A 54,800-nucleotide genomic window follows, 5' to 3' on the forward strand; every position below is an offset into this window, starting at 1 on the left:
CGTCGCCGACCTGCCTGGCGTGATCGCCGACATCGAATCCCGCTTGTCCGCAGGCCAGCGCCCTTAACCCTCAACCACCTGTCTGCATCGCTTGCCGGGGCCGGTTCGCGCCAGCCCTGGGGGCTTCCCTCAGCCTTTTTCCGCTTACCCACGGAGTACTTCATGAATCGCTACAAGCTGCTTGCACTGGCCGCCGCCCTGACGGGCGTGATGGGCGCCGCCTCCGCCGAGACCACGCTGACGGTCTACACCGCGCTCGAAGCCGACCAGATCAAGGCCTATCAGGCCGCGTTCGAGAAGGCCAATCCCGACATCAAGATCCAGTGGGTGCGCGACTCCACCGGCATCATCACCGCCAAGCTGCTGGCCGAGAAGAACAACCCCAAGGCCGACGCCATCTGGGGCCTGGCCGGCACCTCGCTGGGCCTGATGGACAAGGAAGGCATGCTGCAGCCCTACGCCCCCAAGGGCCTGGACCAGATCGCCGCCAACATGCGCGACGCCAAGGCCGAGCCCAGCTGGGTCGGCATGGACGGCTTCGCCGCCGCCATCTGCTTCAACACCATCGAAGCCGAAAAGCAGAAGCTGCCCAAGCCGACCTCGTGGCAGGACCTGACCAAGCCGGTGTACGCCGGCAAGATCGTCATGCCGAACCCGGCGTCGTCGGGCACCGGCTTCCTGGACGTCAGCGCCTGGCTGCAGATCTTCGGTGAAGAGAAGGGCTGGGCCTACATGGACGCCCTGCACAAGAACATCGGTTCGTACACGCACTCGGGCTCCAAGCCGTGCAACATGGCCGCCGCCGGCGAATTCCCGATCGGCGTGTCGTTCGACTACCGCGCCGCCAAGCTGAAGGCCGACGGCGCGCCGGTCGAAGCCGTGTTCCCCTCGGAAGGCCTGGGCTGGGAAGTGGAAGCCACCGCCATCATGAAGGGCACCAAGAACCTGGAAGCCGCCCGCAAGCTGGCCGACTTCTCCGCCAGCCGCGAAGCCAACGAGCTGTACAAGGCGAACTTCGCCGTGCTCGCCATCCCGTCGATCGCCACGTCCAATCCGAACCTGCCGGCCGACCTGATGCAACGCATGATCAAGAACGACTTCACCTGGGCCGCCACCAACCGCGACCGCATCATCGCCGAGTGGACCAAGCGCTACGACGGCAAGTCCGAGCCGAAGAAGAAGTAAGTCCGTTTGACCGCGGCGGCGCAGGACGCCGCCGCGCCCCGCGAGCGCCCGCCAGGGCGGCTTCCGCCGCATTTCCCTTTGCAATGTTCCACAGATGAAAAATTTCGACGTAGTCGTGGTGGGCGCCGGCATGCTGGGCATCGCCCACGCCTGGGCCGCCGCCAAGCGCGGCCTGTCGGTGGCCGTGATCGAGCGCAGCCGCCAGGCGCATGGCGCCACCATCCGCAATTTCGGCCAGGTCATCGTGACGGGCCAGGCCCCCGGCATGATGCTGTCGCACGCCCAGCAGGCGCGCGAGCTATGGCTGGATCTGGCGGGGCGCGCGGGTTTCCATGTGCGCGCCAACGGCGCCCTGGTGCTGGCGCGCAACGCCGAAGAGGCGGACGTGCTGCAGGAATTCGCCGACACGCGCATGCGGCAGGAAGGCTATCGCGCCGAACTGCTGTCGGGCCGCGAGGTGGCCCGCTTGTACGGCGGCCAACTGGCGCATCACTGCGCCGGCCTGCAAGGCCATGACGATCTGCAGATCTATTCGCGCGAGGCGCTGCCGGCCATCACGCGCTACCTCGCGGAGTCGCTGGGCGTGACGTTCATCACCGGCACGCTGGCGCGCGCGGTCGAGGGCGGGCTGGTGTGCACCTCGGCGGGAGAGTTCAAGGGCGGGCACGTGTTCGTCTGTCCCGGGCACGACTACCTGACCCTGCTGCCCGAGCGCTTCGCGCCGATGAACCTGGAGGTCACGCGCCTGCAGATGCTGCGCGCCGCGTTCGAGACCCAGCCCATCGCGCTGGACCGCCCCTTGCTGACCGGCCTGTCCTGCGTGCATTACGGCGCATTCTCGGACCTGCCGTCGGCGCTGGCGCTGCGCGACGTGATCCAGGCGCGCACGCCCATGCTGCTGGAGAACGGCATCCACCTGCTGATCAGCCCCACGCCCTATGGCGAACTGATCATCGGCGATTCGCACCGCTACGGCCAGGACGCGCCGCCGTTCAACGACGAAGCGGTCGACAACGCCATGCTGGACCTGGCGACCCAGGCGCTGGGTGCGCGCTTGCGCGTGCTGGAGCGCTGGCAGGGCGTCTATGGCGCGCACGGCCCGGCGCCGTTCTCGGTCATGCCGGTGGACCCGGCCACGACGGTGGCGGTGATGCACTCGGGTGTGGGCATGACGGTGGGTCTGGCCATCGGCGAGCGCACGGTGGCGGGCGCGCTGGGCCGCTGATCGCGGCAGCCGGAAAGAAGAAAGGCCTCGCATATGCGAGGCCTTCTTGCATGGGAGAGGCGCCGAAGCCAGGCTTCAGACCCGCTCCTGCATGATGCGCCGATACCATTCATGGAAGTGCTGCATGCCGTCTTCCATGGGCGACTGGTAGGGGCCGGTTTCGTTCACGCCGCGCAGCATCAGCGCCTTGCGGCCCGCGTCCATGCGCTCGGCGATCTCGTCATCCTCGATGGCCGTTTCCATGTAGGCGGCGCGCTGCGCCTCGACGAATTCGCGCTCGAAGGCGGCGATTTCCTCGGGGTAGTAGAACTCGACCACGTTGACCGTTTCCTGCGGGCCCTTCGGGTACAGCGTGGAGAGCACCAGCACGTGCGGATACAGCTCGATCATGTGGGTCGGGAAGTACGTGACCCAGACCGCGCCGAAATCCGGCGCATCGCCTTCGCGGAACGCCAGCAGGCGGTCATGCCATTGCTTGTAGACATCGGAGCCCGGCTGCGCCAGGGCGTTGTGCACGCCGACCTTCTGCAGGCTGTACCAGTCGTTGAACTCCCAGCTCAGGTCGTCGCAAGTGACGAAGCGGCCCAGGCCCGGGTGGAACGGACCGACGTGGTAATCCTCGAGGTAGACCTCGATGAAGGTCTTCCAGTTGTAGTTGCACTGGTGAACTTCGACGTGGTCCAGCACGTAGTCGCCGAAGTCGAATTCCGGACGCGAGAACAGCGGCGCCATGTCGGCGGCCGGATCGCGCGGGCCTTCGAACAGCAGGCCATGGCAGTCGCGCAGGCGGAACTTCTGCAGGTTCATGCAGGGCGTGGTGGCGAACTGGGGCGCGCCCAACAACTCGCCCTGGTTGTTGTACGTCCAACGATGCAAGGGGCAAACGATATTGCCGCCGGTTGCCTTCAGATTGCCATGCGTATTGCAGTTGCCGGCCACATTGCCGGTCTCGCCGCCAAGCATCAGCGCCTGGCGGTGGCGGCAGACATTTGAGATGAGTTCGACGCCTTGCTGATTGCGAACCAGCACGCGTCCTCCGTTTTCCTGGACCACCGTACGCCAATCCCCGATTTCGGGCACCACTTTCTGGTGGCCGACGTATTGCGAGGATTGCTTGAAAATGAGTTCTTGCTCGCGGGCAAAGAGGGCTTCGTCAAAATACGCGCTGACGGGTAGCTGGGTGCGAGCTGGCACTACATGTGCCATCCGACCGATGTCGGTCATGATTCCCCCCGCTCGGATAAAAAAGCCAGGACGGAGAGGCTTTTGCCTGGCGGCTTTGAAATCCGCAGGATGCGTTCCGTGCTGGCGCGAAGAAAAATCGGTGTCTGGCCGATCAAATAAGCCGTGAATTGTACCCCAAGCCCTTACCCCGCGCCCGTGAAGATCTGCGAAGCTTCGTGAAGTTACGCCGTAGCCGTCGTGCACGCGCTACGCGCGGCATAACCCCTTGAAGATGTAGGCCTTTCAGACGAAGCGCCGGGTCGCCGGATGACGTCTCATCAGCCAGCTGCTGGCGGCCGACAACATGAACACGGCCACCGCCAGCACGGGCAGCGTCCAGGCCTCGTTGCGCGCGCCCGTCAGGGCGCCGGCGCGATGCGCCACGTCGAGGAACAGCGGATGGATCAGGTAGACGCCGAAGGTCAGCGGCGCCAGCGAGGCCAGCCGCGGCAGCCGCGGCGACGAAACGATCCACTGGAACGCGGCCAGCGACATGAACGGCACCGTCAGGCTGAAGTAATCGTAGAAGTAGGTATCCAGCGCGCGGTTGCTCGACATCGAATACACGCCCAGCGCGGTCGCGGCCACGCTGGCCGCCAGCATCAGGCCAGGGCGCGGGATGCGCATCTGGCCGTCGAAGATCAGGCGGCCCGCCACGAAGTAGCCCAGATAGGGCAGGAACCAGGTCAGGAAGAAGCCCGCGGGCGCGCCCAGCGCGCGGCGATACAACGCGTCCAGGATCGCCACGCCCAGGATGCCGACCACCCACAAGGCGCGGGCGCGCGGCGTGCTGCGCGCATACAGGATGCGCACCAGCGGCGCGAACAGGTACAGGCCCACGATCATGTACAGGTACCACAGGTGGTAGTACGGCTCGCCCTGCACCAGCTTGCGCGGCCAGAACGAAAAATCGATGCGGCCGTCGTCCCACCAATCCAGCGCCGTGCGCCAGGCCAGATAGAAAAACGTCCAGAACACGAGCGGCGCGCAGATCCGCGCCATGCGCCGGCTGTAGAACTGGCGCGCGTCCTGCGGCTTGTCGGGGTCCAGCAACAGGGCGCCGCTGACCATGACGAACACGGGCACGCACCAGCGCGCCGCCGAGTCGTACAGATTGGCGGCCAGCCACGCTCCGCCGCCGTACACCGCGGGGTTGCTTACCACCATGGCCGCGCTGTGCAGCAGCACCACGGCCACCGCCGCCAGCCAGCGGGCGGCATCCAGGCGCGCATATTTCTCTTCGGCGTACGGCATCGGGCTCCCATGGCGGTGTCTACTTTTTCACCATAGCAGCGGGCAGCGTCCTGGTTCTGTATCCAGGGGTTAGAGGGCATATCGACGCGCATGAAAAACCGGCAGGGGCGCTGGAGCCCTCTGCCGGCGGATGCCGCGCGGCGCGGCGCATTCACGGGCGGGCGCGGACCCGCCTACGTTTTGTCACGAAACCAGCCGTGCCATCATTGCAGGACGATATTGGCCTGCTTGATCAGCTGCGCCACGATGGGCTGTTCAGTCTTGATCTGCTTGTCCAGTTCCGCGGCCGTGCCCGAGCGCGGGTCGATGCCCATGTCCAGCATGCGCTTCTTGATGGTCTCGTCCTGCAGGGTCTCGGTCAGGGCCTGCTGCAGCTTTTCCATCACGGGGGCGGGCGTGCCCTTGGGCGCCACGAAGCTGAACCAGGCGGTCATGTCGAACGCGGGATAGCCTTGCTCGGCCAGCGTCGCCAGCTTGGGCTGCGTCGCCAGGCGGCCGGGGCTGGTGATGGCGAAGACCTTGACCTTGCCGGCATCGGCCTGCGGCATGCCGGTGGCCACCATGTCGAAGAAAAGGTCCACGTCGCCGCTGACCAGCGCGGGCAGGGCCTGGGTCGCGCCCTTGAAGGGCACATGCAGGATGTCGATGCCTGCGCGTTCCTTGAACAGTTCGCCCGCCAGGTGAGAGGACGTGCCAGGGCCGAAGGTGGCGAAGGTCAGCTTGCCCGGATTCTGCTTGGCGTAGGCCACCACATCCTGGGTGCTGTTGAACGGCCGCTTGGGGCTGGACAGCAGGACCAGCGGTCCCACGCCGACCATGCCGATGCGGGCGAAGCCATCGGGATCGTAGGGCAGCTCCTTGTACAGATAGCGGTTGGTGACCAGCGTGGAGTTGGTCGCCATCAGGATGGTGTAGCCGTCCGGCGCTTCGCGCGAAACAAAGGCCGCCCCGATCGAGGTGCCGGCGCCTGCCTTGTTCTCGACGATCATGGGCTGGCCCAGCGTCTTGGCCATGCGTTCGGCCAGGATGCGCGTCAGCACGTCGGTGGCGCCGCCGGCGGGGAAGGGCGAGACCACCTTGATCGGCCGGGCCGGATAGGTTTCGGCCTGGGCGCCCAGCGCTGCGGCGCTGAGCAGCAGGGTGGCCAGCAGTTTGAAGCTAGTGCGAATCATGTTTTCCCCTTGAAATCGCGTGCATGAGTGGAGGTTCGGGCCTGGCTTGGCGCTGCGGGCAGCGCTTGCCAAGTCTCCTTGGGTGCATTAAATTCCGTAAAATGGAATTTAATTTTGTTATTCGAAATAAACTATAAAAACGAAGCGAATAGAAATGCAATCTTTTTCTGACGCCAAGCGCATCGCCCATCCCGCCGCCAAGCCGGACGGCAAGGTCGAACTCAGCCTGCCCGCGCGCCGCAAGCGCGCTCCCGGCGCGGGCGAGGGCGCCAATTCGCCCGATTTCATTACCGCCCTGGCGCGCGGGCTGGACGTGCTGCGCTGCTTTCGCCATGGCGTGACGGCCTTGGGCAATCTGGACCTGGCGCGTCTGACCGGTCTGCCCAAGCCCACCATCAGCCGCATCACCTACACCCTTACTGAATTGGGTTATCTGCGCTATCACCCGGACACCGGCAAATATTCGCCGGGCTATGGCGTGCTGGCGCTGGGCTTCGGCCTGCTGGCCGGACTGGAGGTGCGCGAACTGGCCAAGGCCTCGATGACCGAGCTGGCCCGCGCCACGGGTGGCGCGGTGGCCCTGGGCGCCTTCGATGGCGACGCCATGACCTACGTCGAAGCCATCCACGGCTCTTCGGCGCTTTACCTGCGCCTGCCGGTCGGCTATCGCGCCAGCCTGGACAGCGCCATGGGGCGGGCCTACCTGGCCAGCCTGCCGCCCCAGGCCTGCGCCGACGCGCTGGCCCGGCTGGGCGAGACGGCGCCGGACGCGGCCGCCGTCGAGCGCGCGCGCGTCGAACTGCGCGATACGGGCTGCTGCTACGCCATCGGCGAATGGCAGTCGGGGATCAATGCGGTCGCGGTGCCGTTCTCGTCCATCACGGGCGAGGGCGTCTTCGTCATGAGCTGCGGCGGACCCGCCAGCCTCTTGCCGGAGGCGGACCTGCGTACGCGCGTGGCGCCCCTGCTGCAGGCCTCCATAGCGGGGCTGGCGGGCGCCGCGGCCTGAGACGCGCCGCGCGCGGCGGCAAGCCCGACGGCCTTGCGGGTATCTCGTACAATTCACGGATTGATCCACCCCTAGCGCCCTCGGAGACCCGTTTGGCCAAATCTTCACAAGCCGATCCGCAGATCGATGACCGTCCCTTGCCCCAGGATTTCGAAACGGCGCTGGCCGAGCTCGAATCGCTGGTAGCGGCCATGGAAGACGGCTCGTTGCCGCTGGAGCAGTCGCTTGCCGCCTACCGGCGCGGCGTGGCGCTCACGCGGGTCTGCCAGGAACGCTTGGCGCAGGCCGAACAGCAGGTCAAGGTCCTGGAGGGCGACCTGCTGCGTCCGCTGGACCCGGCGGCGCTGGATGACGAATAAGAGCCCGATGAAGCAAATTCAACTCGCCTTCCCGGAATGGTTGCAAGGCCGTGTCCAGCACGTCGAAGACGTCCTGGACGATCTGCTCCCCCCGGCTGACGCGTTGCCCGCCCGGCTGCACGAAGCCATGCGCTACGCCGTGCTCGGCGGCGGCAAGCGGGTGCGCGCCGCGCTGGTCTACGCGGCGGGGCAGGCTTGCCCCGTCAGCGGCAGCGTGCTGGCCGTGCAGGCCTCGCTGGACCGCGCCGCCGCGGCGGTGGAACTGATCCACGCCTATTCGCTGGTGCACGACGACCTGCCCTGCATGGACGACGACACGCTGCGCCGCGGCCGTCCCACCACCCATGTGCAGTTCGACGAAGCCACCGCCATGCTGGCGGGCGATGCGCTGCAGCCGCTGGCCTTCGATCTGTTGGCCTCCATGCCGATCGCGCCCGCGCTGATCGTGCAGGCCACCCAGTCGCTGGCGCGCGCTGCCGGCAGCCAGGGCATGGCGGGCGGCCAGGCCATCGATCTGTTCAGCGTCGGCCGCGCGCTGTCGCGCGACGAACTGCAAACCATGCACAGCATGAAGACGGGCGCCATGCTGGCTTGCAGCGTGGCCCTGGGCGGCATCGTGGCGGGCGCCAGCTCGGCTTCGCGCCAGGCGCTGGACGCCTACGCGCAGGCGGTGGGGCTGGCCTTCCAGGTGGTCGACGACATCCTGGACGTGACCGCGGACAGCGCCAGCCTGGGCAAGACGCCGGGCAAGGACGCCGCCGAGAACAAGCCCACCTATGTATCGCTTCTGGGCCTGGACGGCGCGCGCGCGTTTGCCCAGGAACTGCGTGAGGACGCGCTGGCGGCCCTGGCTCCGCTGGGCGAGGCCGGATCGCGCCTGGCTGAACTGGCCGACTTCATCGTCCTACGAGACCGCTGAGCCGGGACCAGCCCGGGCTGGAGGCAGGCCGGGCCAACGAACCACATAAAAGCATGACGACAGATTTACTGGACCGCATTCAATCCCCGGCTGACCTCAAGCGCCTGGATCGCCGCGAGCTGAAGAAGCTGGCCGACGAACTGCGCGGCTTCGTGCTGGAATCGGTGTCCAAAACGGGCGGGCACCTGTCGTCCAACCTGGGCACGGTCGAACTCACCCTGGCCCTGCACCAGGTGTTCGACACGCCGCATGACCGCATCGTCTGGGACGTGGGCCACCAGTCCTACCCGCACAAGATCCTGACCGGGCGCCGCGCCGGCATGGCCAAGCTGCGCCAGCAGGGCGGGATTTCGGGCTTCCCGAAACGCAGCGAATCCGAATACGACGCCTTCGGCACCGCGCATTCGTCCACTTCCATCTCGGCGGCGCTGGGCATGGCGGTGGCCTCGCGCAATGCCGGCGTGCAGCGCCAGCACATCGCCATCATCGGCGACGGCGCGATGTCTGCGGGCATGGCCTTCGAAGCCATGAACAACGCCGGCGTCACGCCCAACATCAACCTGCTGGTGATCCTGAACGACAACGACATGTCGATCTCGCCGCCGGTGGGGGCGCTGAACCGTTACCTGGCGCGCCTGATGTCGGGCCGCTTCTATGCGGCTGCCAAGAACGTCGGCCGAGCGGTGCTGCAGCACGTGCCGCCGGTGCTGGAACTGGCGCGCCGCTTCGAAGAACATGCCAAGGGCATGGTCACCCCGGCCACGCTGTTCGAGGAATTCGGCTTCAACTACGTCGGCCCGATCGACGGACACGACCTGGACGCGCTGGTGCCCACGCTGCAGAACCTCAAGGCCCTGGAAGGCCTGCAGTTCCTGCACGTGGTCACCAAGAAGGGCCAGGGCTACAAGCTGGCCGAGGCCGACCCGGTGCTGTACCACGGCCCGGGCAAGTTCGATCCGGCCGTCGGCATCCAGCAATCGAAGGCGCCGGGCAAGCGCAGCTTCACGCAGGTGTTCGGCCAGTGGCTGTGCGACATGGCCGAACAGGATTCGCGCCTGGTCGCCATCACGCCCGCCATGCGCGAGGGCAGCGGGCTGGTCGAATTCGAAAAGCGCTTTCCGCAGCGCTACTTCGACGTGGGCATCGCCGAGCAGCACGCCGTGACGTTCGCCGCGGGCATCGCCTGCGAAGGCCAGAAGCCGGTGGTCGCGATCTACTCCACCTTCATGCAGCGCGGCTACGACCAGTTCATCCACGACGTGGCCCTGCAGAACCTGGACGTGACCTTCGCGCTGGACCGCGCCGGCCTGGTGGGCGCGGACGGCGCCACGCATGCGGGCAATTACGACATCGCCTTCCTGCGCTGCGTGCCCAACATGGTCGTGGCCACGCCTTCGGACGAAAACGAAACGCGGCTGCTGCTGTCGACCTGTTATCAGTATCCCGGCCCGGCGTCGGTGCGCTATCCGCGCGGCGCGGGCTGTGGCGCGGCCGAGGCGCCCGGCCTGGACACGGTCGAACTCGGTCGCGGCGTGGTGCGCCGCGAGGGCCGCAAGATTGCCATCCTGGGTTTCGGCATGCTGCTCCAGGCCGCGTTGGGCGCGGCCGAAAAGCTCGACGCCACCGTGGCCGACATGCGCTTCGTCAAGCCTATCGACCGCGAACTGATCCTCGACCTGGCCAGCCGCCACGACGCCCTGGTTACGCTGGAAGACGCGTCCATCATGGGCGGCGCGGGCAGCGCGGTGCTGGAAACGCTGAGCGCGGCCGGCGTTGCGATTCCGGTCCTGCAACTGGGCCTGCCCGACGAGTTCATCGACCACGGCGAGCAATCGGCGCTGTGGGCCGGCATCGGCCTGGACGCGGCGGGCATCGAAAGCGCGATCCGCGCTCGTTACGCCGACCTGCTGGGCTGAATCCGGCCCGATTCCGCGGACAGGGGCGAGGCCACTGTCCGCGGTAATGAAACACACTGTTCCGGCCCCGCCAACCTACGAATAAAAGGGTTTTCCCTGGCGATCGGCGGACTATGGGCGATAATGGCCCCCTTCTCAAAGATTCCTAGGCCCGTGCGTTTTCACGACTGACTGCCTAGACAGGTAAGCCGAAATGAATTCTCCGATCGACCCCGCCATCGTGATGCCCGACGTCCAGAGTTCGGCGGACACCCGGCACATCCCGATTCAGCGCGTGGGCATCCGTGGCGTGCGCCACCCCATGTTGATTGAAAGCGGCGACGGCTCGCCCCAGGGCACCGTGGCCAACTGGACGCTGACCGTGGCGCTGCCGCCCGAAGAAAAGGGGACGCACATGTCCCGCTTCGTGGCCCTGCTGGAAAAGTACCGCAGCATCCCCATGACGCCGACCCTGTTCCGCGCCATGGCGGCCGACATGCTGCCGCTGCTGCATGCCGAACGCGGCGACATCACCGCCGCCTTCCCGTACTTCATCAACAAGTCCGCCCCGATCTCCGGCGTGCAAAGCCTGCTGGACTACGAAGTGCAGTGGATCGCGCGCGCCCAGGGCGACGAGGTCGAGTTCGAACTGATCGTGCAGGTGCCCGTCACCAGCCTCTGTCCCTGCTCCAAGGCCATCTCCGAGTACGGCGCGCACAACCAGCGCTCGCACGTCACGGTGTCGGCCATCCTGAACGCCGATATCGGCATGGACGGCGTCATCCGCCTGATCGAAGAAGAAGGTTCGTGCGAACTCTGGGGCCTGCTCAAGCGCCCCGACGAGAAGTACGTCACCGAGCGCGCCTACGACAACCCCAAGTTCGTCGAGGACCTGGTGCGCGACGTGGCCGCCCGCCTGAACGCGCATCCCGGCATCGCCCGCTACCGCGTGGAAGCCGAGAACTTCGAATCCATCCACAACCACTCGGCCTACGCCGTCGTGGAAGGCTGAGCTTTCCGTGAGCCATCCGGCGGCCAATGACTGGCCGCTCATCGCGGGGCTGCAGGAGTGGGAATCGCGGCTGGCCAGCAATCTGGCCGGCCGCGGCCGTTTTGGCGTCGCGCTCTACGAGTTTTTCCGCTTCGGCGTGAAGCAGGCCTGGGCCTGCCTTTTCGGCGGCCTGATGTGCGCGCTGCTGCTCGGCACGCATTGGTGGTATCCGAAGGATGCCGCGCTGGCCCGCTACGACTTCCTGACCCTGGCCGCGCTGGGCATCCAGGCGCTGCTGCTGGCGCTGCGCATGGAAACCTGGAGCGAAGCCCGCGTGATCCTGCTGTTCCATGTGGTGGGCACGGGCATGGAAGTCTTCAAGACCGCCGCGGGTTCGTGGATCTATCCCGAGGCCAGCGTGCTGCGCATCGGCGGCGTGCCCCTGTTCACGGGTTTCATGTATGCGGCGGTGGGCAGCTACCTGGCCCGCGTCTGGCGCCTGTTCGACTTCCGCTTCCGCGCGCATCCGCCGCTGGCGGCCTGCGTGGCGTTGTCGGTGCTGATCTACCTGAACTTCTTTGCGCACCACTACATCATGGATATCCGGTGGGCGCTGTTCGCGCTGACCGCCATCCTGTTCGCCCGCACCTGGGTGTATTTCCGTATCTGGCAGGTCTACCGCCGCATGCCGCTATTGCTGGGTTTCGTGCTGGTGGCCCTGTTCATCTGGTTCGCCGAGAACATCGGCACCTTTGCCAACGCCTGGCGCTATCCGAACCAGTCGCAGGGCTGGCAACTCGTGTCCATCGCCAAGCTGGGCTCATGGTTCCTGCTTATGATCATCAGCTACGTGATGGTCAGCGTGGTCAACCGTCCCCAGGAAATCGATGTTGCCGATTTGCCTCGGCAGGCGGGGCAGGGCGATGGAAATAGTCCGTCCCTTATTTCCTGACCGGCCTCTAGCTTGCGCCTGACCGCTCAATCGGTGATAATCGAGAGCTTTCTTGCTCGACCGCCCATGGTTTTTGGGTAGCGGGCTGCCCCTTGCGGGCCACTGTTCAAGATGCATATTGCGATCCGCCCCTGATGGAAAGCGGGGGCGCAGGACGGTCGGCCAGCGAGACATCCTCAAGGAGTTTTACTCATGCGTCACTACGAAGTGGTGTTTATCGTTCACCCCGACCAAAGCGAGCAAGTGCCCGCCATGGTCGAGCGTTACCAAGCGCTGGTCACGGGCCAAGGCGGCTCGGTTCACCGCCTGGAAGACTGGGGTCGCCGTCAACTGGCCTACCCGATCCAGAAGCTCGTCAAGGCTCACTACGTCTGCCTGAACATCGAGTGCGGCCAAGCCACGCTGGATGAGCTGGAACACTCGTTCCGCTACAACGACGCCGTTCTGCGCCACCTGGTCATCAAGACCAAGAAGGCTCAAGCCACGCCCTCGATCATGATGAAGTCGGTCGAACGCGAAGAAGCCCGCAAGGCTTCGGCTGAAGCAGCAGCGCCGGCTCAGGCCGAGTAAGCAGGGCTCACGCAGAGCTCATCCCATGAAGTCCCCTCGGTGCCTGGCAGGATGAACAAGCTGGAACTCAGCGCCCGCGTTCTCGAATGCGAGCCTTTGCGCCACACTCCCGCCGGTTTGCCCGCACTGGAAATGGTGCTGGCGCACGAGTCGGAAGTCATCGAAGCTGGCCACCCGCGCCGCGTCGAACTGACTATCGCGGCCGTGGCACTGGGCGATCTGGCGTTGCTGCTGAAGGACACCGCGCTAGGGTCCGAATTGCTGGTGCAGGGGTTTCTTGCTCCCACCCGCAAGGACTCGGTGAAGGTCAAGCTGCATTTGCAGCAGGCACGCAGGATCAGCGGCAGCGCAGGGCGCGATCCGCTGGTGGCTTGAAGGGAATTGGGCAAGAGGCGCGATGAGCGCCTTCTGATTACGGATAGGTTATGGGGGTTTGGGCCCGTTTTGGGTAGAACCCGGCCCCCTCAAACAAAGAGGCACATATCATGGCTTTCTTCGGAAAACGCAAGGAAAAACGCAAATTCACGCAGCAGAACCCGCTCTTCAAGCGTCGTAAGTTCTGCCGCTTCACCGCTGCCGGCGTGGAAGAGATCGACTACAAGGATCTGGACACCCTGCGCGACTTCGTGCAAGAAAACGGCAAGATCATCCCGGCTCGCCTGACCGGCACCAAGGCAATCTACCAGCGTCAGCTGGACACCGCCATCAAGCGCGCGCGCTTCCTGGCCCTGTTGCCTTACACCGACAACCACAACTAATCCGGGGCACTGAAATGCAAGTTATTCTGCTCGAAAAAGTCGTCAACCTGGGTAACCTCGGCGAAGTCGTCCGCGTGCGTGATGGCTACGCCCGCAACTTCCTGATCCCCCAGCGCAAGGCCCGTCGCGCAACCGACGCCGCCCTGAAGGAATTCGAAGCGCGCCGCGCCGAACTGGAAAAGGCCCAGGCTGAAAAGCTGGCCGCTGCCCAAGCTCTGGGCGAGCGCGTCGCCGGCTTCCAGCTGAAGATCGTCCAGAAGGCTGGCGTCGACGGCCGTCTGTTCGGCTCGGTCACCAACGCCGACATCGCTGAAGGCCTGCGCAAGGCTGGCTTCGAAGCCGTGGAAAAGGCGCAAATCCGCCTGCCCAACGGCCAGCTGAAGTCGATCGGCGAGTTCCCGGCCCAGGTCGCCCTGCACGCCGACGTTCTGGTCGACGTGACGATCCTGGTCGAAGGCGAACTGTCCTAAGCCGGTACCCGCAGTAAAAAAGAAGCCGGCCCGCGCGCCGGCTTTTTTTCTTTTTGCCCATCGCCGTATTGCGTGTAGTCTTCGGACTCCACGATCCAGGCCCCGCGCCGCATTCCTCAGAGGACGTCTTGACTCAGCCCCCCGTGCACCACAACGCGCCCCCAGGCCTGCGAGCCTGGCTGGACAGCGTGGATGCGTCGCGTGAACCTTCGGTGAGGGATGTGACGATAGATGGCGTGCGCTGCATCATCAAGCGCCGCCGTTCCAGCATCGGCCAGGGCGTGAGCTACGCGCTGCGCTATGTGCGCGCCCTGTTCCTGGGCGTGGGGTGCAAGATTTTCCTGGGTGAGTTTCCACGTCCGGGCGTGTTGCTGCGCAACGGCCTGACGCACGAGTCGCAGCGCCTTGCTCAACTTCTGAAGGCCGGTTGCCGCGTGCCCGAGGTCTGGTGGCAGGAGCAGGGTCTGCTGGTGCTGGAATACGTGGGCGAAGACCTGGCCGACCTGATCCGCAACGAGGACACGACATCCCGCTTGTGGCTGGCGCGCGCCGCCGCGGCCGACCTGGCCGCTTTCCATGCCCGCGGCCTGTGGCATGGCGGCGCCCAGATCCGCAACATCACCTTGCAGGACGGCGAGCTCTGGCGCATCGATTTCGAAGAGAACATCGGTTCGACGCTGTCGCGGCCGCTGGCCCAGGCCTATGACCTGTTCCAGATGCTGGCCTCTCTGGTGTCTTTGCGTAAATTGCCGGACGATGTGGCCCGTACGCTGGGTAAACTGGCGTTCGAAGTCTATTTCGAGAGCAACCCAGACCCTGAGGTCCGATCCCGCCTGACGCGCCTGGCGCGCGTGCTCTGCGGCATTGCCGCGCCCTTGCGCGTGGTGCTGGGCCGATTGCCCTCGCGCGATATCCAGGGATTCTTCCGCGTCGCGGACATCCTGCAGCCGTTACTATTGAAGTCATGAATACACCTGCCGACTCCCAGCTCGAATACCTGCGCGTTCCCCCCCATTCCATCGAGGCGGAGCAGTCGGTGCTGGGCGGCCTGCTGCTGGACAATGCGGCCTGGGACCGCATTGCCGACGTGCTGGTCGAAGAGGATTTCTACCGGCATGACCACCGGCTGATTTGGCACCATATCGCCCGCCTGATCGGGCTGGCGCGCCCGGCCGACGTCATCACCGTCCACGAATCGCTGGTCAGCGCAGGCAAGGCCGAGGATGCCGGCGGCCTGGCCTATCTGAACGCGCTGGCCCACAACACGCCATCGGCCGCCAACATCCGCCGTTATGGCGAGATCGTGCGCGAGCGCGCCATGCTGCGCAAGCTGGTCGCGATCGCCGACGAGATCTCCGCGGCCGCCATGAGCCCGCAGGGCAAGGAAGCGCGCCAGCTGCTGGACGAGGCCGAGTCCAAAGTGTTCCAGATTGCCCAGGAAGGCGCACGCGGCGCCGCGGGCTTCCAGGAAATCCAGCCGCTGCTGACGCAGGTGGTGGAACGCATCGATGAGCTCTATCACCGCGAAAGCACCTCCGACGTGACCGGCGTGCCCACGGGCTTCACCGATCTGGACAAGATGACCTCGGGCATGCAGGGCGGCGACCTGATCATCGTGGCCGGCCGCCCGTCCATGGGCAAGACCTCGTTCTCGATGAACATCGGCGAGCACGTCGCCATCGAGGAAGGGCTGCCGGTGGCGGTGTTCTCCATGGAAATGGGCGCGGTGCAACTGGCCATGCGTATGCTGGGCTCCGTGGGCCTGCTGGACCAGCATCGCATGCGGACCGGCAAGCTGATCGCCGAGGACTGGCCGCGCGTGACCCACGCGGTCCAGCTGATGCAGGACGCGCAGGTCTACATCGATGAATCGCCGGCGCTCAGCCCGATGGAAGTGCGCGCGCGCGCGCGCCGCTTGGCGCGCCAATGCGGCCAGCTTGGCCTGATCATCATCGACTACCTGCAGCTCATGTCGGGCAACGGCTCGGGTGAAAACCGGGCCACCGAAGTGTCGGAAATCAGCCGCTCGCTCAAGGGGCTGGCCAAGGAACTGAACTGCCCGCTGATCGCGCTGTCGCAGCTGAACCGAAGCCTGGAACAGCGCCCCAACAAGCGTCCCGTGATGAGCGACCTGCGCGAATCCGGCGCTATCGAACAGGACGCGGACGTGATCCTGTTCATTTACCGCGACGAGGTCTACAACCCTGATTCGCCGGACAAGGGCACCGCCGAGATCATCATCGGCAAGCAGCGTAACGGTCCCATCGGCTCGGTGCGTTTGACCTTCCAGGGCTCCAGCACGCGCTTCCTGAACTTCTCGGGTGCGCAGCCGCGCGACATGTACTGAGCCTTTTGGCCCCAAGAAAAAAACCGCGCTTCGGCGCGGTTTTTCGTTGTGGCTGCGAACTCGCCTCAGGCTTGCGCCTCGGGGCGTTTGCCGAAGCGCGCGGCCAGCACGCCGCACACCATCAGCTGGATTTGGTGGAACAACATCAATGGCAGCACGATTGCGCCCACGGCGTGGCCGGCGAACAGCACCTGCGCCATCGGAATGCCGCTGGCCAGGCTTTTCTTCGAACCGCAGAACAACAGTGTGATGCGGTCTTCGACATTGAAGCCGAACACGCGGCCGGCCAGGGCCGACAGGCCCAGTGCGAGTGCCAGGATGACGGCGCAAGCCACCACCAGGCCGGCCAGCGCGGGGATCGGGGTCGAACTCCACAGGCCTTCGTTGATGGCTTCAGAGAAAGCCGTGTAGACCACCAGCAGGATGGAGCCCTGGTCGACGAACTTCAGCATGGCCTTGCGCTTGTGCACCCAGGCGCCGATCCAGCGGCGGGCGAACTGGCCCAGCACGAAGGGCAGCAGCAGCTGCAGCATGATCTTGCCGACGGCGTCGAACGAGATCGGCGCGCTGCCCGCGTTGGCGACCACCGTGCCCACCAGCAGCGGAGTGATGAAGATGCCGAGCAGGCTTGAGGCGGAGGCGCTGCACACGGCGGCCGGCACGTTGCCGCGCGCCATCGAGGTGAAGGCGATGGCCGATTGCACCGTGGCGGGCAGGCAGCACAGGAACAGGATGCCCAGATAGAGCTCGGGCGTGACCAGCGGCTCCAGCACCGGCTTGAGCGCCAGGCCCAGCAGCGGGAACATCAGGAAGGTCGCGGAGAAGATCGTGAGGTGCAGCTTCCAGTGCGTCAGGCCGGCGATGATGGCCTCGCGCGACAGGCGCGCGCCGTGCAGGAAGAACAGCAGGCCGACCGCGATGTTGGTGATCCAGCCGAACACGACCACGCCTTGCCCGTGGGCGGGCACGATGCTGGCGATGATGACGGTGCAGATCAGGTAGAGGGTGAAGCGGTCGGGAAGTAGGCGGGCAAGGCGTGACATGAGGGATGGAAGGGGGAGGGCGGACGGAAAGCGCCGCGGGCGCCGTAAACGGGCCGTATTGTAGTCCCGGGGACGCCTTGCTTCCTGACAGCCAGTTGTCAGCGCTGCTGGGCCACGGCAGGGCCGTGGCGCCGCGCTCAGGGCGTCATGGCCAGCGCCAGGTCGAACGCCGCGACCAGCGAGGCATGGTCGGCCAGGCCCTTGCCCGCGATGTCGAAGGCGGTGCCATGGTCCACGCTGGTGCGCACGAAAGGCAGGCCCACGGTCACGTTCACGCCATGGTCCAGGCCCAGGTACTTGACCGGAATGAGTCCCTGGTCGTGGTACTGCGCCACCACGATATCGAACTCGCCGCGCCGGGCGCGCATGAAGATCGTGTCGCCAGGCCAGGGACCGCTCGCGTCTATGCCTTGCGCGCGGGCGGCGGCGATTGCGGGTTCGATGATGTCGATGTCTTCGCGGCCGAACTTGCCGCCTTCACCCGCGTGCGGATTCAGGCCCGCGACCGCGACGCGCGGCTGGGCAATGCCCATCTGGCGGCAGGCCTGGTCGGCCAGGCGCATGGCGGTCAGTTCCGCTTGCGGCGTGATGCGCGCGATCACGTCGGCCAGCGCCACGTGTATGGTCACCAGCAGCACGCGCAGCTCGTCGTTGGCCAGCATCATCGCGAAGTCGCGCGTGTCCGAGCGCTCCGCCAGGATCTCGGTGTGGCCCGGGTAGTCGATGCCGCCGGCATGCATGGATTTCTTGTTCAGCGGGGCGGTGACGATGGCGCGGATGCGGCCGGCCCGCGCATCGTCGATGGCGGCGCAGACGTAATCGTAAGCGCCGCGTCCGGCGGCCGCGCTGATCTGTCCCAAGGGCAGGTCGGCGGGCAGGGCGGGGCTGCAGGCGATGACGTTGATGTGGTCCGCGCCCGGCGCTGCCTGGCTGACATCGGCGACCTCGACGATCTCCAGCCTGGCGCCCAGCTGGGCGGCGGCGCGGCGCAGCGCGCCGGCGTCGCCATAGACCACACAAGGCGCGTTCAGGCCTTGCGCGTAGGCCTTGATGACGATTTCGGGGCCGATGCCGGCGGCATCGCCCATGGTGATGCCTACGGGCAGGGAGGTGTTCACGATGCGGGGACTGAAGTTGTGTTGCGGATCGGGGCGGGCCGCCGTCTCACTTCGAGGAATTCTTGGGCGGCTCGATGACGCCGCATTCGAAGGTCACGGTGGCGCGCTTGGGACCCAGGCCGGTCGCGTGGTTGGACGTGATCTTGGGCTTGACCAGCTTGCGGTCGATCGACTGGCAATACTGTTCGGCCCGCAGCAGGGCCTGGTTCTTGATTTCCACCCAGGTCATCATCTGCGAGCCGGAGCTGTGGGTGACGCTGTAGGTGTCCTTGCCGACGGGCGTCACCTCGCTCATGCTGGAACAGGCGGTCAGCAGGGCAAGCAATATGGCGGCGGGGGCAAGGCGTGCAAACATGGGGTGTCCTGAAATGGCGGTTGCCCTCATTACACCATCATTTCATGGCGCGGCCACGGCGCTGCGGCGGTCGAGCTTGCGGCTCAGGACGATGGAAGTCTGGGTCTGCTTGACCCCGTCGATCAGGCCGATGCGATCCAGCAGTTCGTCCAGCTGTTCATGGGTTTCGCAGCGCAGGAAGATGAGGTAATCGTAGGGGCCGCTGACCGAGGAGACCTCTTCGACCTCGGGCATCTTCTCCAGTTCGCGGATCACCGCGGCGGGGGTCTTGGGCAGCACGCTGATGAAGCAATAGGCGCGCACCGCCGCTTCTTCCAGCAAGCGCCCCAGGCGTACGCCATAGCCCGCCACGATGTGCTCGCGTTCGAGCCGCGCAATGCGCGCAACCACCGTGGTGCGGGCCAGGCCGAGCTTGCGCGCCAGGATGGCCGCGGGTTCGCGCGCATTGGCTTGCAGCAGGCTGAGCAGTTGCCGGTCGATGGCGTCGAGTCGTTCGTTCATACGGGGATGGGCGGCATGGAGCGAGAGGGCGCGAGTGCCGACGGTACAGGCCCGGGCCTGCCCGCGTCAATGCGCGGCAGCCCGCGCACGCCAGCATGGCGCCGCGCGCTAGCCGTCGGATTCGGGCGGAATGCCGCCCTGATAGATGCGCCCGTCGAACTCGAAACGCGTGATGGTCTTGCGCGCGGCATCGAAGATGCGGTCGCGGCTGGAGTCGTCCAGGCCATCGTGGTCGGCGAAGCTGAAGCGGCACAGATCGATGTCGCTATCGTAGAAGGCCGAATGCACATAGCGGCTGACGTCGGCCTCGTGCGCGAAATGCGCGAACTCGCGCAACTGCTCCATTTCATGGAAGGAGCCGTTGCGGCTGACCAGCAGCATGCCGAACTTGCGCTCTTCGTCGGCGACGGGTTCCGGCGCGGGCAGGGCGTCGGGATGCCGTGTGTCCTGGTAATCGAAGCGCGCGCCCAGATCGTGCATGGCCGCCAGCACGCGCTGCCATTGCGCTTCGTCCAGCGTGAGACGGGCCGCAACAAAAAACAGGCGCTGGCGGCCCAGCGAGCGCGGCTCGGCGCCGCCGATAAAACTGTGCCAGGGGATGGCTGCGTCCAGTCCGGCCAGCTCCGCCATGCGCGCGTCGCTGTACCCCAGCCGGTCCTGCAGGCGCCGCATGGACTGGGCGTCCGGCGCAACGTAGTTCTGGATCGTCTTCATCGGAAGCCTCCGGTTGCACCGGATGCTCGCGGGCGCGCAGCCCTGGAAACGGAGCCGGTGACGTGCGCCGCCGTGCCTCTGCGGCTACGCTTCATGCTAGCGCGGCGCGCAGGGCTTGCCTAGCATGGGTGGGCGTGGCGCCATGCTAGGATTTGCGCCGACTTCAATGCCAGGAGGCTTACACATGGACATCCAGGAACAAATCGCCGTCATCGTGCACACCATTTCGCATCAGGGCGGCCGCATCGATGCGCTGAACTCGACCGTGCTGTCGATGCTGCATCTGGCCAAGGCCTCGCCCGGCCTGCGCGAGGCCATCGAAGCCCAGCTCGAACAGAACTATTCCAGCCTGCTGGCCCGCTCCGAGAATCCGCAATACGTGGCCGGTTTCGAGAGCGTGCGCGACATGATTCTGGGCGCCCTGAAATAGACTGCCGTGCGGGTCCAGGCTTGCAAGAGTTACCCACAACTTCTGTGGACAAGCCTTGGGATAGTGCGGGCATAGATGTTCATTTTCCTTTAATTACAAAGGCTTGCATGGGGCGGTCAAACCTGGCTCCAATTGCTCGTTGCGGCAGCGCGCAGCAAGCGCTGCCGCAGGTCATGCAAGCCGGGTAATATGCGGCCCCATGCGGAATCAGTATTCATTGGAATGCCGGGGCGGATCGATCGCGATGCGCGTCTCGGAAGCAGCAAAGCTGGCGGCGTTCGACCCCGGCAAACTTTCCCCCGAGGCGCGCCAGAGCTGGGAGCGCATGGGGCATGGCTTCAAGGCCTGGCACGACTTCGACCAGCGCCATCCCATCCTGCGCCGCCTGGCGCGCTTGCCCCTGGTGGGCCGCTGGTACCGCAACGCGCGGCGCCGTTATGTGCTGCGCGCCAGCGGCAAGCTGGTGGTCTGAGCGCCGTTATTTGCGGCGCTTGCCCAGCAGGTGATACGCCAGCCAGATGAGCGCGCCGATCGCGACGGCCACGGCCAGTTTGGTCTCGACGCCGTGCAGGCGTCCCAGCATGGATTCGATCGTCTGGCCGAACAGATAGCCCAGGGCGCTGAAGCACACCGCCCAGATGGCGGCGGCAATGGCGTTGAGCGCCAGGAAGCGCAGCGGCGGCACGCTCGATACGCCCAGGGCCACCGGCCCCACCGTGCGCAGGCCATATAGAAAGCGCAGGCTGAGAATGAAGCCGTGCGGATAGCGGTCCACCGCCGCCAAGGCCTTTTCGAATGCCGGCTTCTGGCGGACCTTCCGGACGTAGCGATGATCGCGATAGCGGCGGCCCAGCAGGAACAAGACCTGGTCCGCAAGGAATGAGCCGGCGAACGCGCACAGCATTACATAGGGCAGGTGCAGCAGGTGCTGGTGCGCCAGGAATCCGGCGAACACGACCACGCTTTCGCCTTCGAGCAGGGTGCCGGCCAGCACCGCCCACAGGCCGTAGTCGACGATGAACTGGTGCAGGGCGGGATTCATCTGGGCCGCTCGCCCACGATGCGCGCGAGCGTCTGCAGGGCAGCGGTGATCTCGGGCGTGGTGCGCTGCCCGCAGCTGATGCGCAGGAAGTGGTTGTAGCGTATGCCGTTGGAAAACATGGCGCCCGGCGCAACCCGGATGCCCTGGCGCAGCGCGGCTTCGAACACGTCCGTGCCGGAACGTCCATCGGGCATTTCCACCCACAGCAGCATGCCGCCCTGCGGCACGCTCAGGCGGGTGCCGGGAGGGAAGTGCGCGGCGATGGTCTCCGCCGTCTGGTCGCGCTGCATCTTCAGGTGCCGGCGCAGGCGCGACAGATGGCGGTCGTAGGCGCGCGAACCCATGAACTCGGCCACGGCGATCTGCGCCAATGGTTCGTTGGGGCGGCTCTGGGCGAACTTCAGCATGGCGATGCGGGCCTTCCAGCGCCCGCCCAGCAGCCAGCCCAGGCGCATGCCCGGCGCCAGCGTCTTGTGCATGGACGAGCAATAGATGACATTGCCGGTCGCGTCCCAGGACTTGGCGGCGGCCAGCGGGGTGTCGTCGTCGGTCAGCGCGCCGTAGGTGTCGTCTTCGATCAGGGGCACCTGCTGGCGTTCGCACAGGGCGACCAGCCGCGCTTTTTCCGCATCGGGCATGACGCAGCCCAGCGGGTTCTGGAAGTTGGGCACCACCACTACGGCACGGATGTTGCCGTGGGTCTGGAACGCCAGGTCCAGCGCTTCGATCGACAGGCCGTGCTGCGGGCTGGTGGGAATTTCCAGCGCCCGCATGCCCAGGCTTTCCAGAATCTGCAGCAGGCCGAAGTAGGCGGGCGATTCGACCGCGATCGTGTCGCCGGGACGCGCCACCGCGCGCAGCGCCAGGTTCAGCGCCTCGATGCAGCCGTGCGTGACGATGACGTCGTCCGGCGTGGCGTTGATGCCGTTGGCCAGCGCGCGGCGGGCGAGCACGGTGCGCAGGTCCGGATGGCCCTGCGGCGGAACCGGGCTGACCAGCACCTGTGGCGACTGGCGCAGCGCCCGCGTCATGGCCTGCTTCAGTTCTTCCAGCGGATAGGCCTCGGGCACCGCCGCGGCCAGGGCGAAGTTGGCGCTGACCGGGTGCGCTTCGCACTTGGCCACGAAGTCCGAGACCCGGTCGTGGATGCCCACGTATTGCGCGGCGCCCAGCGTCTGGCGGATGTCCGGCTCGTCCACGGGCGGAATCGTGTTGCGCCGCGGCTTGAGCACGAAGTAGCCCGAGCGCGGCCGCGCTTCGATCAGGCCGTCATCTTCCAGCTGGCGGCAGGCCTGCAAGGCCGTGGACAGGCTGACGTGATGGGTGCGCACCAGGGTGCGGACGGAGGGCATGCGCTGGGCGGGCGCCAGCACGCCCGTCTGGATGGCGCGCCGGTAATGGTTGGCCAGGCGTAGATAAAGCGGTTGCGGATCCATGCGCCGATCATGCTCCCCGAGGTTGGTGTGAGACTAGGCACAGATTCAGGCAAAGTACACCATAACAGCGCATAAATCGAGGATCTGCATCGGTACAGAAACCTTGAGAGTGTGACTGTTGCGCATAGCAGGGCGCGCGTAGTCTGTGGTTGTCCGACAGGAGACGACGATGATTGCGACGTACACCCCAGATGCCCAGGCCCGCCGCCTGGAACTTGCCGCCGGCGCCAGCCGGAAACTGGTCCTGCGCGCCGGCGCCACCCTGGTGTGCGTCAGCGGCAGCGTGCGGATCGAGGAACCGGTGAACGGCCCGGAAGCCGCGGGCGGACTGCCTCGCGCGGTTTCGGTGCGCATCAACGCGGGGGAAGGGCATGGCCTGGGCTACGGCGGCGTGGCGCAGGTCACGGCCATCGGCCCGGCCGAGGTGATATGCATGGACATGCCGGGCTATGCACAGCGTTTTTTTCAGGCGGCTGCCGCATTTTTTCAGCTGAATTTGGCCAAAAACCGAAAAAATTCCCTCGGTGCGCTGCACAAGATTTCAAAATGATGTATGATTCACACATCAGACGCGGGGTGGAGCAGTCTGGCAGCTCGTCGGGCTCATAACCCGAAGGTCGTAGGTTCAAATCCTGCCCCCGCAACCAGTTTCAAGCAGAAGAAAGCCGCGATATTCATCGCGGCTTTTTTTTCGCCTCGCGGCTGGATTGTTGGCGCTGCTTGCTCTGCGTCAAACCTTTGTTCCAGTCCGGACTTTCCCTGGTATGCGCGGCCGCACAGGCCCGCAGCCCTGCGCTACCATGGGTCACGCGCGCTACGTTGCCGCACTCGAGGAGGGTCCATGGGAACAGCAAAATACGATCATCCCGGCTATGTCGCCGATACGGGCGCTGACGGCAAGTACCACGTGGGCATCTGGTGCCCCCACGGCTATCCCGCCCATATTCATATCGGCAGGCCCGCCGAACGCGGCGATCCCCAGGCGCTGCTGCGCCTGCGCATACCGGACGGGGTGTTCCAGTCCTTGCCCGACGATCCTGAAACCCTGTGCCGCCGCGCGCTGGGCCAGGCGCTGGGTGCGGGCCTGCTGCCTTCCGTCTCGGTGGACGGGGAATACCAGGAATTGCGCTTCCAAATCGACGCCGAACCCTGGTCCGGCCCGATGCAGTCTGCCGCCCACGCCTGAATCCCGGCGCAAAAAGCCGACTGAATTACCCACAGCAACTGTGGACAAGCCTTGGGATAGCCTCTGCGCATTTCGGGTTTTCCCTGTGATAACAATGACTTGGTAACACCGGTCAATAAACGCCCCACTGGGGCGTTTATTGCTTCCGTCCTGCCCGACGGTCCGGCTATGCGACAATCTTTTCCCTTCCTGGCGTTCCCGCGCCTGTCTTGCCATTCCCACCCGGTTCGTTCCCCATGCTTAGTGCTACGCGTATCCATTCCTGCGGCCTGAAGGCGCCGTCGCCATGAGCCCGGCTGTCGCGCGCGTCGCCGTCATTGGCGGCGGTCCTGCCGGCCTGATGGCCGCCGAGCGCCTGAGCGCGCAAGGCGTGCAGGTGGATGTGTTCGATGCGATGCCATCGGTCGGCCGCAAGTTCCTGATGGCGGGGCGGGGCGGCTTGAACCTGACCCACAGCGAGCCGGCCGAACCGTTTCTGGCACGCTACGGCGACCGCGCGTCCCATGTCGCGCCCTGGCTGCAGGCGCTGGACGCGGGCGGTTTGCGCGAATGGACCCATGGCCTGGGCATCCAGACCTTCGTGGGCTCGTCCGGCCGGGTGTTTCCCCAGGAAATGAAGGCGGCGCCCCTGTTGCGGGCCTGGCTGGCCAGGCTGCGCGCCAGCGGCGTGCGCTTGCATATGCGGCACCGCTGGCTGGGATGGCCGGCGGGTTCCCGGCCTGGCGCGGGCGCGCTGCGCTTCGACTCGCCCGAGGGGGAGCAGCGCTATGCGGCAGACGCCGTGGTGCTGGCGCTGGGCGGAGGCAGTTGGGCCAAATTGGGGTCGGACGGCGCCTGGGTCGACGGCCTGCAATTGCACGGCGTTGCCGTCGCGCCGCTGCGGCCGGCCAATTGCGGATTCGACGTGGCGTGGTCGGACCATTTCCGCGAACGCTATGCGGGACAGCCCGTGAAATCCGTGGCCATGGCCTGCGAAACCGCAGCCGGCGTGACGCCCGCCCGTCAGGGAGAGTTCGTCGTGTCGGAAACCGGCATAGAAGGCAGCCTGGTCTACGCCCTGTCCGCGCCGCTGCGCGACCGGATCGACGCCCAGGGCCATGCCATCGCCATGCTGGACCTGGCTCCGGACTGGTCGCAGGAAAAGGTGATGGCTGCGGTGACGCACCCGCGCGGCTCGCGCTCGATGTCCAGCCATCTGCAGAGCCGGCTGGGGCTGACCGGGGTCAAGGCGGGATTGCTGCGCGAATGCGCCTCGGTGGAAGACTTCCGCGACCCCGAGCGCCTGGGCCTGCGCATCAAGGCCTTGCCGCTGCGTCTGCTGCGGGCGCGGCCCATGGACGAAGCGATCAGCACCGCGGGCGGCGTGTCGTTCGCCGCGCTGGATTCCGGCCTGATGCTGCGCGAAATCCCTGGCGTGTTCTGCGCAGGGGAAATGCTGGATTGGGAGGCGCCGACAGGCGGCTATCTGCTGACGGCCTGCATGGCGAGCGGCGTGGTCGCCGCGGCCGGCGTCATGGCGTTTCTGCGGTCTGGCGGGCGGGCGTTGCCAGGGGCCTGAGGCCGCAAGGGCTCAGGAGCCCGAGGAGTAGGGCGCCAGGCCCAGCGGCGCGCGCGGCGCCAGATCGCCGACGACGTGGCCCACCACGGGCTCGCCGCCTTCCGGTTGCGTGACGATGCCGATGACGCGGGTAATCGCGCTGGCAGGAATGTCCGTGCCGTGCGCGGGGTCCTGCACCAGCTGCCAGATGGTGGCTTCTTCGGGGATGGCGTTCTGCTCGGTCAGGTCGGAGCTGTCCAGGCAACTGCGGGCAAAGGCCGACCAGTCCGAGGCATTGCAAGGCAAGCCGTGAGCGGTGGCCAGGCGGGCCAGGGCCAGCGGCGCGTCCGCCTGGCTGGCCGCATGCTGGGCGGCGGCTCCCAGGGAGACATCCAGCGACAGCAGGCGCAGGAACTCTACGACGTTGTCGGTATTCTTCATTGTGCGGTCTCCTGCGGTGACTGTTCTGGTTATGGCCCTGAGCCTGCTGGCAAGCCGGGCGGCGTTTCAGGCCGGGCCTTGGCCCAGCATCGATACCAATGACTGTTTCAGGCGCGCCGAAAAAATCGGTACCGTATGGGATACCCCATCGCGGTCGACGCCCTCTTTGAGTTCGACCGATTGGCCGAGGAAAATATCCGGTGCGGCGCCAATTTCGTTGTAGCGAGCCAGCAATTCGTTCACGTTCTGCTGCGCGTCGGCCAGCGTGCTGCTTTCAGCCAGCTTGCCGGCGGCATGCGCCTGCAAAATGCGATGGAGATCGTCGATGAAGAGCGCCAAAGCCGCCTGCCCGCGGCATTGCGGCTGTTCCCAGCCCCAGCTCTGGTGAGCCGAACCGGCGCTTTGCGATGTGTGTTTCTTGGTCATGTCCGCATCCTAATCGATTGGCGCTAATTGCGCGACAGGCGAACGCAAGCCTTTCCAACGGCGTTTGGTCCTGGGTCTGGCGCTCATGGCGGCAGCCGCGGCGTCCGGTCTGGCCGGTGCGCAAATGAGGGTCTTTGGGGTATGCTGACTTCACTTTCCAAGCCCAGACAGGAGATGTCCATGAAGAACAAAGTCTTTCTCGTCATGTTGCTTTCGATCGCCGCGCTCTCGGCCGGTTGCAACACCGTAGCGGGGGCAGGCAAGGACATCCAGCGGGGCGGCGAGAAGATAGAGGGTGCTGCCACCAAGTAGGCCTTCGCTCCCTGCGCCGCAATCCGGCCCGCAAGCCGCGAGACATGCCTTGGCATCCCTCTCGCGGCTTTTTTGTTGACGCCCGGCTTCGGGGGAAGGGCAGCAGGCGGGGGCGTCGCGAGGACTCTTCCCCCTGGCATAATTCGAGGAGTTGAATTCGATCGTGGGAAGTGTCATGCGCAAGTCTTTGTGGTTGGGAATGGCGTTTGCGGCCTTGTTGGCCGGCTGCGCGAGCAAAGGGGTCTACGAATCCGATGCCGTGCTGACGGAGACCTTCACTGTCAATACCAACTACGAAGCGGCTTTCCGCCGGGCCGGCGAGTACGTGCGCACCTGCCACGTGCAAGTGCAGCACGCGTATAACGTCGCCTATGCCTGGCGCCACGTGAAGGGTGAAAAGGGGGCGCCGGACGAGGTGCAGCTCTATAAGGTGACGGAGCCCGCCAAGGTGCTGGAACTGATCGCCGCCGAAACCGCCACGCCGTCGACGTCCAAGGTGACCATCACGGTGCTGGGCGAGGGGCGTTGGGACGCTGCTGAAATCGCCGCTGCCCGCGCCTCGATCCAGAGCGCCACGCCGGTCTGCCGCAAGGGCGGGGAAGGCTGATCCGTGGACGCCCGCGCCCAGCAGATACGCGCCAGCGGCCTGTCGTTCTCGCTACTGGCGGGGGCGTTTCGCTTCCTGGGCTGGCTCAATGGCGGCGCGGCGCTGATCCTGACGGGCTTTTCGCTGGGCGTAGTGGGCGGCGACATCGCCGCGCCGGATCTGCAGCTGCCGCTGGCGCTGTTGCTGGGCGGCCTGCTGGCCGCCTGCCTCGGAATCCTGTTTGCTTACTTGGTGCAGGTCAGCCTGTTGCGCCAGGGCTACACCGGACATCTGACGCGCGCCCACTGGCCCGCGCAGCTTCTGGCCATGGTTTGCTATCTGATCAGCGCGCTCGCCTTCTGCGCCGCCTGCTGGCTGGCGGCGGGACAGGCGATCACGGATGCGCCCCAGACGACTACCGCCTACGTGAGACGTTAGTTGCGGGTAAACCCGTGTGCGCAAAAGTGTTGGACTTGAATTTGTGTTGAGAATAATATGCGCAGTGCGTATATAAATCTCCTGTTCGGGGCCCGTCATGACCATTTCCCAGCAAGCCTTCCTGCGCGACGCCATGCGACGCCTGAATCTCACCCGCGACGTGTTCGCAACCCGCATCGGCGTCAAACGCCGCGCGTTGGATACCTGGCTGTTGCCTGAGGGCTCGCAGGAATTCCGCGCCATGCCGGAAGTGGTGCAGCGCTTCGTCAGCGAAATCGTCCAGAACGGCGTCTTGCTGGAAAAATATACGCAAAGCGTACAAGAAGGCCCGCTGCGTGACCGCATCGCGGTGGAAGGCAAGCACCAACTGCTGTCGGTGGACCAGTTCACCCGCGAATCGGTCGAGGACCTGTTCCGCGTGGCCGACATGATGCAGCCCATTGCCCGCCGCCAGAAGGTGTCCCGCGTGCTGGAAGGCGCGGTGCTGGGCAACCTGTTCTTCGAGGCCAGCACCCGTACCCGCGTGAGCTTCGGTTCCGCGTTCTGCCGCCTGGGCGGCTCGGTCTGCGACACCACCGGCTTCACGTTTTCGTCCATGGCCAAGGGCGAGTCGATCTACGACACCAGCCGCGTCATGAGCGGCTACGTCGACGCCATGGTCATCCGGCATCCGGACCAGGGTTCGGTTGCCGAATTCGCGCGCGCCACCAACATTCCCGTGGTCAACGGCGGCGACGGCCCCGGCGAGCATCCCAGCCAGGCCCTGCTGGACCTGTACACGATCCTGACCGAGTTCTCGCGCCTGGGCAAACTGCTGGACGGCGCCCACATCGCCATGGTCGGCGACCTGAAGTACGGCCGCACCGTGCACTCGCTCATCAAGTTGATGGCGCTGTACAAGAATGTGAAGTTTTCGCTGGTGTCGCCCAAGGGCCTGGAAATGCCGGCCTACATCATCGAGCAGGCCAGCCGCAACGGCAACATCATCGAGCAGAAGAGCACGCTGGCCGAAGGCCTGGCCGGCGCCGACGTGATCTACGCGACGCGCGTGCAGAAAGAGCGCTTCGCCAACGAGGAGAACGAAGGCTACACGCCGGACTTCCAGATCAGCCGCGCCATCATCGACGCCTACTGCGGCCCCGATACCATCGTGATGCACCCGCTGCCGCGCGACAGCCGTCCCGGCGCCAATGACCTGAGCGTGGACCTGAACCACGATCCGCGCCTGGCCATCTTCCGCCAGACCGACAACGGCATCCCCATCCGCATGGCGATCTTCGCGGTGCTGCTGGGCGTGGAAGGCTTGGTGCAGCATTCCTTGCGCGACGTGACCTGGCAGCATCCCTCCCACGTCGGTCCGGACGATTCCGCCTTTCACGGACTCGAATAAGCGCGCGGCTCCGGGCCGAATACCCCTCTGAACCAGGCCCCTGCGCGGCCTGGTCGCGGGGTTTTCAAGCATAATCCGCGCTGGCTTTTTTTCTGTCGCGTGTCGTTTCCGGACACGCCGTGGGGCCTGCGGACGGATTATCTATGTCTACAAGCAGTATTGGCGTTCCGCCAACTTCCGATCGTCACGCCGGCTCATCCGGCCAGGCGTGCTACCTGAGCGCGTCCGACGAGCAGGCCTGGATAGCGGTCTACCAGTCGGTTGACGCCTATACGCGCGGGCAGGTCGCCGCGGTGGTGGGCGACAGCCTGTCCGCCCTGGTCGACGCCTTCTATTCCACGCTGCTGGCCGATGCCGAGGCCGGCCCCCGCCTGTCCCACGACATCGTGTCCAGCCGCCTGCATGCCGGCATGACCCGCTGGCTCAAGGGGCTGCTGTGCGTGCGCGACCAGGGCGATATCGCCGCCCTGATGGCCACGCAGAAAAAAGTGGGCGAGGTGCACGCCCGCGTCCACATCCCGATCCATCTGGTGATGGCTGGCGCCCGCATCCTGAAGAACGAGATCGCGTTGCGCCTGCGCGCCAGCGACCTGGACGGCATGGCCGCGTCGGTCGCCACCCAGTACGTGTGCAACTTGTTCGACCTGGCGGTCGAGCAGATGAGCCGCGCCTTCATGCGCGACATCAGCCGCGGCGCCCGCAACGACGAGGCCTACCGTCTCTTCGCCCTGGGGCAGAACATTTCCACGGAACGCGAACGCCAGCGCGCCGCCTTGCTGGAGTGGAGCCAGTCGGTGCTGATCGGCTTGCATTACCGCGCGCCGGGGCAAAGCCTGCCGCGGCTGGCGGCCTCGGAATTCGGATTGTGGCTGCAGCACAAGGGCGGGGCGATGTTCGAAAGCGCCCCGGGCCTGCAGCAGATCACGGACGCCGTCGCGCAGCTGGACGGGGTAGTGCTGCCGCAATTGATGCGCGGCGAAGAACAGGGTCTCGCCGCTTCGATGCCGGACCACGTGCGCGAGTTGCAGGAGCTGGTGGCGCGCATCAAGCACTTGCTCAACGGCTTGTTCGATATGGTGGCCGAGATCGAGAGCGGCAGCGATCCGCTGACCAATGTGCTGAACCGGCGCTTCCTGCCCTCGGTGGTCGGGCGCGAAATCTCGATCGCGCGGCGCCAGCGCAGCTCGTTCTCCGTTCTGCTGCTGGACATCGATCATTTCAAGGCCATCAACGACCAGCACGGCCATTCCGGCGGCGACCAGGTGTTGCGCCAGTTTGCGGAAGTGCTGCATCAATCGTGCCGCTCCAGCGATTTCGTGTTCCGCTACGGCGGCGAGGAATTCCTCGTGGTGCTGGTGGATGCGCAACAGGAGGCCGCGCTGGCGACGGCCGAGAAGCTCGGCGCGGAGATCCGCCGCCATGTCTTCACCATTCCCGAGGCAGCGCCGCTGCACATCACGGCCAGCATCGGCGTGGCGACCTTCGACGGCCATCCGGACTATGCCTATCTGATCGACCGCGCGGACCAGGCGCTGTACCAGGCCAAGCAGGCCGGCCGCGACCGGGCCGTGGCGGCCTGAGGCCCAGCTTGCGCGCATGAAAAAGGCCGCCCGGTCAAGGGCGGCCCGCGGTTTGCCTGGCGCCAGGGCGCCTGAGGCTTACACCTTCTTTTCGCCGCCCAGCGCGTCGACCAGCTCGGCCATCATCTTGGCCAGTTCGCCCGTCATCAGCATCATGTCGGAATCGAACTTCTCGTCGTCGTTGGCGGCCACGCCTTCGTTGCCTTCCTTCAGCACGTCCAGGGGCGCGACGCGCTTGACGTCCAGGCCTTCGGTGAGCACGAACGAAATGCGGTCGGCCCAGGTCATGGCCAGGCGGGTGCACTGCTTGCCCGACTGGATATGGCGGCGCACGTCATCGGCGTCGATCGAGTGCTTGACGTAGCGGATCGCCGCGCCGCTTTCGCCCGACGAACGCAGCTCGGTGTCCTGGTCGATCGAGAAGTTGGCCGGAGCCTCGTCCTCGGCCAGCCAGCCGGTCATGGCCGAGGCCGGCGACTGCGCCACGTACAGGTTTTCGAGCGGGAAGGGATCCACGCACTTGGCCAGGAGGCCGATGACTTCGTCGGCCTTGGCCGAAGCGGCCGCATCGATCACCAGCCAATGGTTCTGCGGATCGATCCAGACGCGGGTGTCGCGGTACACGCTGAAGGCGCGCGGCAGCAGCTCGTCGGTGACGCGCTCCTTGATTTCCTTCATCTGCTTGCGGCCCGGCTTGTAGCCTTGCTGCTCTTCGATTTCCTGGGCGCGGGCCTTGGCAACCTGGTTCACCACGGTGCCCGGCAGCAGCTTCTTTTCGGCGCGCAGGCTCAGCAGGATCTGGCCGTTGACCACATGCGCCAGGCCGCCGTTCTCGCGCGGAGGAACCCAGCCCAGGCTTTGCATTTCGAGGTTGTTGCCGCTTTGGTAGGCATGCCGCGCGAGCGTTTCTTCAAGCTGGTCGCCGACCAGCGTCCACGGCGAGGAGAGGCGATAAATCTTGAGATTCTTGAACCACATGAGCGTCGGCCAAAAGGGTTGATTCTATACGACGCGGCCGCTTTGCCGAAGTGCGGCAATACCGCAGCGTGATGCGACACCTTCTGTCACTGACAGCGGCGAGCCGATGCGCTACTGTCCGCGCAGCAAGTCGAACTGGAGATAAAAAATGAAGATCATCGGCGCCATTCTGATCGTCCTGGGCATCGCCGCCCTGGCCTACAAGGGCTTCAACTACAAGTCCGAGGAGACCGTGCTGCAGATCGGTTCGGTGAAGGCCACCGCCGAGACCGAGAAGTCGGTGGCGATTCCGGCCTGGGCCGGCATTGCGGCCATCGTGGCCGGCGTGGTGGCAATCGGCGTGGGCATGCGCCACTGATTGCGGGCGGCCGCGACCGCTGTCGGCAGGATTCGATCATGGCGACCGAGAGGTCGCCATTTTCACGTGCGCGGCATAAAAAAAAGCGGCCCGGCTCATTGAGGGCCGGGCCGGTACGGGAGCACGCAATACCGCGTCATAAAAGGCTCGCGGGGAACGCGGTATCGGTGTCAGAACACTGGCCCTGCAATCGTCCGACAGGGGGATCAATCGTCGGTCGATCTGGCGCAAGGCCGTAATCTGAGCACCCAGTCTAATGGGGCGGGTCTGACATGGTCCTGAAAGTGCGGGCCTCTTTTTAGCCCGCTCGCTCCCTGGGGGCGGATCCTGCTTGATTGCGCGCAAAAAAAAAGCTCCATAAGGAGCTTTTGAAAGGCCGGGCGGGCGCAGCAGTCCCGTCCGGCGGGGGATGGCCTTTTAAGCGTTGATGTCGTTGTCCTTGGATTCGCGCACGAACAGCGTGCCGATGACCAGGGTCATGACTGCAATGATGATCGGGTACCACAGGCCGTCGTAGATGTTGCCGGTGGCCGCGACCACGGCGAAGGCGACCGGGGGCAGGAAGCCGCCGAACCAGCCGTTGCCGATGTGATACGGCAAGCTCATCGACGTGTAGCGGATGCGCGTCGGGAACATTTCCACCAGCATGGCTGCGATCGGGCCGTACACCATGGTCACGTAGATCACCAGGATGGTCAGCAGCACCACGACCATGACGTTGTTGCTCTGGGCCGGATCAGCCTTGGCGGGGTAGCCGTGGCTGCGGATCGCGGTGGTCAGGGCCTTGTCCAGTTCGGCGGCCTTGGCCTTGAAGTCGGCGGGGGCCATGGTCTTGCCGTCGAACGAGGCGAACTCGTCGTTGCCGATCTTGACCTTGGCGACCGAGCCGGCCGGCGCCGCTTCGTTCTTGTAGTTCACCGAGTTGCGGGCCATGAACGACTTGACCACGTCGCAAGAACTGGTGAAGGACGAAGTGCCTACCGGGTTGAACTGGAACGAGCAGGTGGCGGGGTCCGCGATCACGGTGACCGGGGCCGTGGCCTGGGCCTTTTCCAGCGCCGGGTTGGCGAAGTGCGTGATGCCCTGGAAGATCGGGAAGTACGTCGCCGCGGCGATCAGGCAGCCGGCCATGATGATGGGCTTGCGGCCGATCTTGTCCGAAAGCGCGCCGAAGATCACGAAGAAAGGCGTGCCGATCAGGAGCGCGATCGCGATCATGATGTTGGCGGTGTTGGCGTCGACCTTCAGCGTCTGCGTCAGGAAGAACAGGGCGTAGAACTGGCCCGTGTACCAGACCACGGCCTGGCCGGCGGTCAGGCCCAGCAGCGCCAGGATCACGACCTTCAGGTTCTTCCACTGGCCGAACGATTCGGCGATCGGCGCCTTGGAACCCTTGCCTTCTTCCTTCATGCGCTGGAAGGTCGGCGATTCGCTCAGTTGCAGGCGGATCCACACCGAGATGCCCAGCAGGACGACCGAGATCAGGAACGGAATGCGCCAGCCCCAGGCCTTGAAGTCGTCTTCGCCCATGAACGTGCGGATGCCGAGGATGACCAGCAGCGACAGGAACAGGCCCAGGGTCGCGGTGGTCTGGATCCAGGACGTGTAGAAGCCGCGGCGGCCATGCGGCGCGTGCTCGGCGACATAGGTCGCCGCGCCGCCGTACTCGCCGCCCAGCGCCAGGCCTTGCAGCAGGCGCAGGACGATCAGGATGGCGGGAGCGGCCAGGCCGATGCTGGCGTAGCTGGGCAGCACGCCGACCAGGAACGTGGACAGGCCCATGATCACGATCGTGACCAGGAAGGTGTACTTACGTCCGACCAGGTCGCCCAGGCGGCCGAAAACCAGGGCGCCGAACGGGCGCACGGCGAAACCGGCCGCAAACGCCAGCAGGGCGAAGATGAAGCCCGCGGTGGGGTTCACACCCGAGAAGAAGTGTTGCGCGATGATGGCGGCTAGCGAGCCGTACAGATAGAAGTCGTACCACTCGAAAACCGTGCCCAGCGACGACGCAAAGATGACGCGGCGTTCATCCTTGGTCATCGGGCGCGGATCCGCGGATGGACCGCGGCCTGCCATGGTTGTTGTGCTCATGATGTCTCCTCGGTTTTATGGCCGGCGGTGGTCCGCCGTGCTGCGCCCGCCGCCGGCGAGCCGACATTGAGCTATATGCAACATTGGGGGGTGAGGCTGACGAGGTTCTGACGGGATACTTACTTGAGTCTTAAAATTGAAACCAAAAGTAACGTCTCCCTGGGGGGCTAGGGATAGTCCTAGGAGACGTCGGAGAGGTCTGACAACTCAGCGTAGAGCGGAAAGATCACGCGGATCCGCATGCCGGGCAGGTTCGAATACGTCGTGGGGTGATCGCTGATTTCGACGCTGGCCTGGTGCTTCTGGGCGATCTCGCGCACGATGGCCAGACCCAGGCCGCTGCCGTCGGACTGGGTGCCCAGCACGCGGTAGAAGCGGTCGAACACGCGTTCGCGTTCCTCGGGCGGAATGCCTGGCCCGGAATCCTCCACCTCCAGCACCGCGTGTCCGTCCTGGACCTGCGCACGGACCGTGATGTGGCCGCCGCGCGGCGTGTAGCGCAGCGCGTTGTCCACCAGGTTGTTGAGCAGTTCGGCCAGCAGCAGGGGGTTGCCGTTGATCTCCACCGGCTGGTCCGAGCCTTCGAAGCCCAGGTCGGTACTCAGCGAGAGCGCCTGCGGCACCCAGTGCATGGCCTGTTCGTAGGCAATGGCGTTGATGTCCGTGCGCGTCATGCCGATGGCGCTGGGGTTCTCGGCCCGGGCCAGCAGCAGCAGCTGGTTCACCAGGCGCGTGGCGCGTTCGGAGCCGGTCACGAGCTGGCGCAGGCTGGACTGCATTTCCTCGGGGCTGGCGTCGCGCAGGGCCAGTTCGGCCTGCGTGCGCAGGCCGGCCAGCGGGGTCTTCAATTGGTGCGCGGCGTCCGCGACGAAGCGGCGCTGCGCCTGCACGTTGGACGAAAGCCGATCCAGCAGGTCGTTCATTGCGGCCACCAGGGGCGCGATCTCGGTGGGGGCGGCGCGCTCGTCGATGGGCGACAGGTCGTCGGGCCGGCGGGCCCGCAGGCGCTGCTGCAGCGCATTCAAAGGCGCCACTCCGCGCGACAGCCCGAACCACACCAGCAGCACGGCGACAGGCAGCACCACGAACTGCGGAATGATCACGCCCTTGATGATGTCGTTGGCCAGTTGCGTGCGCTTTTCGACGGTTTCGGCGGCGATCAGCAGCGCCGGCTGGGTATCGGGCAGATGCAGGTCCACCCAGGTGAACGCCAGCCGGACCCCGAAGCCGCGCAAGGTCGCGTCTTCGTACTGGACTTCGCCGGGGCGGGGCTGGCCCACGGTGGACGGCAGGGGCAGGGCGCGGTCGCCGCCCAGGTATTCGCCGCGGCTGCCCAGCGCCAGCCAGAACACGCTATCGGTCTCGTCGGCGTGCAACACCTCGCGCGCGGTGTTGGTCATCTTCAGCACGGCCCGGCCGTCCTGCGCGTGCACCTGCAAGGTCAGTACATGGAGGTTGTTGGCCAGCGCGCGGTCGTAGGGCACGTTGGCGATGTTCTGGGCCACCACATAGGTGATGGCCACGCTCATCGGCCACAGGAGGAACAGCGGCGCCAGCATCCAGTCGAGGATTTCGCCCAGCAGGGAGCGCTGCGGCGGCGCGAAGCTCGGGCCCTTGGCCCCCGCCCGCATGACATCCAGTGCTTCCTGGTTCAGCGCTTCCGGCGGCGCCGCTTCAGCTTGCGAGGTACGCCGCACCCTGGTCCCGCTCAAGACAGTAGCCCAGGCCGCGCACGGTCACGATCTTCACGCCGCTGGGTTCCAGCTTCTTGCGCAGGCGATGGACGTAGACCTCGATGGCGTTGGTGCTGACCTCTTCGCCCCATTCGCACAGGTGGTCGACCAGTTGCGTCTTGCTGACCATGCGGCCGCTGCGGGTCAGGAGGATCTCGAGCAGGCTGACTTCGCGCGCCGACAGGTCCAGGGTCTGGTCGTCGACCATGGCGACGCGGCCGGTCTGGTCGAACAGCAGGCGGCCGTGCTTGATCATGGTGGCGCCGCCGCCCGCGCCGCGCCGGGTCAGGGCCCGTACGCGGGCCTCGAGCTCGGACAGCGCGAAAGGCTTGGCCATGTAGTCGTCGGCGCCCAGGTCCAGGCCTTTGACGCGCTGTTCGATGCTGTCGGCCGCCGTCAGGATGAGTACCGGCAGGGCGGAATTGCGGGCGCGCAGGCGGCGCAGCACTTCCAGCCCGGCCAGTTGCGGCAGGCCGAGGTCGAGGATGAGCAGGTCGAATGCCTGGGCCGCCAGCGCCGAATCGGCCGCCAGTCCGTCGCGCACCGCATCCACGGCATAGCCGTTGTGGCGCAACGAGCGGGACAGGCCGTCGGCCAGGATGCTGTCGTCTTCGGCGATCAGGATACGCATGGGCTACAGTGAGAAAAGGCCCCGCGGCGCAAAGGGGACAAAACGCCGGGTTCGTCTGGCATTCTGGCATAGGGCGCCAAGCTTGCCACTCAGGGTATACGTGCAAAACACTGGCACACTGGTTTTATGTACAGTATAATCCGATGCCATAATCTGACCCGTTGCTCAAAGCACCCGCCTAACCCTGCGGCACTTCCCTAGACACCAGATACGTTACAGACAGGACTCTACATGGACGACAAAACCACCAAGGCCGCCGCATCGGAAAAGGCCAAGGCGCTTGCCGCCGCGCTTTCGCAGATCGAAAAGCAGTTCGGCAAGGGCTCGATCATGCGCTACGGCGACAACGATGTTTCGCATGACATCCAGGTGGTTTCCACGGGCTCGCTCGGTCTGGACATCGCGCTGGGCGTCGGCGGCCTGCCGCGAGGCCGCGTGGTTGAAATCTACGGTCCGGAATCCTCGGGCAAGACCACGCTGACGCTGCAAGTGGTCGCTGAAATGCAAAAGCTGGGCGGCACCTGCGCCTTCGTCGACGCCGAACACGCGCTCGACGTGCAATACGCCTCCAAGCTGGGCGTGAACCTGGCCGACCTGCTGATCTCGCAGCCGGACACGGGCGAGCAGGCCCTGGAAATCACCGATGCGCTGGTGCGCTCCGGTTCGGTCGACCTGATCGTCATCGACTCGGTGGCCGCGCTGGTGCCCAAGGCCGAAATCGAAGGCGAAATGGGTGATTCCCTGCCCGGCCTGCAAGCCCGCCTGATGAGCCAGGCGCTGCGCAAGCTCACCGCCACCATCAAGAAGACCAATTGCATGGTCATCTTCATCAACCAGATCCGCATGAAGATCGGCGTGATGTTCGGCAACCCCGAAACCACCACCGGCGGCAACGCGCTCAAGTTCTACGCCTCCGTGCGCCTGGACATCCGCCGCATCGGTTCCATCAAGAAGGGCGACGAAGTCGTCGGCAACGAAACCCGCGTCAAGGTCGTGAAGAACAAGGTCGCGCCGCCGTTCAAACAGGCCGAATTCGACATCATGTACGGCGCCGGCATCTCGCGCGAAGGCGAAATCATCGACCTGGGCGTGGCCGCCAATGTGGTGGACAAGTCCGGCGCCTGGTACAGCTACAACGGCAATCGCATCGGCCAGGGCAAGGACAATGTCCGCGAGTACCTGAAAGAACACAAGGAACTGGCCATCGAAATCGAGAACCGCGTTCGCGAGAACCAAGGCATCGTCAGCCGCGCGGCAGAATTCGTGCCGACCGCGGAAGATACCTCCGAAGAGTAATCGGATCGGTGGGCGGGCCTGGCGCGGCGCAGTTCAGCTTCGCCGCAAACGGCCGGCCTATCGCGTCGGGGCAGCCCGAACAGTTGCGGCAGGCGCCAGGACGGGCCTGCCGTTATGCATAGCAAGCAGGAAACGCATGAGCTGGAAACCGCCGCCCGCTTCAGCCGAACGCCTACGCGCCAAGCTGGACGATGAATTCGAAACCGTGGCCAAGCCCCAGGGCTTGCGCCGCACTTCGGATGCGCGCCGCGATCAGGAAGCGGAATCCAGCGATGCGCCAGATCAGTGGAGCCGCAGCTCGGAAGCCGGCAATGCGCGCCGCGGCCGCCGTGCCGGCGCCGGGGCCGAGGACGGCCCGGATGCGGACGGCCAATCCGCCCGCAAGGGGCCGTCGCTGAAGATGCGGGCCGTGGGCTATCTGTCGCGGCGCGAGCATGCCCGCGAAGAGTTGGCGCGCAAGCTTGCCGCCTACGCCGAGGACCCGGGCGAAGTCGAGGCCGTGCTGGATGCCCTGGAAAAAGAAGGCTGGCTGTCCACCGAACGTTTTGCGCAAAGCCTGGTGCACCGCCGCGCATCGCGCCAGGGGGCGGCGCGCATCGTGCAGGAATTGCGCCAGCATGGGGTGGACGACAACCAGGTCGCCGAATTGCGCGAACAGCTGCGGGCCACCGAGTACGACCGCGCGCTGGAGGTCTGGAAGAAGCGCTTCAGCGCCAAGCCGGAAGACCGCGCGGCCTACGCCAAGCAGGCGCGCTTTCTGGCCAGCCGCGGCTTTGCGCATGACGTGATCCGCCGCATCCTGGGCGAGGGCGGCGACGAAGACTGAGCGCTGCGCCCGTAGCGCCTGGCCTCTTATTTTGCCGACTTGATCCCCGACAAGGTCTTGAAGCACACATCCCGGGTAATGGTCAGGAACTCATCGATGTATGAGGCCTCCGTGTCCTCGCTGCGCACCGTCGCATACAGCGTGCGCCACACGCCTTGCGGACCCAGCCGGCACAACCGCAGCCAACCCTGATTCATGTACTCCGTCAGCGCCCAGTTGGGCAGCGCGGCCACGCCGCGGTTGCTGGCCACCAGTTGCGCAATGATGGGGGTGAGTTCCGCGCGGCGGATGGCGGCCGGCTCCACGTCGGCGGGGTCGAGGAAGGCCGTGAAAATGTCCAGGCGCTGCTTGTCCACGGGATAGGTGATGAGCGTCTGGTCGGCCAATTGGTCCGGCATGACGAACTTGCTGCCGGCCAGCGGATTGGATTCCGACACGGCCAGCACCAGCTCGTACTTGAACAGCGGCAGGTATTCCACTGCGTCCAGCGGCTGGGGATCGGAGGTGATAACCAGGTCCAGGTCGCCGCGCACCAGGGCGGGCAGGGGAGCGAAGGAAAACGCCGCCGACAGATCCAGCGCCACGTCCGGCCATTGCACGCGGAAGGCATCCAGGGCCGGCATCAGCCACTGGAAGCAGGAATGGCAGTCGATGGCCAGGTGCAGCCGGCCGGTGCGGCCCGCGGCCAACCGCTGCAGGTCCCGTTCCGTGGCGCGGATGCGCGGCAGCACTTCATCCGCCAGCGCCAGCACCCGCAGTCCCGCCGTCGTCAGCCGTGCCGGTCGCGTGCGGCGGTTCAACAACGGCGTGCCCAGCCGGGTTTCCAGGTCGCGCAACTGGTGCGACAGGGCTGATTGGGTCAGATGCAGGCGCTCGGCGGCTTCCTGCAGGCTGCCGCCGTCGCGGATGGCGGTAAGCGTTTCAAGATGGCGGACTTCAAGCATGGGTGCCTGCAGGGATGGGAAATAAGCTCATATTCTATGAGATTTTCTCATTCTATAAATGTAGACATTGATTTTGATTCATTTTGATTTGGTCTCAGAATGGCTGTCACTTGAACAAATTTTGTCTAACGGTGGTGATCCATGACTACGATTCATAATTTGGGGTTCCCCCGCATCGGCGCGCAGCGTGAACTGAAGCGCGCGGTCGAAGCCTATTGGGCCGGCCGGCAGACCGCCGGGGATCTTGAGCAGACGGGCCGCGAGCTGCGCGCCAGGCACTGGAAGCTGCAGGCCGCCGCCGGCCTGAAGTTCGTGCCGGTGGGCGACTTCGCCTGGTACGACCAGATCCTGGAATGGACCACGCTGCTGGGCGCCGTGCCTGCCCGCTTCGGCCAGAACGACAGCGAACCCGTCACGCTGGACACGCTGTTCCGCATGGGCCGCGGCCGCGCGCCGTCGGGCAAGCCCGCCGCCGCCTGCGAAATGACCAAGTGGTTCGACACCAACTACCACTACATCGTGCCGGAACTGGCGCCGGGCCAGACCTTCCGCATCGCCCGCGAATCGCTGTTCGAACAGGTCCGGGAAGCGCAGGCGCAGGGTTGCGCGGTGAAGCCCGTGATCCCCGGGCCGTTGACCTGGCTGTATCTGGGCAAGGGCGACGCCTTTGCCGCCGGCGCCGCCGATGAGGGCAAGCTGCAACTGCTGGCCGCGCTGCTGCCGGTCTACCAGGAAGTGCTGGCGCGCTTCGCCAAGCTGGGCGTGCAGTGGGTGCAGATCGACGAGCCCATTCTGGCGCTGGACCTGCCGCAAGCCTGGCGCGGCGCGTTCAAGCAGACCTATGAGCAGCTCTCTGCCAGTCCGGTCAAGCTGCTGGTGGCCACGTACTTCGACGGCCTGAAGGACAATCTGCCGACCGCTCTGGGCCTGCCCGTGGCCGGCTTGCATGTGGACCTGGTCCGTGCGCCCGAGCAGCTGGCGGAAGTGGCCGCCGGCCTGGGCGCCGAGCAGGTGCTGTCCGCTGGCGTCATCAACGGGCGCAACATCTGGCGCACCGACCTGGACGCGGCCATCGCCACGTTGACCCCCATCAAGCAGCAATTGGGCGACCGCCTGTGGCTGGCGCCGTCGTGCTCGCTGCTGCACGTGCCGGTGGACCTGGCGCATGAAACCGAGCTGGACACGGAACTCAAGAGCTGGCTCTCCTTTGCCGCGCAGAAGCTGGAAGAACTGAGCCTGCTGGGCCGCGCCCTGGACCGCGCCACGCAAGCCGCCGCGCAGGACGGCCTGGCCAAGCAGCGCGCCGCGCTCGCCGCCCGCCGCGCTTCGACGCGCATCCACAATCCGGCCGTCGCCCAGCGCATGGCTGGCGCTGCCGCGGTGTCGCGCGACCGCGCGCCGTTCGCCGGCCGCATCGCCCGCCAGCAGGAACAGCTGGGCCTGCCCGCCTACCCGACCACGACCATCGGTTCCTTCCCGCAGACCGCGGAAATCCGCGCCTTGCGCCGCGACTGGAAGTCGGGCGCATTGACGGATTCTGGCTACGAGGCCGCCATCCGCAAGGAGATCGAGGAAGTCATCCGCTTCCAGGAAAAGGTGGGCCTGGACGTGCTGGTGCACGGCGAACCCGAGCGCAACGACATGGTGGAGTACTTCGGCGAGCTGCTGGCCGGCTTCGCCTTCACCAAGAACGGCTGGGTTCAGAGCTATGGCTCGCGCTGCGTCAAGCCGCCTGTCATTTTTGGCGACGTCGCGCGTCCGGCGCCGATGACGGTGGGCTGGTCGTCGTACGCGCAGTCGCTGACCGACAAGCCGGTCAAGGGCATGCTGACCGGCCCGGTCACCATCCTGCAGTGGTCGTTCGTGCGCGACGACCAGCCGCGCGAGCAGACTTGCCGCCAGCTGGCGCTGGCGCTGCGCGACGAAGTGGTGGACCTGGAAGCCGCCGGCATCAGCGTCATCCAGATCGACGAGCCCGCCATCCGCGAAGGCCTGCCGCTGCGCCGCGCCGATTGGCAGGCCTACCTGGATTGGGCCGTGGATTGCTTCCGCCTGTCGACCGCCGGCGTGCGCGACGAAACGCAGATCCACACCCATATGTGCTATTCGGAGTTCAACGACATCATCGAGTCCATCGCCGCCATGGACGCGGACGTGATCACGATCGAAACCTCGCGCTCCAACATGGAACTGCTCAAGGCGTTCGAGGACTTCCGGTATCCGAACGATATCGGTCCCGGCGTGTACGACATCCATACGCCGAACGTGCCGGAAGTGGATTGGATGGTCGGCCTGATGCAGAAGGCCTCGGCCCGTCTGCCCAAGGAGCGTCTGTGGGTCAATCCTGACTGCGGACTGAAGACGCGCGCCTGGCCTGAAACCGAAGCCGCGCTGATCGGCATGGTGCAGGCGGCCCGAGCCTTACGCCAGGCGGCCTGAGCAGACAGCTTGCCGCAACGCCGCCGGATACTTTGAGGCCGGCGCCAGCCCTGATCCGCGCATGCCGCGCGCGGATCAGGGCTTTTTCTTTGCGGCCGCAAGATCCCGGTGATGGCTGCAAGCCACAGCTGGGGCGTGGCGCCGATTTTTTTTTCAATCTTGCTTGAACGAATTTCCGCGGCGTGGGTCAATACGCAAAAATCCCATTGCTGGATCCTTGCCGTTCCTATGATTCTCCAAGGCCCCTGTCGGCCCGACCTGCTGCTCGCAGAGACGCTGCCCGACATTCTGGAAGCCACGATCCGCCGGCATCCCGCCGCCGTCGCCATTCATTGGCTGGATCACACTCTCACCTACGACATACTCGGCCAACGCGCCGATCTGGCCGCGCATCATCTGATCGAGGCTGGCGTGCGGCCCGGCGATATCGTGGGCCTGTGCCTGCCGCGCGGCGCCGACCTGCTGGTGATGCAGGCGGCCATCGCCAAGGCGGGCGCGGCCTGGCTGCCGTTTGAATCCGACACGCCGGCGGACCGCATGCTGGTCTGCCTGCAGGACGCGGGCGCTCGCGGACTGGTCGCGGGCGCCGAGGTCCGGCTGGACGGCATGGTCACCTGGACCACCTGGGCGCTGTCGGAGCCGGTCGAGGGCGCTTTGCGCAGGCGGGAAGGGCTGCTGCCCGAGCATCCCGCCTACGTCATCTACACCTCGGGCTCCACCGGCAAGCCCAAGGGCGTGCCCATCAATCACGCCAGTATCTGCCACTTCCTGCGCAGCGAAAACGCGGTGCTGGGCGTGCGCCACGAAGACAAGGTCTACCAGGGTTTCTCGGTCGCCTTCGACATGTCGTTCGAAGAGATCTGGATCAGCTATCTGGTCGGCGCGTCCCTGTGGGTGGCCCCCAAGATGCTGACCACGGACCCGGAAGGCCTGCCGGACGCGCTGGTACGGGAAGGCATTACCGTGCTGCACGCGGTGCCGACCTTGCTGGCGCTGTTCGCGCGCGACGTACCCGGTTTGCGCATCGTCAACCTGGGCGGCGAGGTCTGCCCGGACTTCCTGGTGCCGCGCTGGGCCACGCCCGGGCGGCGCCTGTTCAATACCTACGGCCCCACCGAGACCACGGTGTCCGCCAGCCTGGCCGAACTCCTGCCCGGGGAGCCCGTGACCATAGGCACGCCGCTGCCCAACTACGGCATGCTGGTGCGCGGCGAGGACGGCGCGGTGCTGCCGCAAGGGCAGGTGGGCGAGCTGTGCATCACCGGTCCCGGCGTGGCCGGCGGCTATCTGGGCCGGCCCGAGCTGACGGCCGAGAAGTTTCTGGCCAATCCGCGCCCGGCTGGCGATTACGACACCCGCATGTACCGCAGCGGCGACCTGGCGCGCATCGATGAACACGGGCAGATCCACTGCCTGGGCCGCAGCGACGATCAGGTCAAGGTGCGGGGTTTCCGGGTCGAACTCGGGGAAATCGAAGCCGCGCTTTACCGCCTGCCGGGCGTGGGCGCCGCCGCCGTGGTGCTGCGCGATCTCGCGGGCATCGAGCAACTGGTGGCCTTCCTCAAGCCCGAGGGCGAGGAGCGGCTGGACCCGCACGCGATGCGCGCCGCGCTGGGCGCGGACCTGCCCGCCTACATGATTCCGGCGCGCTTCGAGCTGGTGGCCGACGTTCCCCGCCTGACCTCGGGCAAGATCGACCGCAAGGCGCTGAAGGCGCGCGAACTGGAGGCCGTGTCCGAGCCCAGCGGCGAAGACGACGTGCCCGTCACGGCGGGCGAGCAGGCCTTGTTCGACGCCTTGCGTCCGCTGTTCCCAGGGCAGCCGCTGCGGCTGGCCAGCGACTTCTTCCGCGATCTGGGCGGCCACTCGCTGCTGGCCGCGCGTCTGGTGTCGTCGCTGCGCAAGCATCCGCATTTTTCCGCGCTGACCATGCACGAGCTTTACCAGCACCCTGTGCTGGGGACGCTTGCGGCCCGGCTGGACGCGCTGGCCTTGGCCGAAAATGCCGCGGCCCAACCGGCGGGCGTCGCTGGGACTGGCGCCGATCCGGCGCCCGCGCCTGAGTGGCGCCGCTGGACTTGCGGCCTGGCGCAGTTGGCGGCCTTACCGCTGCTGATCGGCGTACGCATGTTGATCTGGCTGACGCCGTTCTTCACTTACCACTACTTTACGGGTGACGAGGGCGACTCCGTCTTGCGCGCGGTGGCCCTGTCCATTGCCAGCTACCTGGCCTGCAATCTGTTGAGCTTCGGCGTGGCCGTGGCCTGCAAGTGGGGAATTCTAGGGCGGCTCAAGCCCGGCAGTTATCCGATGTACGGCTGGCTGTTCTACCGCTGGTGGCTGGTGGACCGGGTGATGGACATTCCGCCCGCGCATCTGCTTGCCGGATCTCCGCTGCAGGTCTGGTATCTGCGGGCGCTGGGAGCGCGCGTCGGCCGCGATGCGGCCATCAGCCGAGTCTCCGTGCGCGCGCCCGACCTGCTGTCGGTGGGCAACGGCGTGAGCATCGGCGCGGCGGTCAACCTGGAGAATTTCTCGGTGCGCGGCGGCGAGTGGACGGTTGCGCCGATCACGCTGGCGGATAACGCCTACATCGGTTCCTATTCGGTGCTGCAAGGCGACGTGGCGATGGGCGAGGGCGCGCGGCTGGACGGACTGTCTTCGCTGGCGCAGGGGGACCGCGTGCCTGCGGGCCAGATCTGGAGCGGGGCGCCTGCGCGCCACGATCCGCAGGCCCGCGCTCCCGAATTGCCGCCGCGGCCGCAGCGCCAGGGCATCTGGAGCCGGCTCGACTGCATGGCCTATGCGGCCGGCGGCACGCTGATCGCCGCGCTGTTCTTCATGCCGGTGTTCCCGAGCTTCGTGCTGATCGACTGGATCGACGCGCGCTGGCTGGACCTGATGGGCGCGCGCGTACCCTGGCCGCAAGCCTTCCTGAGCTATCTGCTGCTGGCTTTGCCTGCCAGCGCCTTGCTGCTGATGCTGACGGTGCTGGTATCGGCGCTGCTGCGTTGGACGCTGTTGCCCCGTCTGGCCAGCGGCCGCTGGCCGGTGTATGGCCAGATCTACCTGCGGCGCTGGTTGACCAACCAGATCCAGGAATCGAGCCTCAGCGTGCTGCACGGCCTGTACGCTTCGATCTACGCGGGCAACTGGTACCGCCTGCTGGGCGCGAAGGTCGGTCGCGGCACGGAGATTTCCACCGCCATGGGCGTGGTGCCCGACATGCTGACCCTGGGCCGCGACAGCTTCATCGCCGACGGCGTCATGCTGGGCGACGAGGAAATCGACGGCGGCTGGATGACCATGCGGCCCACCGTCATCGGCAACCGCAGTTTCGTTGGCAACGGCGCCTACGTGCCGGACGGCTCGGTGCTGCCCGATGACGTGCTGATCGGCGTGCAGAGCCGCGCGCCGGCCAACGCCCGCATGGCCAGCGGCCAGACCTGGCTGGGCAATCCGCCGCTGGCGCTGCCGGCGCGCGAGCAGACGGCGGGCTTTCCCGCGCACCTGACGTTCCGGCCCAGCCTGGGCCGCAAAGTGCTGCGGGGCGGTGTCGAGGGCATGCGGATGATCTTGCCGCTGGCCGTGGTGATCGCGGTGGGCTATCTGACCGTGATGAAGGTCATCCCCATGGCCGCGCGCGAAGGCTTCGTCGCCGCGTTCGACGAGCTGATGCTGGCCGGCGTGCTGTATGGCGTGGGCGCCTTCCTGTTCCTGGTGGCGCTGAAATGGGTGCTGATCGGCCGCTACAAGCCGCGCGCCGAGCCCATGTGGACGCCGTTCGTCTGGAAGAGCGAAGCGGTCACCAGCCTGTATGAGTCCATCGCCGTCCCGAACTTCTTCAACTTCCTGCGGGCCACGCCCTGGCTGCCGTTGGCCTTGCGCTGCATGGGCGCCCGCATCGGCAAGCGCGTCTTCATGGATACCACCGACATCACCGAATACGACTGCGTGTCGATCGGCGACGACGCGGTGCTGCACGCCTGGTCCGGGCCGCAGACCCATCTGTTCGAAGACCGCGTGATGAAGATCGGCATGGTCCGCATCGGCGATGCCGTCAACGTCGGGCCCCGCAGCACCATCCTGTACGACACCCGGGTCGAAGCGGGGGCGCGCCTGGGGCCGCTGACGCTGGTGCTCAAGGGCGAAGCCATTCCGGCGGGCCAGGCCTGGATCGGCAGTCCCGCCACGCCTTGGACGCAGCGGTGACCGGACCGCTGAGGCTGACCGGGGAGGGCGCCCCGGTGGAATTGTGGCTGCTGCATCTGCCAGCGTCCCGGCCAAGGCAGCGCCAGGCCGCCCGGGATTGGCTGACCGCGGAACTGGCGCGGCGCGACCCGCAAGCCGCGCCCGGTTGGACCGAAACGCCCAAGGGGCCGAGGATGCCCGCGGGCGCGCGCTGGAACAGTTCCTTCTCTTACTATGGCCCCTATATCCTCTGCGGCCTGTCCCGGCTGGGTCTGCCGGGCGTGGATCTGACCGGCGCGCAGTCGTGGACGGGCGATGCGGACGTTATCAGCCTCTATTGCGGTCCGCGGGCTGCCGCCGAGCTGGCCGCCAGTCGGCCGGCGGCGCGGGCGGACGCCTTCGCGCGCGCCTGGAGCGCGCTGGAGGCGCGCCTGAAAGCCTGCCGGCGGGGACTGGAGGAATACTCCCCGGAGCGAGAGCGCCATCTGGCCGCCGCCCGCATCACCTGCCAGCTGCAGCACCAGGGCCTGTGGGTGGCCGCCGCGCTCTGCGGCGGTGCGTCAGGCGCCAGTCAGGGGGCTTGATCGCAGGCCGCCTGCGCTATACTTTGAAGGTTTTGTTGCCGCGCACCATGCGCAGGCATCTCGCCCCGCAGGCCCCCAGCATGCCCTTGCCACCGCCGGACTATCCTCGCCAACCATTGCACACGCGTTCCATACGCGTGCAGTCGTATGCGCGCGAAGACGGGCTCTGGGACCTGGAAGCCGAGCTGATCGACGTCAAGGCGTACGATTTCCCCAAGCGCGACGGCGAGATGTTCAAGGCCGGACAACCCATCCACCACATGCATCTGCGCATCACCATCGACGAGAATTTCGCGATCGTGGCGGCGCAGGCCGTCTATGACGCCGCTCCCTACGGCGAGCATTGCATGGCCATCGAACCGGCTTACACTGATCTGATCGGCATGAACCTGCTCAAAGGGTTCCGCCGGCAGGTCAAGGAGCGGTTCGGGCACGTGGAGGGCTGTACGCACATGACCGAGCTGTCGCAGGTGCTACCCACCGCGGCAGTCCAGACCATGGCCAACCGCCGGCGGCAGGAAAACAACCCGAACCGGCGTCCATTCCAACTGGACGGCTGCCACGCGCTAAGCACCCGCGGCCCGGTGGTGGCTGAGCACTATCCCAAGTGGTACACCGGGGGTAGCGCTGAGGCATCGGCCGATTCGTCCTCCGATTCACCTTCTTTTTCTCATACGTCCTGACAGGTAACACATGAAAATCCACGAGTATCAAGGCAAGGAACTGCTGAAGCAATTTGGCGTCCCCGTGCCGCGCGGGATTCCCGCTCTTTCCGTCGACGAGGCCGTGGCTGCCGCTGAAAAGCTGGGTGGACCGGTGTGGGTCGTCAAGGCACAAATTCACGCGGGCGGCCGCGGCAAGGGCGGCGGCGTGAAGCTGGCGCGCTCGCTGGACGACGTCCGCAAGCTGGCCTCGGAAATCCTGGGCATGCAGCTGGTCACGCACCAGACCGGCCCGGAAGGCCAGAAGGTCCGCCGCCTGTACATCGAAGACGGCGCCGACATCCAGAAGGAATACTACGTGTCGCTGGTCACCGACCGCGCCACCCAGAAGGTTGCCTTCATCGCTTCCAGCGAAGGCGGCATGGACATCGAGGAAGTGGCCCACTCCACTCCCGAGAAGATCATCACCGAATACATCGACCCGCTGACCGGCCTGTCGGCCGAGCAAGCCACCAAGATCGCCAACGCGATCGGCCTGCCCGCTGACTCCACCGCCCAGGCCGTGGACGTGTTCCAGAAGCTCTACAAGTGCTACATGGACACCGACGCCTCCCTGGTCGAAATCAACCCGCTGAACCGCGACAGCAAGGGCAACATCATCGCCCTGGACGCCAAGTTCAACTTCGATCCCAACGCCCTGTTCCGCCACCCGGAAATCGTCGCCTACCGCGACCTGGACGAAGAAGATCCGGCTGAAATCGAAGCCAGCAAGTTCGACCTGGCCTACATCCAGCTCGACGGCAACATCGGCTGCCTGGTGAACGGCGCCGGCCTGGCCATGGCCACCATGGACACCATCAAGCTGTTCGGCGGCGAGCCGGCCAACTTCCTGGACGTCGGCGGCGGCGCCACCGCCGAGAAGGTCACGGAAGCCTTCAAGATCATGCTCAAGAACAAGAGCGTGAAGGCCATCCTGGTCAACATCTTCGGCGGCATCATGCGCTGCGACGTCATCGCCGAAGGCGTGATCGCTGCTTGCAAGGCCGTCAACCTGAACGTGCCGCTGGTCGTCCGCATGAAGGGCACCAACGAAGAACTCGGCAAGAAGATGCTGGCCGACTCCGGTCTGCCGATCATCAGCGCCGACACGATGGCTGAAGCCGCCACCCGCGTCGTAGCCGCCGTCAAGTAAAGAAAAATCCAAGGATTCACAAATGTCGATTCTGATCAACAAGGACACCAAGGTCATCACCCAGGGCATCACGGGCAAGACGGGCCAGTTCCACACCCGCATGTGCCGTGAGTACGCCAATGGCAAGGCCGCTTTCGTGGCCGGCGTGAACCCCAAGAAGGCGGGTGAAGACTTCGAAGGCGTGCCGATCTTCGCTTCGGTGAAGGACGCCAAGGCTGACACCGGCGCCACCGTGTCCGTCATCTACGTGCCGCCCGCGGGCGCCGCTGCCGCCATCTGGGAAGCCGTCGAGGCCGAACTGGATCTGGTGATCTGCATCACCGAAGGCATCCCGGTCCGCGACATGCTGGAAGTCAAGAACCGCATGAAGGCCAAGGGCAGCAAGACCCTGTTGCTGGGCCCGAACTGCCCGGGTCTGATCACCCCCGACGAAATCAAGATCGGCATCATGCCCGGTCACATCCACCGCAAGGGCCGCATCGGCATCGTCAGCCGTTCGGGCACCCTGACGTACGAAGCCGTGGCGCAAGTCACCGAGCTGGGCCTGGGTCAATCCAGCGCCGTCGGCATCGGTGGCGATCCCATCAACGGCCTGAAGCACGTCGACGTGCTGAAGATGTTCAATGACGATCCCGACACCGACGCCGTCATCATGATCGGCGAAATCGGCGGCCCGGACGAAGTCAACGCTGCCGAGTGGGCCAAGGACAACATGAAGAAGCCGGTCGTCGGCTTCATCGCTGGTGTCACCGCTCCTCCCGGAAAGCGCATGGGCCACGCCGGCGCGCTGATCTCCGGCGGCGCCGACACTGCCGACGCCAAGCTGGAAGTCATGGAAGCCTGCGGCATCCGCACCACGCGCAACCCGTCCGAAATGGGCAAGCTGCTCAAGTCGGTGCTGTAAAAAGCGCCTGGCCGCTCGTCTGGACGCTGCTTGCGTCCGGCGTGCGGCCTGCTGGCGGAAGTCCCGCTCCCGGCGTCAAACCCCTGGCTCCCGGCGGCTGGCATCCGCCAACCCAAGCCCGCTATGGCGGGCTTTTTTTCGTTTTTTTTCCGCAATCCTAGGGAAATCCCGCGTCCATGGCGCGGCCTGGCAAACATACGGAAAGCTGAACGAAACTATAATGAAAGAAATTCCACGCGTACCAAGCAAGAATGCCGCCGGGCTCGCACCAAGGCGGTCAGTACGATTTTTTTATCTTTTTTCACCCATTCATTTGGTTCGTCCTAGGGGGATCACACCTAGGAAAGAGAGGCATGGAACTCAGTTCAGCGGCATTCTGGATAGCGTTGCTCCAGATCATTTGGGTCAACATTCTGCTATCGGGCGACAACGCCGTGGTTATTGCGCTGGCGGCGCGTTCGCTGCCTCCGGCCCAACAGAAAAAAGCGATCGTGGTCGGCTCCGCCGCGGCGATCATCATGCGTATCGTGCTGACGCTGGTAGCGGCCAAGCTGCTCCTGCTGCCGTGGCTCAAGCTGATCGGCGCGCTGCTCCTGGTCTACATCGGCGTGACGCTGCTGTTGCCCGAAGGCGAGGAAGACGGCGGCGGCAAGACGCAAGGCAATCTGCTGACCGCAATCCGCACTATCATGATTGCCGACCTGGTCATGAGCCTGGACAACGTGGTGGCCGTTGCCGCCGCCGCCATGGGCGACACGACCTTGCTGGTGTTGGGCCTGGCCATCAGTATCCCGCTGGTCATCTTCGGCAGCACGCTGCTCCTGAAGGTCATCGAGCGCTTTCCGGTCATCGTCTGGGTGGGCGCGGCGCTCCTGGGTTTCATTGCTGGCGAGTTGCTGGTGGGCGATCCGGCCCTGGAAGAACCCGTGGCGCGCATCGATGCGGCCCTGGGAATCACGCAGCATAGCTTTGCGTTGATGACGGGCGTGCTGGGCGCGGTGCTGGTGCTGGCTATCGGTAAAGTTTTGCTGATGCGCCAGAAAGCTGACTGAAAGCTGAATTATACTAATAAGTTGTACTGAATAAGCTCGCCGCGCCATGCGCGGCGAGCCTTGCCGGACCGGGACCGGCCACTCTTTTCATAATGCCTTCGGGGGTTCATAGTGCTTGAGTTTTTCCAGACGCTGAGTTGGACAGCGGTATTCCAGATCATCCTCATCGACATCCTGCTCGGCGGCGACAACGCCGTCGTGATCGCGCTGGCTTGCCGCAATCTGGCGCCCAAGCAGCGCATGCAAGGCATTCTGTGGGGTACCGCGGGCGCCATCATCCTGCGCGTGGTCCTGATCGCCTTCGCCCTGACGCTGTTGTCGATTCCCTTCCTGAAGGTCGTGGGCGGCCTGCTGCTGGTCTGGATCGGCGTCAAGCTGCTGATTCCCGAGGATGATGCCCATGGCAACATCAAGGGCGGCACATCCATCGCCGCCGCGATCAAGACCATCATCATCGCCGACTTCGTGATGAGCTTGGACAACGTGATCGCCATCGCCGGCGCCGCCCAGAACGCCCACGCCGACCATCAGATCGGCCTGGTCGCCTTCGGCCTGATCGTCAGCGTGCCCATCATCATCTGGGGCAGCACCCTGGTGCTCAAGCTCATCGACCGCTATCCGCTGGTGGTTACGCTGGGCGCGGCACTGCTGGGCTGGATCGCCGGCGGCATGCTGATCACCGACGTGGTTGTCGAACGTCAATTCGGCGTACAGCCCACTGCGGTTAAAATCGGCGCAGAAATCATTGGCGCCTTGCTCGTTGTTGTCCTTGGACGGTGGCTGGCAAGCCGCAAAACCGCTTCCAAGGAATCAGCACATGAGTCTGCGTAGATCCACCGATCCCCAGCAATCCGAATCGGGCCTGAGCCTCCTTCAGGGCCTTTTCGTGCTGGCCATCCTCGGGGTGGTCGCGACGGTCATCGTCTCCAATTTTGTTTGATGCCGTCTCGTGTCTCTACCGCAACGCCTGGTCATCGCGACCCGCGCCAGTCGGCTTGCCCTGTGGCAAGCCGAGCATGTGCGCGACCGGCTGCGCACGCTGTACCCGGCGTGCGCGGTTGAGCTGCTCACCCTGACGACCCGAGGCGATCAGATCCTCGACCGCACGCTCTCCAAGGTGGGCGGCAAGGGTCTCTTCGTCAAGGAACTCGAAAACGCGCTGCTCGACGGGCGCGCCGATCTGGCCGTGCACTCCTTGAAGGACGTGCCGGTCGATCTGCAAGCCCCGTTCGAGCTTTGCGCCGTCCTCGATCGCGCGGATCCGCGCGATGCCTTCGTCTCCAATACCCATGACTCGCTGGCCGACTTGCCGGCGGGCGCCGTCGTAGGCACGTCCAGCCTGCGCCGCGAATCGCAGATCCGCGCGCGCTATCCCGAGCTGGTGGTCAAGCCTTTGCGCGGCAATCTCGACACCCGCCTGGGCAAGCTCGACAAAGGCGAATACGACGCCATCGTGCTGGCTGCGGCTGGCCTGGAGCGTCTGGGTCTGGGATCGCGCATCCGCAGCCTGCTCGAACCGGAAGACAGCCTGCCTGCCGCCGGGCAGGGCGCCCTGGGCATCGAGATCCGCGACGACCGCGACGACATGCGCGCCTGGCTGGCCCCCTTGATCAGCGCCGGCACCACCTCCTGTGTGGTGGCTGAGCGCGCGGTGTCCCGCAAGTTGGGCGGATCTTGCCAGGTGCCCCTGGCGGCGTATGCCGAGATCGCCGGCGGCACTTTGTCGCTGCGCGCGCTGGTGGCGTCGCCCGACGGCGTGCGCATGGTCCATGCGGCCCGCAGCGGCCCGGTGGCCGAGGCCCAGGCGATCGGCGAGGCCGCGGCGCAGGCGCTGCTGGACGCGGGCGCGCAGGACATCCTGCGCGAACTGCTGCAAGACCCGCCCAGAGCCGACTGATGGCCATGGCGTCCGCTGCCGCCGAACCGCCGCGGGTCGCCATCCTGACGCGGCCCGAAGGTCGCAACGAGGCGCTGGCCGACCGCCTGGCCGGCGCCGGCTGGACGTCCTGCATTCTTCCCGCCCTGGAAATCCAGGCCTTGCCCGCCGCCGCGGGCGGGCCGCCGCGCCCTGCCGACTTCGACATGGTCGTGTTCGTCAGCGGCAACGCGGCCAAGTTGTACTTGGAACAGTGGGCACAGGCCGACGGGGCGGCTCCCTGGCCGGCTGGCGTCATCGCCGCAACGGTCGGGCCGGCCAGTGCCCAGGCCTTGCGCCTATCCCCCTGTTTTGGCGTGAATACAACAGTTTTGCATCCCCCCGAAAGCGCGCCCAGTCACGACTCCGAGGCGCTCTGGGAGGTTTTGCAGGGGCTGCCGCAAATGCCCGCCCGCGTGCTGCTGGTGCGCGGCACGCAGGGCAGGGACTGGCTGGGCGACAAGCTCGAGGCGCAAGGCGCTGCCGTGACGCGCCATGCCGCCTATCTGCGGCGCCCCGCGAGCTGGGGAGCGGACCAGGTCGCCAGCCTGCGGCGCTGGGCTGACGCGGGCATTCCAGCCACCTGGCTGATCACCAGCGGCGAGGGCGCTGAGGCGCTGCGGGCCGGCCTGGACGCGGCCGGGCTGGCGGACTGGTGGGCGCGGTGCCGCTTCGTACTGACGCATCCCTCCTTGGAACGCCGTCTGCCACAGGCCTGTCATGAAGGCGGGGCGCGGCCGATGGTAAAAATCTGCTTGCCCAACGACGAGTCGATATTCCAGGCTTTTGTTGCTGCTTGATTCGTTGCATCGGACTGACACCGAATACAATCGCGTCATGACAGACAAGACTCCCGCTACCGATCCGGTCGTTCCGACGGCCGCCCCGGGTGCAAGCGCGCCCGCATCGGCCCCGGCCGATTCCGTCAAGGCCCGTCCGGCCAAGCGCGGCAGTGGCCCGTTGGTCCCCGCCCTCATCATCCTCATCCTGCTGGCAGCCGGCCTGGGTTACGCCCTCTGGATGCAGCGCACCCAGTTCGTGTCCGCCGGCCGCGAAGTCGCCACGCGCCTTGAAACGCTGACCGCCGACTTGGCGCAGGCCCGCAAGGACACCCGCGAGGCCCTGGCCCTGGCGCAAGCCCAGGCCGGCCGTGTCGGTGAACTCGAAGACACCGTGCGCGAAACGCAAAGCCAGTACAGCGCCCTGCAACTGGCCTGGCAGAACTTCAACGACAGCGCCAGCGACGAACTGCTCGCCAACGACGTCGAACGCCTGCTGACCATTGCCAACCAGCAACTGCGCCTGGCGGGCAACGTCTCCAATGCGATCGTGGCGCTGGAAACGGCGCAATCGCGCCTGGCGCGCGCCGACCGCCCGCGTTTCTCCAGCCTGCAGCAATCCATTAACGGCGACCTGGACCGCCTGCGCGCCGTGTCCACCGTGGATATCCCCGCCCTGTCGGCCCGCATCGACCGCCTGGTGGCGCTGATTGGCAAGGCGCCCCTGCTGGTGCCGGACGCCGCGGCCCCGGGCGTGGCGCCCGCCGGCGAAAGCGCTCCGGCTGCCGCGCCGGCCCCCGCGGTCGATCCGCTGGCCGGCCTGCCGGCCGACGCGCCCTGGTGGCAGCGCTGGCGCGCCGAAATGGCCTCCTGGCCCGGCCGCGCCGGCTCCGCGCTGGCGCATGAACTGGGCGGCCTGATCACGATCCAGCGCGTGGACGAGCCCGCTGCCTTGCTGCTGTCGCCCGAACAGGCCGACCAGGTGCGCGGCACGCTGCGCCAGCGCCTGCTGACCGCGCAACTGGCCATGCTGATGCGCCAGCCCGCCGTCTGGAAGAGCGAACTCGACAACGTCGGCGTCACGCTCGCCAAGTATTTCGACGGCCGTTCCCCCGACACCGTCGCGGCCCAGACCCTGGCGCGCGAACTGGCGCAGACCGACATTGCCGTGCGCATGCCGGAAGTGGCCGACAGCCTCAACGCCGTGGCCGCGCTGCGCGCCGCAGGCTTCAAGACCAGCGGACAGGACTGAGGCTTATGCGTACCTGGTTCTGGACTCTGCTGCTCGCCGTCATCGCCGTCGCCTTGGCGGTGGTGCTGCGTTCGCACTCCGGCAACGTGCTGTTGCTGGTCTGGC

58 protein-coding genes and 1 tRNA gene (2 of these 59 only partly in view) are annotated in these 54,800 nt (G+C 66.0%); 42 read left to right on the top strand and 17 right to left on the bottom strand.

Annotated features, from left to right (window positions below; all coding sequences use genetic code 11):
- From phnX to N5C88_RS03545, 3 genes are all read left to right on the top strand, one after another.
- A protein-coding gene (gene phnX, locus N5C88_RS03535) for a phosphonoacetaldehyde hydrolase (RefSeq protein ID WP_118933356.1) crosses the window boundary here: on the top strand, positions 1-67 show its 3' end. It extends 755 nt beyond the left edge of the window; only the last 67 of its 822 coding nucleotides appear in the window; its start codon lies beyond the left edge, outside the window; its stop codon occupies positions 65-67.
- A 95-nt stretch (positions 68-162) separates the two neighbouring features.
- Positions 163-1,185 (top strand): putative 2-aminoethylphosphonate ABC transporter substrate-binding protein, encoded by a 1,023-nt coding sequence (locus N5C88_RS03540; RefSeq protein WP_054451016.1) that lies wholly within the window; start codon positions 163-165, stop codon positions 1,183-1,185.
- Between the two features lie 94 nt (positions 1,186-1,279).
- A complete protein-coding gene (locus N5C88_RS03545) occupies positions 1,280-2,410 on the top strand; it encodes a TIGR03364 family FAD-dependent oxidoreductase (protein WP_280014701.1) in 1,131 nt (376 codons plus the stop codon).
- Positions 2,411-2,485: 75 nt separating this feature from the next.
- Here N5C88_RS03545 and N5C88_RS03550 read toward each other — a convergent pair whose 3' ends face one another.
- The 3 genes from N5C88_RS03550 to N5C88_RS03560 form a co-directional block, all read right to left on the bottom strand.
- On the bottom strand, positions 2,486-3,634 hold the full coding sequence (locus N5C88_RS03550) for an aromatic ring-hydroxylating dioxygenase subunit alpha (RefSeq protein ID WP_280014702.1): 1,149 nt from the start codon (positions 3,632-3,634) through the stop codon (positions 2,486-2,488).
- Positions 3,635-3,877: 243 nt separating this feature from the next.
- Complete coding sequence (locus N5C88_RS03555; protein WP_118933355.1) at positions 3,878-4,888, bottom strand: acyltransferase family protein; 1,011 nt, start codon at positions 4,886-4,888, stop codon at positions 3,878-3,880.
- Positions 4,889-5,091: 203 nt separating this feature from the next.
- Positions 5,092-6,060: a tripartite tricarboxylate transporter substrate binding protein gene (locus N5C88_RS03560; protein WP_059379253.1), complete on the bottom strand. Its 969-nt coding sequence runs from the start codon at positions 6,058-6,060 to the stop codon at positions 5,092-5,094.
- Positions 6,061-6,214: 154 nt separating this feature from the next.
- Here N5C88_RS03560 and N5C88_RS03565 point away from each other — a divergent pair, with 154 nt between their 5' ends.
- The 12 genes from N5C88_RS03565 (at position 6,215) to N5C88_RS03620 (ending at position 16,330) form a co-directional block, all read left to right on the top strand.
- Complete coding sequence (locus tag N5C88_RS03565; RefSeq protein WP_280014703.1) at positions 6,215-7,069, top strand: IclR family transcriptional regulator; 855 nt, start codon at positions 6,215-6,217, stop codon at positions 7,067-7,069.
- Positions 7,070-7,161: 92 nt separating this feature from the next.
- Positions 7,162-7,428 (top strand): exodeoxyribonuclease VII small subunit, encoded by a 267-nt coding sequence (locus N5C88_RS03570; RefSeq protein WP_054451022.1) that lies wholly within the window; start codon positions 7,162-7,164, stop codon positions 7,426-7,428.
- A gap of 7 nt (positions 7,429-7,435) precedes the next feature.
- Positions 7,436-8,347, top strand: coding sequence for a polyprenyl synthetase family protein (locus N5C88_RS03575; RefSeq protein ID WP_059379251.1), 912 nt, complete (start codon positions 7,436-7,438; stop codon positions 8,345-8,347).
- Positions 8,348-8,400: 53 nt separating this feature from the next.
- Positions 8,401-10,263, top strand: coding sequence for a 1-deoxy-D-xylulose-5-phosphate synthase (dxs, locus tag N5C88_RS03580; protein WP_059379250.1), 1,863 nt, complete (start codon positions 8,401-8,403; stop codon positions 10,261-10,263).
- A gap of 193 nt (positions 10,264-10,456) precedes the next feature.
- A complete protein-coding gene (gene folE2 / locus N5C88_RS03585) occupies positions 10,457-11,254 on the top strand; it encodes a GTP cyclohydrolase FolE2 (RefSeq protein WP_054451025.1) in 798 nt (265 codons plus the stop codon).
- A 7-nt stretch (positions 11,255-11,261) separates the two neighbouring features.
- A complete protein-coding gene (locus N5C88_RS03590; RefSeq protein ID WP_059379249.1) occupies positions 11,262-12,185 on the top strand; it encodes a DUF817 domain-containing protein in 924 nt (307 codons plus the stop codon).
- 192 nt (positions 12,186-12,377) lie between these two features.
- On the top strand, positions 12,378-12,755 hold the full coding sequence (rpsF, locus tag N5C88_RS03595) for a 30S ribosomal protein S6 (protein ID WP_013392507.1): 378 nt from the start codon (positions 12,378-12,380) through the stop codon (positions 12,753-12,755).
- A gap of 51 nt (positions 12,756-12,806) precedes the next feature.
- Complete coding sequence (gene priB / locus N5C88_RS03600; protein WP_054451027.1) at positions 12,807-13,130, top strand: primosomal replication protein N; 324 nt, start codon at positions 12,807-12,809, stop codon at positions 13,128-13,130.
- 110 nt (positions 13,131-13,240) lie between these two features.
- Positions 13,241-13,513 (top strand): 30S ribosomal protein S18, encoded by a 273-nt coding sequence (gene rpsR, locus N5C88_RS03605; RefSeq protein WP_006218308.1) that lies wholly within the window; start codon positions 13,241-13,243, stop codon positions 13,511-13,513.
- Between the two features lie 14 nt (positions 13,514-13,527).
- Positions 13,528-13,983, top strand: a complete 456-nt coding sequence (gene rplI, locus N5C88_RS03610) for a 50S ribosomal protein L9 (RefSeq protein ID WP_054451028.1) — start codon at positions 13,528-13,530, stop codon at positions 13,981-13,983.
- A gap of 128 nt (positions 13,984-14,111) precedes the next feature.
- Positions 14,112-14,951, top strand: a complete 840-nt coding sequence (locus N5C88_RS03615; protein WP_059379247.1) for an RIO1 family regulatory kinase/ATPase — start codon at positions 14,112-14,114, stop codon at positions 14,949-14,951.
- The gene (locus tag N5C88_RS03620) at positions 14,948-16,330 is read left to right on the top strand and encodes a replicative DNA helicase (protein ID WP_054451030.1); all 1,383 of its coding nucleotides are present in this window, start codon (positions 14,948-14,950) and stop codon (positions 16,328-16,330) included. Before N5C88_RS03615 ends, N5C88_RS03620 begins: the two co-directional genes overlap by 4 nt.
- A 65-nt stretch (positions 16,331-16,395) precedes the next feature.
- On the opposite strand, the gene N5C88_RS03625 is transcribed toward N5C88_RS03620, so the two are convergent.
- From N5C88_RS03625 to N5C88_RS03645, 5 genes are all read right to left on the bottom strand, one after another.
- The gene (locus tag N5C88_RS03625) at positions 16,396-17,373 is read right to left on the bottom strand and encodes a bile acid:sodium symporter family protein (RefSeq protein ID WP_054451031.1); all 978 of its coding nucleotides are present in this window, start codon (positions 17,371-17,373) and stop codon (positions 16,396-16,398) included.
- Positions 17,374-17,510: 137 nt separating this feature from the next.
- The gene (pdxA, locus tag N5C88_RS03630; RefSeq protein WP_280014704.1) at positions 17,511-18,491 is read right to left on the bottom strand and encodes a 4-hydroxythreonine-4-phosphate dehydrogenase PdxA; all 981 of its coding nucleotides are present in this window, start codon (positions 18,489-18,491) and stop codon (positions 17,511-17,513) included.
- Between the two features lie 46 nt (positions 18,492-18,537).
- On the bottom strand, positions 18,538-18,846 hold the full coding sequence (locus tag N5C88_RS03635; protein WP_059379243.1) for a hypothetical protein: 309 nt from the start codon (positions 18,844-18,846) through the stop codon (positions 18,538-18,540).
- A gap of 42 nt (positions 18,847-18,888) precedes the next feature.
- A complete protein-coding gene (locus tag N5C88_RS03640; RefSeq protein ID WP_054451034.1) occupies positions 18,889-19,347 on the bottom strand; it encodes an Lrp/AsnC family transcriptional regulator in 459 nt (152 codons plus the stop codon).
- 108 nt (positions 19,348-19,455) lie between these two features.
- Complete coding sequence (locus tag N5C88_RS03645; protein WP_280014705.1) at positions 19,456-20,061, bottom strand: hypothetical protein; 606 nt, start codon at positions 20,059-20,061, stop codon at positions 19,456-19,458.
- 184 nt (positions 20,062-20,245) lie between these two features.
- On the opposite strand from N5C88_RS03645, the gene N5C88_RS03650 reads away from it, so the two are divergent.
- Positions 20,246-20,491: a hypothetical protein gene (locus tag N5C88_RS03650; protein ID WP_054451036.1), complete on the top strand. Its 246-nt coding sequence runs from the start codon at positions 20,246-20,248 to the stop codon at positions 20,489-20,491.
- A 244-nt stretch (positions 20,492-20,735) separates the two neighbouring features.
- Positions 20,736-20,963, top strand: a complete 228-nt coding sequence (locus N5C88_RS03655; RefSeq protein WP_223283424.1) for a hypothetical protein — start codon at positions 20,736-20,738, stop codon at positions 20,961-20,963.
- Positions 20,964-20,969: 6 nt separating this feature from the next.
- Here N5C88_RS03655 and N5C88_RS03660 read toward each other — a convergent pair whose 3' ends face one another.
- The gene (locus N5C88_RS03660; RefSeq protein ID WP_118933349.1) at positions 20,970-21,533 is read right to left on the bottom strand and encodes a DedA family protein; all 564 of its coding nucleotides are present in this window, start codon (positions 21,531-21,533) and stop codon (positions 20,970-20,972) included.
- Positions 21,530-22,969, bottom strand: a complete 1,440-nt coding sequence (locus N5C88_RS03665) for a PLP-dependent aminotransferase family protein (protein ID WP_059379240.1) — start codon at positions 22,967-22,969, stop codon at positions 21,530-21,532. Before N5C88_RS03665 ends, N5C88_RS03660 begins: the two co-directional genes overlap by 4 nt.
- Positions 22,970-23,138: 169 nt before the next feature.
- On the opposite strand from N5C88_RS03665, the gene N5C88_RS03670 reads away from it, so the two are divergent.
- The 4 genes from N5C88_RS03670 to N5C88_RS03685 all read left to right on the top strand — a co-directional run bounded on the left by N5C88_RS03670 (position 23,139) and on the right by N5C88_RS03685 (position 25,713).
- Complete coding sequence (locus tag N5C88_RS03670; RefSeq protein WP_059379239.1) at positions 23,139-23,519, top strand: hypothetical protein; 381 nt, start codon at positions 23,139-23,141, stop codon at positions 23,517-23,519.
- Positions 23,520-23,539: 20 nt separating this feature from the next.
- A tRNA-Met gene (locus tag N5C88_RS03675) sits at positions 23,540-23,616 on the top strand.
- Between the two features lie 194 nt (positions 23,617-23,810).
- Positions 23,811-24,155 carry a hypothetical protein gene (locus N5C88_RS03680; protein ID WP_118933347.1) on the top strand — a complete coding sequence of 115 codons (345 nt, stop codon included), beginning with the start codon at positions 23,811-23,813 and terminating at the stop codon, positions 24,153-24,155.
- A 286-nt stretch (positions 24,156-24,441) separates the two neighbouring features.
- A complete protein-coding gene (locus N5C88_RS03685) occupies positions 24,442-25,713 on the top strand; it encodes a TIGR03862 family flavoprotein (protein WP_280014706.1) in 1,272 nt (423 codons plus the stop codon).
- A 12-nt stretch (positions 25,714-25,725) separates the two neighbouring features.
- Here N5C88_RS03685 and N5C88_RS03690 read toward each other — a convergent pair whose 3' ends face one another.
- Positions 25,726-26,133 (bottom strand): hypothetical protein, encoded by a 408-nt coding sequence (locus N5C88_RS03690; protein ID WP_118933345.1) that lies wholly within the window; start codon positions 26,131-26,133, stop codon positions 25,726-25,728.
- 66 nt (positions 26,134-26,199) lie between these two features.
- Positions 26,200-26,559, bottom strand: coding sequence for a hypothetical protein (locus N5C88_RS03695; RefSeq protein WP_059379234.1), 360 nt, complete (start codon positions 26,557-26,559; stop codon positions 26,200-26,202).
- Between the two features lie 180 nt (positions 26,560-26,739).
- Between N5C88_RS03695 and N5C88_RS03700 the strand changes: the two genes are divergently transcribed.
- The 5 genes from N5C88_RS03700 (at position 26,740) to N5C88_RS03720 (ending at position 30,865) form a co-directional block, all read left to right on the top strand.
- A complete protein-coding gene (locus tag N5C88_RS03700; RefSeq protein WP_042792633.1) occupies positions 26,740-26,871 on the top strand; it encodes an entericidin A/B family lipoprotein in 132 nt (43 codons plus the stop codon).
- Between the two features lie 175 nt (positions 26,872-27,046).
- Positions 27,047-27,478: a hypothetical protein gene (locus N5C88_RS03705; protein WP_059379232.1), complete on the top strand. Its 432-nt coding sequence runs from the start codon at positions 27,047-27,049 to the stop codon at positions 27,476-27,478.
- 3 nt (positions 27,479-27,481) lie between these two features.
- A complete protein-coding gene (locus N5C88_RS03710; RefSeq protein ID WP_280014707.1) occupies positions 27,482-27,895 on the top strand; it encodes a hypothetical protein in 414 nt (137 codons plus the stop codon).
- Between the two features lie 97 nt (positions 27,896-27,992).
- Positions 27,993-29,285 (top strand): aspartate carbamoyltransferase, encoded by a 1,293-nt coding sequence (locus N5C88_RS03715; RefSeq protein WP_054451047.1) that lies wholly within the window; start codon positions 27,993-27,995, stop codon positions 29,283-29,285.
- 143 nt (positions 29,286-29,428) lie between these two features.
- A complete protein-coding gene (locus tag N5C88_RS03720; protein WP_059379228.1) occupies positions 29,429-30,865 on the top strand; it encodes a diguanylate cyclase in 1,437 nt (478 codons plus the stop codon).
- Positions 30,866-30,943: 78 nt separating this feature from the next.
- Here the strand turns inward: N5C88_RS03720 and N5C88_RS03725 are convergent, their stop codons facing one another.
- Positions 30,944-31,843, bottom strand: a complete 900-nt coding sequence (locus tag N5C88_RS03725) for a recombination-associated protein RdgC (protein WP_054451049.1) — start codon at positions 31,841-31,843, stop codon at positions 30,944-30,946.
- A gap of 148 nt (positions 31,844-31,991) precedes the next feature.
- Here N5C88_RS03725 and N5C88_RS03730 point away from each other — a divergent pair, with 148 nt between their 5' ends.
- On the top strand, positions 31,992-32,201 hold the full coding sequence (locus tag N5C88_RS03730; RefSeq protein ID WP_280014708.1) for a hypothetical protein: 210 nt from the start codon (positions 31,992-31,994) through the stop codon (positions 32,199-32,201).
- Positions 32,202-32,618: 417 nt separating this feature from the next.
- Here the strand turns inward: N5C88_RS03730 and N5C88_RS03735 are convergent, their stop codons facing one another.
- The 3 genes from N5C88_RS03735 to N5C88_RS03745 form a co-directional block, all read right to left on the bottom strand.
- Entirely contained in the window at positions 32,619-34,295 is a 1,677-nt protein-coding gene (locus tag N5C88_RS03735) for an MFS transporter (protein ID WP_118933344.1), read from the bottom strand.
- A gap of 179 nt (positions 34,296-34,474) precedes the next feature.
- Positions 34,475-35,854: a sensor histidine kinase gene (locus N5C88_RS03740; RefSeq protein ID WP_118933365.1), complete on the bottom strand. Its 1,380-nt coding sequence runs from the start codon at positions 35,852-35,854 to the stop codon at positions 34,475-34,477.
- Positions 35,855-35,969: 115 nt separating this feature from the next.
- Positions 35,970-36,659: a response regulator transcription factor gene (locus tag N5C88_RS03745; RefSeq protein ID WP_013392535.1), complete on the bottom strand. Its 690-nt coding sequence runs from the start codon at positions 36,657-36,659 to the stop codon at positions 35,970-35,972.
- A gap of 231 nt (positions 36,660-36,890) precedes the next feature.
- Here N5C88_RS03745 and recA point away from each other — a divergent pair, with 231 nt between their 5' ends.
- Together recA and recX are read left to right on the top strand one after the other, a co-directional pair.
- Positions 36,891-37,955: a recombinase RecA gene (gene recA / locus N5C88_RS03750; protein WP_059379220.1), complete on the top strand. Its 1,065-nt coding sequence runs from the start codon at positions 36,891-36,893 to the stop codon at positions 37,953-37,955.
- A gap of 136 nt (positions 37,956-38,091) precedes the next feature.
- Positions 38,092-38,781 (top strand): recombination regulator RecX, encoded by a 690-nt coding sequence (gene recX, locus N5C88_RS03755; protein WP_280014709.1) that lies wholly within the window; start codon positions 38,092-38,094, stop codon positions 38,779-38,781.
- 26 nt (positions 38,782-38,807) lie between these two features.
- Here recX and N5C88_RS03760 read toward each other — a convergent pair whose 3' ends face one another.
- Positions 38,808-39,725, bottom strand: coding sequence for a LysR family transcriptional regulator (locus N5C88_RS03760; protein WP_059379209.1), 918 nt, complete (start codon positions 39,723-39,725; stop codon positions 38,808-38,810).
- 141 nt (positions 39,726-39,866) lie between these two features.
- On the opposite strand from N5C88_RS03760, the gene metE reads away from it, so the two are divergent.
- The 13 genes from metE to N5C88_RS03825 all read left to right on the top strand — a co-directional run.
- A complete protein-coding gene (gene metE / locus N5C88_RS03765; protein ID WP_118933342.1) occupies positions 39,867-42,164 on the top strand; it encodes a 5-methyltetrahydropteroyltriglutamate--homocysteine S-methyltransferase in 2,298 nt (765 codons plus the stop codon).
- 228 nt (positions 42,165-42,392) lie between these two features.
- On the top strand, positions 42,393-46,376 hold the full coding sequence (locus tag N5C88_RS03770; protein ID WP_118933341.1) for a Pls/PosA family non-ribosomal peptide synthetase: 3,984 nt from the start codon (positions 42,393-42,395) through the stop codon (positions 46,374-46,376).
- Between the two features lie 35 nt (positions 46,377-46,411).
- A complete protein-coding gene (locus N5C88_RS03775) occupies positions 46,412-46,939 on the top strand; it encodes a 4'-phosphopantetheinyl transferase superfamily protein (protein WP_280014711.1) in 528 nt (175 codons plus the stop codon).
- A gap of 80 nt (positions 46,940-47,019) precedes the next feature.
- Complete coding sequence (locus N5C88_RS03780; RefSeq protein WP_059379336.1) at positions 47,020-47,622, top strand: DUF2889 domain-containing protein; 603 nt, start codon at positions 47,020-47,022, stop codon at positions 47,620-47,622.
- Positions 47,623-47,632: 10 nt separating this feature from the next.
- Positions 47,633-48,793, top strand: coding sequence for an ADP-forming succinate--CoA ligase subunit beta (gene sucC, locus N5C88_RS03785; protein ID WP_059379204.1), 1,161 nt, complete (start codon positions 47,633-47,635; stop codon positions 48,791-48,793).
- Between the two features lie 22 nt (positions 48,794-48,815).
- A complete protein-coding gene (gene sucD / locus N5C88_RS03790) occupies positions 48,816-49,697 on the top strand; it encodes a succinate--CoA ligase subunit alpha (protein WP_013392545.1) in 882 nt (293 codons plus the stop codon).
- Between the two features lie 353 nt (positions 49,698-50,050).
- Positions 50,051-50,749, top strand: a complete 699-nt coding sequence (locus tag N5C88_RS03795; RefSeq protein ID WP_118933340.1) for a TerC family protein — start codon at positions 50,051-50,053, stop codon at positions 50,747-50,749.
- A gap of 111 nt (positions 50,750-50,860) precedes the next feature.
- Entirely contained in the window at positions 50,861-51,580 is a 720-nt protein-coding gene (locus N5C88_RS03800; RefSeq protein ID WP_059379201.1) for a TerC family protein, read from the top strand.
- Positions 51,567-51,689 (top strand): hypothetical protein, encoded by a 123-nt coding sequence (locus N5C88_RS03805; protein ID WP_042792647.1) that lies wholly within the window; start codon positions 51,567-51,569, stop codon positions 51,687-51,689. The genes N5C88_RS03800 and N5C88_RS03805 overlap by 14 nt, the downstream gene beginning before the upstream one ends.
- A gap of 9 nt (positions 51,690-51,698) precedes the next feature.
- Positions 51,699-52,646 carry a hydroxymethylbilane synthase gene (gene hemC / locus N5C88_RS03810; protein WP_059379200.1) on the top strand — a complete coding sequence of 316 codons (948 nt, stop codon included), beginning with the start codon at positions 51,699-51,701 and terminating at the stop codon, positions 52,644-52,646.
- Positions 52,646-53,464 carry a uroporphyrinogen-III synthase gene (locus N5C88_RS03815; RefSeq protein WP_280014712.1) on the top strand — a complete coding sequence of 273 codons (819 nt, stop codon included), beginning with the start codon at positions 52,646-52,648 and terminating at the stop codon, positions 53,462-53,464. The genes hemC and N5C88_RS03815 overlap by 1 nt, the downstream gene beginning before the upstream one ends.
- Positions 53,465-53,501: 37 nt before the next feature.
- On the top strand, positions 53,502-54,695 hold the full coding sequence (locus N5C88_RS03820; protein WP_059379198.1) for a uroporphyrinogen-III C-methyltransferase: 1,194 nt from the start codon (positions 53,502-53,504) through the stop codon (positions 54,693-54,695).
- Between the two features lie 5 nt (positions 54,696-54,700).
- Positions 54,701-54,800: the beginning of a heme biosynthesis HemY N-terminal domain-containing protein gene (locus N5C88_RS03825; RefSeq protein ID WP_280014713.1), read on the top strand. It continues 1,526 nt past the right edge of the window; the window shows 100 of its 1,626 coding nt (coding positions 1-100); the start codon lies at positions 54,701-54,703; its stop codon lies beyond the right edge, outside the window.

Origin of the sequence: Achromobacter sp. GD03932 (assembly GCF_029839485.1) — a bacterium.
In the GTDB taxonomy this organism is placed as follows: Bacteria; Pseudomonadota; Gammaproteobacteria; order Burkholderiales; family Burkholderiaceae_B; genus Achromobacter; species Achromobacter bronchisepticus_A.

Excerpts from the sequence above, each read along its gene's own strand:
- priB (WP_054451027.1), top strand. The coding sequence starts at position 12,807 with ATGAACAAGCTGGAACTCAGCGCCCGCGTTCTCGAATGCGAGCCTTTG.
- N5C88_RS03760 (WP_059379209.1), bottom strand. The coding sequence starts at position 39,725 with ATGCTTGAAGTCCGCCATCTTGAAACGCTTACCGCCATCCGCGACGGC.
- N5C88_RS03575 (WP_059379251.1), top strand. The coding sequence starts at position 7,436 with ATGAAGCAAATTCAACTCGCCTTCCCGGAATGGTTGCAAGGCCGTGTC.
- N5C88_RS03695 (WP_059379234.1), bottom strand. The coding sequence starts at position 26,559 with ATGACCAAGAAACACACATCGCAAAGCGCCGGTTCGGCTCACCAGAGC.
- N5C88_RS03725 (WP_054451049.1), bottom strand. The coding sequence starts at position 31,843 with ATGTGGTTCAAGAATCTCAAGATTTATCGCCTCTCCTCGCCGTGGACG.
- N5C88_RS03620 (WP_054451030.1), top strand. The coding sequence starts at position 14,948 with ATGAATACACCTGCCGACTCCCAGCTCGAATACCTGCGCGTTCCCCCC.
- sucD (WP_013392545.1), top strand. The coding sequence starts at position 48,816 with ATGTCGATTCTGATCAACAAGGACACCAAGGTCATCACCCAGGGCATC.
- sucC (WP_059379204.1), top strand. The coding sequence starts at position 47,633 with ATGAAAATCCACGAGTATCAAGGCAAGGAACTGCTGAAGCAATTTGGC.
- N5C88_RS03705 (WP_059379232.1), top strand. The coding sequence starts at position 27,047 with ATGCGCAAGTCTTTGTGGTTGGGAATGGCGTTTGCGGCCTTGTTGGCC.
- N5C88_RS03670 (WP_059379239.1), top strand. The coding sequence starts at position 23,139 with ATGATTGCGACGTACACCCCAGATGCCCAGGCCCGCCGCCTGGAACTT.
- metE (WP_118933342.1), top strand. The coding sequence starts at position 39,867 with ATGACTACGATTCATAATTTGGGGTTCCCCCGCATCGGCGCGCAGCGT.
- N5C88_RS03540 (WP_054451016.1), top strand. The coding sequence starts at position 163 with ATGAATCGCTACAAGCTGCTTGCACTGGCCGCCGCCCTGACGGGCGTG.
- N5C88_RS03700 (WP_042792633.1), top strand. The coding sequence starts at position 26,740 with ATGAAGAACAAAGTCTTTCTCGTCATGTTGCTTTCGATCGCCGCGCTC.
- N5C88_RS03555 (WP_118933355.1), bottom strand. The coding sequence starts at position 4,888 with ATGCCGTACGCCGAAGAGAAATATGCGCGCCTGGATGCCGCCCGCTGG.
- rplI (WP_054451028.1), top strand. The coding sequence starts at position 13,528 with ATGCAAGTTATTCTGCTCGAAAAAGTCGTCAACCTGGGTAACCTCGGC.
- N5C88_RS03730 (WP_280014708.1), top strand. The coding sequence starts at position 31,992 with ATGAAGATCATCGGCGCCATTCTGATCGTCCTGGGCATCGCCGCCCTG.
- N5C88_RS03650 (WP_054451036.1), top strand. The coding sequence starts at position 20,246 with ATGGACATCCAGGAACAAATCGCCGTCATCGTGCACACCATTTCGCAT.
- N5C88_RS03715 (WP_054451047.1), top strand. The coding sequence starts at position 27,993 with ATGACCATTTCCCAGCAAGCCTTCCTGCGCGACGCCATGCGACGCCTG.
- N5C88_RS03795 (WP_118933340.1), top strand. The coding sequence starts at position 50,051 with ATGGAACTCAGTTCAGCGGCATTCTGGATAGCGTTGCTCCAGATCATT.
- N5C88_RS03770 (WP_118933341.1), top strand. The coding sequence starts at position 42,393 with ATGATTCTCCAAGGCCCCTGTCGGCCCGACCTGCTGCTCGCAGAGACG.
- N5C88_RS03740 (WP_118933365.1), bottom strand. The coding sequence starts at position 35,854 with ATGCTGGCGCCGCTGTTCCTCCTGTGGCCGATGAGCGTGGCCATCACC.
- N5C88_RS03815 (WP_280014712.1), top strand. The coding sequence starts at position 52,646 with ATGGCCATGGCGTCCGCTGCCGCCGAACCGCCGCGGGTCGCCATCCTG.
- N5C88_RS03685 (WP_280014706.1), top strand. The coding sequence starts at position 24,442 with ATGAGCCCGGCTGTCGCGCGCGTCGCCGTCATTGGCGGCGGTCCTGCC.
- N5C88_RS03690 (WP_118933345.1), bottom strand. The coding sequence starts at position 26,133 with ATGAAGAATACCGACAACGTCGTAGAGTTCCTGCGCCTGCTGTCGCTG.
- N5C88_RS03805 (WP_042792647.1), top strand. The coding sequence starts at position 51,567 with ATGAGTCTGCGTAGATCCACCGATCCCCAGCAATCCGAATCGGGCCTG.
- N5C88_RS03565 (WP_280014703.1), top strand. The coding sequence starts at position 6,215 with ATGCAATCTTTTTCTGACGCCAAGCGCATCGCCCATCCCGCCGCCAAG.
- N5C88_RS03820 (WP_059379198.1), top strand. The coding sequence starts at position 53,502 with ATGACAGACAAGACTCCCGCTACCGATCCGGTCGTTCCGACGGCCGCC.
- recA (WP_059379220.1), top strand. The coding sequence starts at position 36,891 with ATGGACGACAAAACCACCAAGGCCGCCGCATCGGAAAAGGCCAAGGCG.
- rpsR (WP_006218308.1), top strand. The coding sequence starts at position 13,241 with ATGGCTTTCTTCGGAAAACGCAAGGAAAAACGCAAATTCACGCAGCAG.
- N5C88_RS03640 (WP_054451034.1), bottom strand. The coding sequence starts at position 19,347 with ATGAACGAACGACTCGACGCCATCGACCGGCAACTGCTCAGCCTGCTG.
- rpsF (WP_013392507.1), top strand. The coding sequence starts at position 12,378 with ATGCGTCACTACGAAGTGGTGTTTATCGTTCACCCCGACCAAAGCGAG.
- N5C88_RS03745 (WP_013392535.1), bottom strand. The coding sequence starts at position 36,659 with ATGCGTATCCTGATCGCCGAAGACGACAGCATCCTGGCCGACGGCCTG.
- recX (WP_280014709.1), top strand. The coding sequence starts at position 38,092 with ATGAGCTGGAAACCGCCGCCCGCTTCAGCCGAACGCCTACGCGCCAAG.
- N5C88_RS03680 (WP_118933347.1), top strand. The coding sequence starts at position 23,811 with ATGGGAACAGCAAAATACGATCATCCCGGCTATGTCGCCGATACGGGC.
- folE2 (WP_054451025.1), top strand. The coding sequence starts at position 10,457 with ATGAATTCTCCGATCGACCCCGCCATCGTGATGCCCGACGTCCAGAGT.
- N5C88_RS03655 (WP_223283424.1), top strand. The coding sequence starts at position 20,736 with ATGCGCGTCTCGGAAGCAGCAAAGCTGGCGGCGTTCGACCCCGGCAAA.
- N5C88_RS03720 (WP_059379228.1), top strand. The coding sequence starts at position 29,429 with ATGTCTACAAGCAGTATTGGCGTTCCGCCAACTTCCGATCGTCACGCC.
- N5C88_RS03735 (WP_118933344.1), bottom strand. The coding sequence starts at position 34,295 with ATGAGCACAACAACCATGGCAGGCCGCGGTCCATCCGCGGATCCGCGC.
- N5C88_RS03665 (WP_059379240.1), bottom strand. The coding sequence starts at position 22,969 with ATGGATCCGCAACCGCTTTATCTACGCCTGGCCAACCATTACCGGCGC.
- N5C88_RS03645 (WP_280014705.1), bottom strand. The coding sequence starts at position 20,061 with ATGAAGACGATCCAGAACTACGTTGCGCCGGACGCCCAGTCCATGCGG.
- dxs (WP_059379250.1), top strand. The coding sequence starts at position 8,401 with ATGACGACAGATTTACTGGACCGCATTCAATCCCCGGCTGACCTCAAG.
- N5C88_RS03545 (WP_280014701.1), top strand. The coding sequence starts at position 1,280 with ATGAAAAATTTCGACGTAGTCGTGGTGGGCGCCGGCATGCTGGGCATC.
- N5C88_RS03660 (WP_118933349.1), bottom strand. The coding sequence starts at position 21,533 with ATGAATCCCGCCCTGCACCAGTTCATCGTCGACTACGGCCTGTGGGCG.
- N5C88_RS03780 (WP_059379336.1), top strand. The coding sequence starts at position 47,020 with ATGCCCTTGCCACCGCCGGACTATCCTCGCCAACCATTGCACACGCGT.
- N5C88_RS03635 (WP_059379243.1), bottom strand. The coding sequence starts at position 18,846 with ATGTTTGCACGCCTTGCCCCCGCCGCCATATTGCTTGCCCTGCTGACC.
- N5C88_RS03625 (WP_054451031.1), bottom strand. The coding sequence starts at position 17,373 with ATGTCACGCCTTGCCCGCCTACTTCCCGACCGCTTCACCCTCTACCTG.
- N5C88_RS03550 (WP_280014702.1), bottom strand. The coding sequence starts at position 3,634 with ATGACCGACATCGGTCGGATGGCACATGTAGTGCCAGCTCGCACCCAG.
- N5C88_RS03560 (WP_059379253.1), bottom strand. The coding sequence starts at position 6,060 with ATGATTCGCACTAGCTTCAAACTGCTGGCCACCCTGCTGCTCAGCGCC.